Source organism: Olivibacter sp. SA151 (assembly GCF_054130995.1).
This window is the reverse complement of sequence record NZ_CP096391.1, coordinates 1,672,474-1,730,144: the sequence shown is the minus strand read 5'-3', so window position 1 is coordinate 1,730,144 and position 57,671 is coordinate 1,672,474. Positions and strand designations below refer to the sequence as shown.

Genomic DNA, 57,671 nt, shown 5'->3' with positions numbered 1-57,671 from the left:
AGAAATGTCTAGGAGTCTGTCCCGAACCAATAAACATGCACCTATAACCCCAGCTTTTTCCTGTAATTCCGAAAGCTTGATTTCCGTATCAGTGTTGACTAGATTCAACGAATATTTGTTAATGGCACTTTTTATCGGAAATAAGATATAATCTTTAGTCTGTGCGAAAGACCCACCTAGCACAATCAACTCCGGATTATAGAGATTAATCAACAATGCTATAGCTCGTCCTAATTTTTCTCCAATCTCAGCCAAAAGTTCAATAGCCAAAACATCTTCGTTTTTAACCGCCTCGATGATATGTTTCAGTTTTATCTCCTGGGGTTTTAGGGTTTGTGTCAGAGTGCTAGCATGCCCGTCCTTAACGCGTTGGATAAACAATTCTGTTAAAGCGCGCCCTGAAGCTTCGGTTTCCAAACAGCCTTTCTTGCCGCAATGGCAAATGACCTCGTTATCATACAAAGGTAAGTGGCCGAACTCACCGGCAAATCCCGACTTTCCATAATATATCTGACCATTGATCAAGGTCCCCATCCCGATCCCATAGTCCAAGTTGAGAAAGAGAACATTTTTCTCTTGTCTGACGACTCCAGCCATAAACTCCCCGTAGGCCATTGCCCTAGAATCGTTTTCGATAAAAGTTTTAATCTTCAAAGTCTCTTCGAGATACTTACTTAAAGGTATTTCGCTAAAATGGAAAAAACTGTAGCTATAACCGGTTCTGTAATTGATTCTTCCTCCAAGGTTCATGCCCAAAGCTAATATCTTATCCCTCGGAACAGCCGTTTTCTTTATGAAATTTTGAATGATCCGGCAAAGTTCATCCAATGACTCTTTACTATTAGCAAGTTGATAGGGTAGATTTTCGGCAATGGAAACAATGGCTTTGTTCAAATCAATCAAGCCAATATTCACATGGTTTTGCTTAACATCAACACCTACAAAAAATCCGGAAGTCGGCACTAAACCATACCTGTTAGGCTTCCTTCCGCTTAGTGTGGTGGATTTGCCATAATCCTTGACCAGACCATCGTCTATCAGTTCACTGACGACATTGGTAACTTTTGGAACACTTAATTTCAATTCCTTACTCAATTCTGCAATAGTACGGTTCCCCTGAACGGAAAGTATGGCGATGATGTTCTTTTTAATGGAGTTGTTCTTATAGGCAACTCCCGACATATTCTCCTTTCCTATATCTTCAAAAAATGTCATTAGCTGGTTTTGAGACCAACAAAGCTACGGAATAAACACTATATGTTAAATAATATAGTTCACAAATGTTTATTTTTTATTAAAAAACGCAAATTTCAGTACATTTTTAAAAAATATTAATAAATACTGCTTGTATTATTAAATTTTATTTCTAATTTAGCCTCGGACTCACAACGGCCGTGGTAGATATCGAGTGAATCGTGATCCGACCAGTTAAAATTTAAAGATGTAACCACCAACACAACCTTCATATGAATCATTCTATCAACTTAAACTATATCAGCTTTTTATCTGTAGTCGCGGCCATTGGTGGCTTTTTATTTGGTTATGATACCGCCGTAATATCAGGAACGATTGCGCAGATAACGACACAATTCAGTTTGGATACTGTATCACAGGGCTGGTATGTGGGCTGTGCGCTGATCGGTTCAATAGTAGGAGTATCTTGTGGCGGCTATTTGGGTGATCGCTTTGGTCGCCGGAAGATTCTTTTTCTTTCCGCTACGCTTTTTGCCGTATCTGCGGTGTTTTGTGCATTATCAACAGATTTTAATCAATTAGTTTATGCCAGAATAATCGGAGGGATCGGAATAGGAATTGTCTCCATCATTTCGCCAATATATATATCCGAGCTTTCTGTTCCTCAATACCGCGGTCGGCTGGTTTCCTTATATCAACTCGCTGTTACAGTCGGATTTTTGGGCGCATATTTGGTTAACTATGCACTTTTGCGTTATTCCTTGGGCGATGCACGATCCCTAGAAAACACCTGGCTTCGCTTGCTTTTTCATGACGAAGTATGGCGCAGTATGCTAGGAATTTCCGGTTTGCCGGCCCTATTTTTCTTTGTAGTTATCTTTTTTATTCCTGAAAGTCCGCGTTGGCTGATATCGAATGGTCAGCCCGACCGCGCCAAAATGGTACTGACGCGAATTTATCGATCGGAAATCATCGCGGGTAGTGAACTTAAGCAGATCCAGATAGTCAATCGGGTAAATCAGAAGGTCAATTGGAAGCTATTGGCACAACCAGGTGTCCGGAAAGCGGTCTGGATCGGCGCTGCTATTGCAATTTTAGGACAATTCATGGGAGTTAATGCGGTATTGTATTATGGGCCGACAATTTTTGAAAGCAGCGGACTTTCTGGTGGTGATTCTCTTTTCTATCAAGTGATCGTCGGATTAGTTAATGTGATGACCACTATATTGGCCTTATTTATAATCGACAGAATTGGACGTAAAAAACTGGTGTACCTTGGTGTGTCCGGTATGATTTTCTTTTTGTTGCTCATCAGTATCTATTTCATTTGGGGAGCGGTTATAGGATTGCCAAATGTATTTATGCTGGTATGTTTCCTCGCCTATGTCTTCTGCTGCGCCATTTCCATTTCAGCCGTAATATGGGTGTTGCTTTCAGAAATGTATCCAAATTCCATCCGTGGTTTAGCGATGTCAATTGCAGGTCTGTCATTATGGATTGGTACATACCTTATCGGACAATTAACTCCTTGGCTTCTAGAAAATCTAACTCCAGCAGGAACATTCTTTCTCTTTGCCGCTATGTGTCTACCCTATATGTTCATTGTATGGAAACTAGTTCCGGAAACCACCGGTAGATCTTTAGAAGACATTGAACGACATTGGATTCATTAGTATTTAAGTAGCATAATTTAATAAATAGATGGATTTTAAGAAACTTAGTGAACAGTACAAATCGGAACTGTTGGATCATGTAATGCCCTTTTGGCTGAAAAACTCCCTAGACCGCGAATTTGGCGGGTATTTTACCTGTCTCGACCGGCAAGGGCAGGTATTTGATACAGATAAATTTATTTGGTTACAGGCACGGGAGGTATATATGTTCTCATCGTTATACAACAAGGTTGAGAAAAAGCAAGCTTGGTTGGAAGCGGCAGAACATGGTGCAACCTTTCTATTAAACCATGGTCATGACGGAAATTTCAACTGGTACTTTTCTGTCGATCGAATCGGCAACCCCTTAGTCGAGCCATATAATATTTTCTCTTATACCTTTGCCACCATCGCCTTTGGTCAACTCAGCTTAGCCACCGGTAATACGCAATATGCAGAAGTTGCGAAAAAGACATTTGAGATTATCCGATCAAAAGTTGATAACCCCAAGGGTAAATGGAACAAAACCGTATTGGGTTCGCGCGATTTGAAAGGTTTTTCATTACCGATGATTCTATGCAACTTAGCCTTAGAAATCGAGCACTTGCTATCGGCAGATCTTTTGGATGTCCTTATTGAAGATTGCTTGCACGAAGTTCTGGACGTTTTTTACCGACCGGAATTAGGGGGCATTATTATCGAGAATGTTACAGCTGACGGACAACTCTCTGATACGTTCGACGGCCGTCTAGTCAATCCAGGGCACAGTACGGAAGCAATGTGGTTCATTATGGATTTGGGCGTACGGTTAAAACGGGACGACTTAATTCAAAAGGCAGTACAGATTACACTTACCATGCTCAACTATGGTTGGGATAAGGAATACGGCGGTATTTTTTATTTTATGGATCGATTGGGCCACCCTACCCAGCAACTGGAATGGGACCAGAAACTTTGGTGGGTACACATAGAAACATTGATCTCTTTGATCAAAGGTTATCAATTAACGGGATCGGAGGAATGCCTAATCTGGTTTGAAAAGGTACATAGTTACACTTGGGCACATTTCAAGGATCCGGAATACCCAGAATGGTTCGGCTATTTGAATCGCCGAGGAGAAGTACTGCTTCCATTAAAAGGCGGTAAGTGGAAAGGATGTTTCCATGTGCCGAGAGGGCTGTACCAATGCTGGCGAGCACTCGACGAAATTGCCTGTAAAAACTTTTCAATTAATATTGTATAGTAATCCACGGTCTGAATGGCTGCACCATCACAGCTTTTCAGACCGGACCTAAATAACCTAGTCTAATATAACCGATGAAAACAACGACGCCGATTTATTTACTTGCGGTATGCTTCATATGTTTCTTGCCTTTAACGGCTAAATCGCAAGGTCATAAGCGTACTGCTGACAGGCTTTCACTAACGAAAACCGTTTTACTTGACAAAATAAAGGGTGGCTGGGCAGGACAGACTATTGGTGTGACTTATGGTTGGCCAACTGAATTTGTGTATCAAGGTACTTTTATCCAAGATTACGAACCGATTCTCTGGGAAGATGACTATATCAATAGGGCCATGCTGGAATTTCCGGGCCTTTACGACGATATCTATGTCGACCTCACGTTTCTGGAGGTTCTTGAGCGCCTTGGGATGGATGCACCTATAGATTCGTTTTCACACGCGTTCTCAACCAAACAATACGATCTGTGGCATGCCAACCAAGTTGCTCGCTATAATCTCAAAAATGGCATTTCGCCGTTGAGCTCAGGACACTGGCTGAACAATCCGCATGCTGATGATATCGATTTTCAGATTGAATCAGATTTTGCCGGCCTAATCAGTCCAGCAATGCCGCAAGCGGCCTCTTCCATCTGTGAAAAAACAGGGAAGATGATCGCCTCAGGCGACGGCTATTATGGTGGCGTCTTTGTAGCAAATATGTATGCATTAGCCTTTTGCTATTCGGATATAAAATCGGTAATCAATAACGCCTTAAACGCGATTCCCAGGGAAAGTAAATTTTACCGTTGTATACGTGATGTCCTCGAATGCTACAAGAAAGAACGCAAAGACTGGAAAACGACCTGGTGGACAGTACAAAGAAAATGGGCTGAAGACACAGGTTGCCCCAATGGTGTTTTTCATCCCTTGAATATAGACGCCAAATTGAACGCTGCTTATGTGGTTATGGCCCTTCTCTATGGAGAGGGCGACTTCTTCCGAACAATGGATATTGCAACCCGCGCCGGACAGGACTCGGATTGTAATCCAGCGACCGCCTGCGGTATATTAGGCACAATAATCGGTTATAACAGCATACCCCAAAAATGGCTCGGTCCACTGAAAAGAGCAGAGGACAAAATTTTCAGCTTTAGTTCGTACGCTTTGAAAGACATCTACCGCGTAAACTATGATCTAGCGCTAGCAAATATCGAAAAAAATGGAGGATCTATTCGTAATGAACAGGTAATCATTCCGCTGCAGCACACATCGGTCGAAACGTTTGAAGAGAATTTTGCCGGGCATTATCCGGTTTCGAGAACAAAGGTGGGAAAACAATACCCAGACAATTATGTGTTCGGATTTGAGGGCAACGGTGTGGTTATCAGCGGACATCTTGTGAAAGTAAATCCAAATGCCGGCGATGAACCCGTCCAAGCTGAGCTTTACGTCGATGGCGTATTTGTAGAAAAGGCTAATCTGTATACCGGAGCCATTGATCGACGACCTGAACTCTTCTGGAAGTACCAACTAACGGATAAAAACCATCGCGTAGAAATTAAGCTGCTGGCTCCTTCCAGAGAATTTCAGTTATATATAACAGATTATCTGGTATATCAATCCAATCGAAGAGTTCCTGAAACAAAATAAAATGGCAGTCTTGATTTGAACAATGAATACCTGCTCAGTGATCTAGACTTATTTACCATCGACGAGCCTGAACTTATACTGAAATAATAACGAAGAAAGAAAGACACCTAACTAAAAGTAATATGAAGAACTTAAGTTTATTATTAGGCCTATTATGGTCGGCCGTTCCGCTGCTTGTATCGGCAAAGAATGGGATTTCCTTGACGTTGATACCGCCGACAATCATCACCAATCAGGTGGATCTTGACATTAGAGCGGGGTTAAAGAACGAGGACGATCAACTGAAGTCTGTGGAACTCGCGGTTTATCTACAAAAAGAAAAGCCCGATAACCTGTTGCACTATGCAAAGAAAGAAGTCGCTCCCGGGCAATCTTTTGAGATCAAACATGTGTTAGCCACAAAGAACCTGGTGGGAAAAAACACCATTATACTAGTGGTAAATGATGGCCACCGAAGTTATCGTGAAGTTAAGGAAATAGAAGTCGTCGAATCGGACATCCGTTCGACCCGACAGATTGACGGCGCGTGGGCCGGAATCTATCATTGGAGTGAAACAGAGGGAAAACACTGGAATGCTGATATTAAAAAGATGACTGATGACCAATGGCGCGAAATGGTTCGCGGCATGCATAAGTTGAAGATGGACATCATAGTGATCCAGGAAGTTTTCCGCAATGAAGAGTATGTTGGTAAGCATTCGACAACTGTCGACAACTACAAAGGAAAAGCGTTTTATCCTTCCGCTTTATATCAAGATAGAATGCCAATCGTCGCAAAAGATCCTGTTGAGGCCATTTTGTCGGAAGCGGATCAACTAGGCATGCATGTTTTTGTTGGGGTCGGCATGTTCGCATGGTTCGATTTTACTCGCGAATCGCTCGAGTGGCATAAAAAAGTGGCAAAAGAGCTATGGGAAAAATATGGACATCACCCATCTTTCTACGGCTTCTACGTATCAGAAGAAAGCGGTGGAAATCTGGACAATTGGGAACACAGCGAAATTAAACAAATGCAACGAAAAAAAGAGATTGTTGATTTCTTCCGTGAATTTAAAACCTTTTGCAACAATATAGCCCCTGCAAAACCTATTATGCTGGCTACCAACAGCATGCAGGTGCCATCAGGGATTGATACTTACCCAGCCCTATTACAAAATCTCGATATTCTATGCCCTTTCGGCTTTGCACGTATGCCTGAAGGAGATTTGACAGGAAAGGAATCGGCTGATCTCCTGCAATCACTCTGCAATACGGCAGGCGCGCATTTATGGTTTGATCTGGAAACTTTCCTATTTAATCAAGATCAATCGCTATATCCACGACCAATGGCGGAAATTATCCGAGACCTGAATCTGTTCCAGAATTTTGAAAAAATACTATGTTACCAATTCCCGGGCGTATTTAACGATCCAAAGATGTCCATTCGTGTTGGTGAAGAAAGGACATTGGAACTATTCCGGGATTATCAACGCTACCTAAAGAATGAAATTAAAACAAAAGATTGATTTTCTGACGTTTTTGCCGCTTTTAAAAAGTTAGATAACGAGTTTCTATCGTGGACTTCTTCGTCTATAGCGTATTAAAAAAGAATTACTATAAATCCTATTCTAGAAATATCTATTAAAAAGGCAGACACCATGGTCCAGCGTTGGACTTCCGGTCTTGCAAAAAGAAAGACGATATATTATTAAAAACAATTAACCTTAATCTTTATGAAGCCTTTAAATCAAAAGCAAAAAGAAAAGAAAATGCGCTACCGATATGGACTACTATCGAGGTGCTTTCTTATTTTATGTGTGGTTTCTTGTACCTTGGCAGAATCTCATGCTCAGCAATCTCGCTTGGAAGGGGTAGTGCGTAGATCAGCTGATCGGCAAGCTTTGGAAGCGGTGACGGTCCGGATAATGGGGCGAAATATTACCACGACATCCGATGCGAGTGGGAAATTTTCTCTTTCCATTGACCGGTCGAGCGTACACCTTTCTTTGACTGCTATTGGCTATATCAGAAAGGACACCGTCGTAAATATTGGACGCGGGCCATTGGAAATTCTTTTGAATGACGAAGATAGTGTCCTGGACGAAGTTGTAGTGGTCGGCTATGGCCAAATGAAGAAGTCGAGTGTAACAGGAGCTATAGCACAAATCAATGGCGATGAGCTAAAAAAGGCGCCGACAGCTAACTTATCATCCATGTTGCAAGGCCGTTTACCAGGTTTGGTAACGCGTCAAACCAGTGGCCAACCCGGAGTAGACGGGGCTTCTTTAATGGTGCGCGGTTACAACACCTTAGGCAATAACAATCCGTTAATTATTGTGGACGGTGCGGAACGTGACTTTCCTCAGATTAATCCAGATGAGGTAGAATCAATTTCCGTATTAAAAGACGCTTCGGCTGCCATTTATGGGGTACGCGGCGCTAATGGCGTTATCTTAATTACAACCAAACGCGGAAAACAGCAGAAGCCGACCATTACTTACAACGGTTCTTACGCGTTAAGTACGAACACTTCGTTTCCGCAGTTTCTGAACGGCGCTGAATATGCTCATTGGTACAACAAAGCACAAGAGCTTGACGGAGTCGCAGAAGCTTCCAGGCGATTTAGCCAGGAGGAAATTGATCGAATAACAAATGGCGATCCTCAAGGTATGTATGCCAATACCGACTGGTTCGATATGCTCTTTAAAAGCAGCGCGCCGACAGTAACAAACAACTTGTCATTGAATGGTGGCGGAGACCGCGTTCGATACTTCATTTCGGTCGGAGCCTATAATCAACAGGGGATCATTGACCGGACTTCGTATGATCGGTACAACGGCCGTGTCAATGTAGATGCTGACATATTGGACAATCTTAAACTTTCGTTAAATGTGGCCTATAGAGATGATGTGCGTAAAGAGCCCGGATTGTCCGCCGGCGTAGGTAATAGTTATGCATCCATCTTTGCGCAAGCGCTGATGTCGTACCCTTATTTACCAGCTTATAATGCGGCAGGAGTACCAATAGGCAGTTTGAACCCAAGTAACGGAAACCAAAATCCACTGGCAGCTAGAGATTTATCAGGAGAAAACTCGACGCGCGCCAATCGCTTCCAAAGTAATCTCTCCTTAGCCTATGAGATACCGGGATTATCTGGCTTGCGCTTGAAGGTTATGGGGGCCTTTGATAAAGGGTATAGCATACAAAAAGCCTATCTTCTCCCCTATCAACTGGATGTTTACAACAACGCGACTAAGCAATACGCCTTGGGTTGGGCACGTCATGCAAACTCAGGGGTTGCCAGTCTGAATCAATGGTTTTCTGATTCATGGCAAAAAACCATTCAGCCTTCTATCAGCTATGATAAGAAATTTAGGAATCATGGTATCAGCGCACTCTTTTTGTATGAATATATGCGAACGGACAACAGCTCCCTCTCCGGCGGCCGTAGGGGCTATCCTATAACAGACATTATGGATCTTAACTATGGAGAAGAAGTTATTGACGACCTGGTTAAAGGGGCTCATGGTATGTTTAGCAGGGCCGGTTACTCTTTTCGCTTGAACTATGATTATGCTAATAAGTACCTTGTTGAGATTCTCGGAAGATATGATGGATCGCCCAAACTTCCGTCTCATACGCGTTGGGACCTATTCCCCGCTATATCAGCAGGTTGGCGTATCTCGAACGAGCCCTTTTTTAATAAGTCGATTAGTTTCGTCAACGATCTTAAACTAAGGGCATCCGTAGGAAAATTGGGTAACGACCGCATTGATGACTATCAGTTTCTAAGAACAATGAACTTAGGAGCGAATCCGGTTGTTATGATCGGAAATAATCTCTCTAAGCCTTTAAATATCACTACTGTTCCGAATATAAATGTCCGTTGGGAAACTACAACAACCTATAATGGTGGCTTGGAAAGTACTTTATGGAATGGTCTTCTGGGTGTTGAGGCGGATGTGTTCTACCGTGTAACGAAAGACATACTTCAAGGGCAGTCTGGGTTGAAACCGCCGTCTTTCGGTGGCTATTTTCCGTCTTATGTAAACTCGGGAATAGTAGACAGCCGCGGATTCGAGCTCGTTTTATCGCATCGGAATCAACTCAATGAGTTTAGTTACAACATTCGCGGCAATCTAACCTGGGCGAGAAGCAAGGTTATCGAGACGACGGAGGACGTTAATGTGCCCGACTATCTCCGCAGAACGGGTCGACCTATCGGGGTTAAATACGGCTTCGTAGCCGACGGATTCTTCCAAAGCCAAGATGATATTGATCATAGTGCGTTATTTGGCCCCTCTCGCCCGGGGGAAATAAAACTGAAAGACCTCAACGGCGACGGACGGATTACCTGGGACCAAGATTGGACTGTTATCGGCAAAAGCGATCTACCGGAAATGATGTTTGGGTTGAATCTTAGTGCTGCATATAAGGGCTTTGACGTGAATGTATTTTTCCAAGGGGCTGCCATGTCAGATATCGCCTTATCGGGTCTTTATAGTAATTCAGGCGTGTATGACAATACCTTTTATACGATGCCGTTTTATCAGGACGGCAATGCTCCCAAATATCTTGTGGAAAACGCTTGGACGCCGGAAAATCCCAATGGAACTTATCCTAGATTAAGTACCCAGTCTGCCCAGAGTGGTGGAAAGTTCTCTTCTTTCTGGATAAAGGACGGGTCCTACTTACGACTAAAGACTGCACAGATCGGCTATGTACTACCAAAAACATGGCTAACCAAGGCCAATCTGCAACAAGTCCGTTTATATATTTCGGGAAGCAATTTGTTCACGTGGAGCAACCTGGATTATTTGGACCCTGAGATGCCCAGCGTAAATCAAGGTTATTACCCGCAGCAACGTCTTTATGAATTCGGCTTGTCCTTAACCTTTTAAATTGTTACAGAAATGAAATTCAAATCTATATACCGTGCACTAACATACGCAACACTATTGGCGTTTCATAGTTGTTCTATTGAACCCGAATTGACAGATGTGTATGGCGAAAACGTTGCTTGGAGCAGCGAAACGAACGTCGAGTTGGCGTTGAATAAATTCTACCCTTTGATCGGTCAAACATATTATACCGCACATGTCAATCAAGATGCTTACGCGGATATTCTTAAAAAAAATACGCCGAATGACGAAATCAACCTATTGGTTTTAGGTTCATCAAGCATTACACCTGGAGCAAACCTCCTTGATAACTGGTCGTGGGCATACACATGGATCAGACATTGCAATGAGTTTTTGGATGGGCTGTATAAAAATGGAGATCATCTCTCAGAAGCGTTTTACCGGAAAGCGGAAGGTGAAGCTTTGTTTTTCAGGGCTTACGTTTATTTTGAATTGGCAAAAAGGTACGGAGCCAGCGTTATTATTTACGACGGATTAAATGATGGGATAGGAAAAGCACGCAGCACCCCGGATGAAGTATGGGACTTTATTGCCGCAGATTTGGATAAAGCGGAAACTCAATTACCGCCCACCACGTCAGCGTCCCAGCGAGGAAAGTTGACCAAAGGAGCAGCCCTCGGACTAAAAGCACGCGCAATGTTATATGCTAAGCGGTGGAAGGCTTCATCAGATGCGGTCGAGGCTATGCAAGCATTGAACCTTTACGATCTGCACCCCAACTATGCAGAACTATTTAATCAACGCCGGAGCGAAGCAAAGGAAAATAAAGAAAGCATTCTGGAATTCGGTTTTTCCTCGCCAAATTTCACATATTCCTTTGATTATTTTTTTGCGCCGCCATTGGACGGAGGATATGCCCAAATCAGTCCTACGGACAATCTAGTACGTGCTTATCAAATGGCTGACGGAACCGATTTCAACTGGAATAATCCAATGCACGCCGCTAATCCCTATGTCGGACGCGAGCCACGGTTCTATGCGTCAATTTTATACAATGGCGCCCTTTGGAAGGGAAGAACGATGGAAACTTATGAGGGAGCCAAAGACGGTTACGCCGTGGGAGGTGGTACGACCTCTACGGGTTACTATATGCGTAAGCTTTTCGATGAAAAATTGACCGATTTGGGAAAAGGCGAGCTGACCTTTTATTTTATGCGCTATGCAGAGGTACTGTTGATTTATGCCGAAGCTTTGGCCGAACAGGGACAGCTTGTGGCCGGTACCGAGGCTTTAAATAAGGTACGTCGCCGCGCCGGTTTTACTAAAGATCTTTCCGCAACCAATAAAAATCACTTACTGGATTTGATCCGTCACGAACGGATGGTCGAGTTGGCCTTCGAAGGGCATCGTTATTGGGACCTTCGACGCTGGGGTTTAGCAACAAGTCTACTTCATGGTACGCATATGGAAGGGGTGAAGATTACCAAAGGTACAGACGGCAGTTTTAGCTATGAGTTGGTAGACGTTGATAATGGACGTACTCGCGTATACCCTGAAAAGTATAACCGCTTTCCGGTACCTATTGTAGAGATTCAGCGAAATCCCAATATAGAACAGTTTGATGAATGGAAATAAAAATGGCCAACAATGAAAACGAATTTGAAATATATACTGATCCTCACCGCAATGTGCATCTTTGCGGCTTGCCAAAAAGTCGACTTACATAAAGATACGCAATTCAATAAAGGTTTGTTGAATTTTATGTTAAGCATCCCCGGACAAACAACAGAATACAGTGCACGAAATGCCGGCCCCTATCAGGATGGTGATACGGTGTACGTTGAAGTGCCCACTACCGACGATGAGCCTATTGATCTTTCTCAATTGCGCGCTACGGCAAGCCTGGAAAATAATGCGCATATCGAGCCCGCACTCACCGGAATCATGGATTTCACCAAACCCTTGGATATTCTCGTCACTGATGGAGACGGCAATATAAAGCGTCACATCGTCAAAGCAGTGCCAACACTTCCGCGTACAACCTTCAAAAAATTGTGGTTCTATACTGCGGATCAGCTCGGTGTATTACGTACCAATATTTCCGGTTTGACGGTAGTGAACGATCATATCCTCGTCGCTGATTTCTCAGGAGGGAATCTCGGACCCGATGTTGGCGTGCGTGTGTATAATGCAAATGACGGCAGCTTTGTCAAAACTATACCTGCACCGACCACTTTCTGTATGCAAGTCGTAGCTGACGATGCCAGCCATTTTGTCGTTAATAGGTATAATATTTATTCAGCAGGATTGATGCTTTATTATTATGAAGATATTAACAGTGAGCCAAAACTGATCTTAAACTATACCGCAGCTGGTGGTGCGCCGGTGGAGCTTGGTCGGAAGATAAGCGTGATCGGTAACTTGAAACAAGGCAAAGCTTATGTATATGCGACGGCTCCGGCCATAGATAATCAGATTTATTATTGGGAATTCAACGATGGAATACCTACAAGTACAACGCCGACACTTATCCGTTACGCAGCAGCCGAACCTTGGACTTTTGCAACCGTACAGCGCAAATCACTGGACCCTAACTCAGACCACTACTTGAGCTATTGCAATTATATCGCATCCGACGCTAACCGGGAAAAAGGAAGTCGTTTTGTTCAGTTCTCGCCAACAATGGAGGTCGTGGAAATGGCACCATCCAACCATTATTATAAAATTTTGGATTTCGAAGTATTTACGGTGAATGACAATCAATTTATGGCTGTACTAACGCAAGGCTTTTTTGCCTGGGACGCAACCCATGTAAAAGTGTATGACATCACCGATCCTTCCAAAATGACGCTGATTGCGGGATCGGCCGGATACCGAGACTTTATGCTGTTTGAATCCGATGCCTATGGCGGAACCAATTATAATCGATACGGCGACATCGATGTCCGCATAATGGGTAAAAATATTACCATCTATGCCTCCATGGCAACCAACGATAAAACGTATGCAGGTGTAATGGCCTATCAGATGAACTACAACCGTTAATTAGATCGCAATTTACCACGAACATTATCCATTGAAACTTGAGATTAATGGATAATGTTTCATTATGAAGATAATATATGATTAAAAGAATAATTTGCGTATTGGTGGGGCTCGTTTATACGATCTCCGTCTTTTCGCAAAGGAGGCAGACTGAAATTCAAGCAAATGCTCCTTCGATCACCTATACGGGACGTATATTGATCGGCGACATCGGAGAAGTTACCTATGACTGGCCGGGCACTTATTTCCAGTTTCTACTCAATGGCGATGCCTGCTGGATGCGCGCTTCGGATATTGGAGAAAGCCATTTCAATGTCTTTGTGGATGATCAGTTAAAGCAAAAAATCGTTATTTCGGGTAAAGACACGCTTATTAACCTGGTAAAGGGACTTGATAAAAGAAAAACACATCACATCCGCGTACAAAAACGCTCGGAAGGAGAATTCGGAAGAACAACTATCCATAGCTTTCTCATTAATAAAGGTGCAGTTATACAACCCTTACGATCCCGACCTAATCGTTTTATTGAGTTTATCGGCGATTCTTTTACAGTGGGATATGGCACCGATGGCTTACATCGAGATGAACCCTTTTTGGTAGCAACAGAAAATGCTGATAAAACCTATGCCTGTATATTGGCTCGCTACTTTGAGGCTGATTATGCGCTCATAGCCCATTCGGGCCGTGGTGCTGTGCGAAACTACGGTGATTCACTCACGAGTTCCCGCTATACAATGAAGGACGCAATGATGAATACATTGAACAGTGATACCACCATCCATTATTCCTTTGACCGGTACCGGCCCGACTTGGTAATTATCAATTTAGGCTCAAACGATTTCTCTACACAGCCGAATCCTTCTCAAGAAGAATTTGAAGGGGCCTATACAGCAATCATCCAAAAAATCAGAAAGACTTACGGAAAAAACACAAAGATTTTATGTGTGATCTCGCGCCTTGGGGGCAGTGTCGAAAAATATATCAATCAGGTTATCGAAAACCTTCAAGATCCGAATGTCTATGCAACGGCATCCTTAAGAGGCGTAACGAACAACGATTCGGATATGGGAGCTGCCTGGCATCCCGGATATACCGGACATCAGAAAATGGCGATGTTCATGATTCCGTATATTTCCACCATCATGGGCTGGCCTTTAGAAAATAAAACGGTAAAATAATCATTACCATCATGTATAGGATATTCACAAAATGGCTGGCTTGCGGTTTTCTCTTTCTGTTTATCAGTTGCACCGCTTCTGAACCAAAGCCAAAAGACGATCAGGAAAAACCGGGAGAAAACGAGCCGCCGACTGTAACGTTCGAGGAGACGGCACAGTTGAAAAAAATAAAAGGTAATTCCATCCAAATCGATCCCAATATGTTGTATGAGCAAGGGATTTCACCGGCGACATTGATTGTCGACCTTAAAATGGCTAATATAAAATCGGTCCATTTTTTCGTTGCCGGTTATTGGGACGGTCTTCGAAACGATCAGTTACTTAAACCTGACTATCTACAGGCACTCAAAAGAGAAGGAATCGCTATTTGGATTATGCTGCTTGGCAATTGTATTTATGGTTCATCCGGTTTGCCGGAAGATTGGCAAATGGAATTTCTGTCTCCTTACCCTGACCAAAGTATCGAGTTTTACTCTTTTCATCGGCCCGAATTTGTAGAATGGCAAGTGAAACGCGTAAAAAACGTGCTTCTGCATTACGATGTGGACGGGATCGAGTTTGCTGAAAGCTACTTCCCCGAATGGAAGACCATCAATGGGAATGGCTTTTATGGAGACGTAAGTGCGTATGCCAGAAAAAAATTTACGGAAAAATATGTAGGTGCCAGCCGTTCGACCTTATCTTTTGATTATATCCGTAAAGATCCAACGCTTTATCCCAAGTGGATGGACTTTCGGGCGGATGCTATTTTGGATTTTAACAGAAAGATAAAGGCTGCTATACAGGAAACGAAACCAAATGTGCTTTACGCAGCCTGGGGTATGGGTGTACGAAAAGGAACGATGGCAGAAATCCGGGAACATTTCGGACTGGATATGATCCAGATGGTAAAGGAAATACAACCTGATGTTCTGGTTTTACAAACATCAGCGCAGGATTGGTTAGATCCTCACCTTTTACCTGATTATACAAAGGAATATGCCCCCTTGGCAAAAGCCATACAAGCGGCAAATCCGAAGGTTGCCTTAAGCATTCAAACAGACATCGTTTCATTGGGATACAGCAATCCAAATGTAGAGAAAAGACATCCTGAATGGTGGTTACGTTTCTTTGATCATTCCCTGCAATCAGGCTACTACACCAATACAGCTTATGAGTACGCCTTTTCAAAGAAAGAGGGCATATGGATCGAGCGAAATTTACCGGATCAAATTCCCCGTAAGTTGTTTAAAGAAGCATCACTCCAAGCTGCAGTGTTGGCAGATGCCGAAATCCCCTTGGCTGTGGTGAAAGAACAAGATAACCATTGGAAAATGGTGTATACAGCAAAAGGATTAGGCTGGTTTTATCTAGATTAATTGTAATATTTTAAACCTTATAGAATGAAATTAAGTTTTTTGAAAAAATTGCTTGCTTTTGGATCTTTAGCGATGATTATCGGAAATCACGGGACGGCACAAACGATAAAGCCCTTAAAAGGAACTTGGATCAATATACCTTATCAGGATGTGCGAAATAAATACATGAATCCGGCACACGTAAACTATCTTGCTCCAAATTTCTGGAAAACAAAGATTAGAGAATACGCGGATATGGGACTTTCCTATCTGGTCATAATGGCTGTCGCCAATGAACAAAAATCGTTCTACCCCTCGCGTTTTATGGCGCCTGCTTATCCAAACGGGCAGCTAAGCCCCGTAGAAGCAATCATGGAGGCCGCAGATCAGTATAACATGCATGTGTTTATGAGTTGCGGCTGGGCCATTGATCAGGATGATAATATCCGCGACCCAAAGATCAAGGCGATTCAACAAGAGATCATGAAGGAAACGGCCGAACTATTCAGTCATCGCAAATCGTTCTTTGGCTGGTATTTACCGGTTGAAGATAGTATGGAACCTATACTTCCGGACCACGCCATTGATGCAGCAAATACCTTAACGGCCATGGCGCGTAGTTTAACGCCGAATGGTAAAATTATGATCTCCCCCTATGGTATATGCCATGCTGATATCGATAATCCGAAATTTGCTGAACAAATTAAAAAGTTGAAGGTCGATATCATTGCCTACCAAGATGAGGTTGGCTGCGTGCGCGAGCCAATGCCAATGCCGAGAATGAAAGCAAACTTCAAAAAATTGGGCGAAATCCATAAAAACAACGGTATCCAATTTTGGTCGAACGTTGAGTCATTTACCTGGGAAAAAGAGGATAATTCGCGGGAATCGGCTTTAATTCCGGCCGCCTTCCCCCGCTATTTATCACAGATTGTAGGCGCCACTATGGCAGGTGCCGAACAGACCATCAGCTTTTCCGTTTACGGAATAATCGATGATATTCATTCAACAATGCCGATTGGACAACCCATTGCATCTGCACAATCCTATCTCGATTTTACGGAATGGAGACAAAGGAAAGGTCGTTGGCCATTGCTGGAGCAAACATTCAAAGGAGACGTCGCTCATGTGGCGAAGGGGGCATTTGTAAAATATGAAACGGTACCGTCCGATACTTACGATCAAGGTGATCTAACGGATGGACATTTAGGGCAGGAAGATTATAAACAGTCGAGCTGGAAGGGTTTCGAGCATGGTAAAATGAACGTAGTGATCGATCTGAAAAGGGATGCTAAAATACAGTCCATGGCAGCCCGATTTCTTCATTACCGACCCGCAGGTATCGCCTTACCAACGACGGTGAGCTTTTATATTTCAAAGAGTGGAAAAACCTTCAAAAAAATTAAGACAGTGTCTATGCAACAAAGCTCAAATGACCGTCACGACTGCTGGATCGATCTTGCTTGGATTGACAAATGTGAAATGGAAGGACGGTATATCAAAGTAGTTGCCGACCAAGAAGCCGCTCAGTGGATTTTCTGCGACGAAGTGCTTGTTAACCCAACTTGGTAATCTTTATTGAAGTTTGTTGTTCTGCTAATACAAGTTTCGACCCGCTGAACATAACAAATTTTCGACAATTTTTTGTTTGATTTACTGTTTTCCGTATCTGTAGAGCATGTTTGTTAAAAAAGCCGTCTATTTGAAGACGGCTTTAATTTAAGTTTGTACTAGAGCGGAGCTGGCGATTCGAGCAAATCACCTTGGGAATCTCATCTCCTTTTTGACAACGGACAGTATTACGTTTCGGCTATCTTCCACTTTCTAACGTCAAGCACTAAAAAGAAATTAGCTACAACTACAAAACTGAGCAAACCGACTTGTGAGATATTATCTGATTCTTTGTAGATTGTTTCTCCTAAATGAAACACATTTAAAAGGAGTAGCATAATCGCCCAGGTAAAAAGGAACAATATGAAACCTTTCTTTTTAGTATAGAGTGTTAATAAGGCTAACAGCATGCTGAACACTTCAAGCACAAATCGCATCAGGTGCATACTTACCGGAACTTTACCCGTAGCGCCAGGTATTTTTATGTCCATACCAAATACGGCCTGGCTAAAGTGGTAACTGCTGTGAAACAGATAACAAAGTGCGATCATAAGCCAGATAAAGGCGATTCTATGCTGGATGTTCATAATTAAAATTTTAACCCGGCGCCCACAATGAAGTTACGCGGTGCTTGTGAATTGAATGTGGAATAACCTGTCCAATATTTCTCATTTCCAATATTATTGGCTGAGAAGGTAATTCTAAATTTCTTTAGGTCGTAAAATATGGATGAATTGATAACAATGTAAGCGGGTGCATAGATTTTTCCAGCTGCAACTGAATTGACCAAGTAGTTTTTACTGGCGTAGTTACCACCAAAGCTAATGCCCAACCCTTCTGCTAACCCGAAAGGAATACGGTAACTTATATATAGATTACTTAAGTGGGTGGGGCCTGAAGTTTCGGGTCGCAGACCGTTTAAGCCGCCACTGGCACCATCTGCATCAATTTTTTCATATTTACTGTCGTTATAGGCATAACCGGCGATAATATTAAGTCCGTTAATTGGATTGGCTACAATCTCGGCTTCAAAACCCTTACTTAATTGGGTGCCATCCTGAATGTTTTGATTTGGTACTTGCGCGTAAGGGCGAACGATATCCTTCACTTTGATATTGTAATAACTAAAAGTACCCGATAATTTTCCACCAAATGCGTCCAGTTTTACGCCACCCTCTAGCTGATTGGCCTCTTCAGGCTTAAAGCTTTTACCTTCATAGTCAACGCCCGTTTTATTTGTAAAACCGTTCTGGTAATTACCGAATACCGATACTTGATCTTTTACAACCTGATAAATCAAACCGAACTTTGGCGAGAATGCCGTTTGAGCGTAACTATCAGAAGTGATATCGGTGGTCGCATTATAAATGCCCCTATTAAAGAAACGGTCAATCCTGATTCCTGCTAATGCAATCAGTTTGTCCGTAATATTGAGTGCATCAAACATAAAGGCACTGTAGGTATTGGTGTTTGAATTTGGTTCGTAGTTTAATGAAGGTTTAGTTCCGTATAAGGTTGAAACTTTATCCTCGTTAAAGTCGTTGTAGTTTGGTGCCGGTCCTGTAGCAGGCACGAGATCAAAGAAATCAGGCGTCTGTTGACCGCCGAATACATTGATAAAACGCTCATAAGAAATATTACTCTTATACTTAAAATAATCCAGTCCCACAGTCAGCCTATTTCTCATCCCCCCTATTTTGAAATCACCTTGCAACAAAGGCTGTATTTCTATTGCATGATCGCTTCCATTCGGCGACCACACCATTCGTGCCAGGTTGTTCGCTCCAGGAGTAGCGATCCCCAACAAAGCGTTAGGAACGAGCATTAAATAAGGTGTTCGACCTTCCGAAGAGCTGTTGGTTACCGATACATTAGTTTGTAATTTCCAGTCCTTATTTATTTGATAGTTCATCGCACCGAATAAATTGATATTTTCGGATTTGTTATATAAACTATTATTGAGAAATGCTTTGTCATAATCGATGTTAATCTCATCGATCCGGTCCGTACCTAAGTTATCCACGGTATTGCCATAGAAAAAAACGCCCATAAAGTCGTTGGCTTTCCCTGAAAAGATTTCTGCGTCTAAATTAAAGTTCAGCTTATCGTTTACCTTATAACTTAAACTAGGAGCGAAAGCAAAGCTTTTACTAAAGCCTGCATCACGGAAAGAATGTTGTGTTATATAAGCTGAATTTACCCTAACCAATACAGATTTATCGGCATTCATGGGGGTATTGACATCTGCGGATATTCTATTGAGCCCGAAGCTTCCTGTACTGTAATCTATCCTGCCTCCCAAACTATCATACGGTGTTTTCATGACTCTGTTAATCAATCCGCCATAAGAAGTAATTGTATTACCAAATAAGGTGGCTGATGGGCCTTTGATGACTTCGATGCGTTCGATATTCACCGCATCAATGCTTGAAGCAACATTTCCCGATATGCCATTGCGAGCTTTTATATTCGTTATGAATCCTCGTTGGCTGAAAATTGGACCTCCAATTCCGGCTCGCCCTACTGCATCCCACATTTTATGGACGCCTGGAGCGTTTTTTAGGGCGTCCTCCACCCTAAATAGTTGTTGTTCGGCAAGTAAATCACCTGAAATAATGGAAATATTCTGTGGATTTTCCAGATTTCGCAGCGGCATTTTTGCTGACGCATCTGTCTTTTTAACAGCAAACTTATTGGTATGACCTGCTTTTATATTAACCTCCTGTAGTTGTGCTGAATTATAAGTAATATTAAAGTTGGCGGTAACGGTCTCTCCCAGCTTCACCGCAACGGATTGTGTTTCACTATTTGCTCCAACTGCGGTGGCTTTCAGGATATAATTTCCCGGTTTTACATTACTGATTTTATATTCTCCCCCGGTATTGGTTACGGCCCCTTGGCCAGTACCAGTTAATACAACAGATACATACGGTGCCGGATTTCCGTCTGATGTTAAAACTGTTCCGCGAACAACGCCGTTTTGCTGCGCTAAGGCAGCCAAACTTGTCAGTATAAGGGTTACGAATAACTGAACGTGTAGTGTTATTTTCATTACTGTTTATTTAGATTAATTCCAAATACAAAAGAATAGATTAATTCTGATTCCCACAAATTATTTTGACACCGTTTCTTTACGCTTTACGATGGATTGCATTAGGAAAACTTAACCGATCTGAATTCACGCCTTGCACTGATACGGTACAGCTAAAAGGCATCGAGGATGTGAAGGTTTAAAGGCTGTACAGAAAGGCGGTATTGACACCAAATACCTTGGTACTTAACTAAGGCAGTTTCTACACTACCGGAACAAGAAGGTAAGCGAAGAGATCATACTGGGGCTTTTAATTCGTTAGACAAAGAGAAATATAGGTAAAAATGTAAAAAGGCTTGTTGAACACAAGCCTTTTTACATTTTCTTCAAATAAGATAAATCGTTCTATCTTATAAGGTGGCAGATTTCTCATTTCTGCTCCGCTCTGGGTACGGAGTTCTGTTTTTCTTTCATCTTCTTATCTAATATCCCCCTGACTTTCTCACTTTGTTGATAGGCTTGTGCAATCTGCAAATAGGTCTCGACCTTTAAGCCTTCTTCTTCGACCGCCTTGGTCATCTTTCCTTCCAACCCCTGCTGCATGCCATTTATTTGTTCTGCCGCCTTTTGGAATACAGCCAGATCCTTCGGATCTTGCTTCGCAGCGGTGCTGTCCTGCTTTTGTTGCGCTTCTGCCATGGCATTGAATTTATCTACCGACATTCCTTCCTTCTCTATAATTTTCATCATCTCGCCTTGTGCTTCTGTCTGAATCGCGGTTATCTTTTGATTGGCATTGAGGAAACGATCCAACTCCTGCTCATTAAAATCTTCTTTTACCTGCGGTGTTTGCGTTTGGACGGGTGCTTGACCATATACGACTGAACTGCTCAAAACAATTAATAGCAATGCAAATGCACCCAAAGCTGTATTATACCTTCTTCTAATTCTGTTAAATGCTTTCATTTTTTCCTATTTTAATAGATGTACTTATTATTATAACGTAATGACATGATATTATTGCCCATTGGCTTAATTAAGATTGCCTAACCCGTTAAGATTTATGAACAATGATCTGGCTATTCTTTTAAAAGCGCTAATTTAAAAGGATGTTTCATTGCTCAATTTGATTGATATTTTCTTTATTTTTATTACAGGGCTATAAATGGCATAACTTCACACCCAAGAAATAAAAATGGACAAATCAAATGGTTATGAAAAAGTTGCGAAGACCTTTAGTGAAGTTCGTGGGCAAATTGTTGACGGAATCGGTGCATCTTCCGTCAGCATGTGGGCACAAACACTTCCTAAAGGTTCAGTTATATTAGATCTCGGTTGTGGAACGGGCATTCCGATTACGAAAGTTTTGATAGATGAAGGCATGTCGGTTTACGGAGTGGACGCATCACCTACATTAGCTCAAGCTTTTCGGAAAAACTTCCCACATTGCCCTATTGCCTGTGAACAGGTAGAAGATTCATTATTCTTTAACCGTAGTTTCGATGCCATTATCGCATGGGGGTTATTATTTTTATTACCCAAGGATAACCAAGCCATGGTGATACGGAAGATGGCCGAAGTACTGCGGATTGGCGGTAAATTGTTATTCACGGCCCCATCTTCAATAAGCGAATGGACGGATATCCTTACCGGACAACAATCAAGATCGCTTGGCACGAAAAAATACAAAGAAATACTATCGGCTGTTGGATTGTCCTTGATAGAAGAATTTGAAGACGATGGTGAAAATCATTACTATCATGCTGTCAAAGTCCGATAAGGTTAATTGCTTTATATTTATAGATTTATCATATTTATTTCACCTGCTTTTACTTCCACAAGCTTATTCAAATCTGCTTCTTGCATTTCACCTTTCTTTAAAACGTGTAATGCATGTGAATAAGTTATACTCCTATCTTTGTATCCATTTTGCTGTTCTGTATATTTGAAGTAAGTAAATCACTGTAAAAACACAATAAGCAGAACCAATTTTGATCTAAAAAATAAAAAAATGACCAAGTTAATAATGTGGAACATCATCACCCTCGACGGTTACTTTGAAGGTAGCCAACATTGGGACCTAAGTTTTCATAACAGTGTATGGGGGCAAGAACTTGAAAAATTAAGCCTCGAACAGTTGCACGCAGCGGATTATCTTATTTTTGGGCGGATAACATATGAGGGTATGGCCGCTCACTGGACGAAAGCTAAAGGGGAAATTGCCGACCTTATGAACAGTATACCGAAGATTGTTTTCTCGACAACATTGAAAATGGCAACATGGAATAACTCCAAATTAATCAGCGGTAATGCTTCGGCAGAAATTAGCAAACTCAAAACGCAAAGTGCTAAGGATCTATATGTATTTGGTAGCGCTAATCTCTCAGAAACTTTTATAAATGACAATTTATTTGACGAATACCGTATTGGTATTGCACCTATAATTTTAGGAAGCGGAAGACCTCTTTTCAAACAAGGAATTTCGTCAAAAAATTTATCGCTCGTATCAACACAACAGCTCTTGACGGGCGGTGTAGTATTAAAGTACACAAGTGCCCCTGAGCAATAACTTGAAAAAAATGGATAATACAAGAGTTTACAAAATGTCTTTTGCCAGCGTATACCCCCATTATATACAAAAGGCGGAAAAAAAGGGTCGTACGAAAGCGGAAGTTGACGAAATAATATACTGGCTGACCGGATATGATGAAGACGCGCTGCAACAACACCTCGACGATAAAACAAATTTTGAAACTTTTTTTGCTCAAGCGCCACAAATAAATCCGAACGTTTCAAAAATCACAGGTGTTATCTGTGGATATCGCGTGGAAGAAATTGAAGACAAACTCATGCAGAAGATTCGCTATTTGGATAAATTGGTGGATGAACTGGCTAAAGGCAAGACGATGGAAAAGATTTTAAGAAAATAAAGAAAAAACCACCGCTCAAAATTTGAGCGGTAGTCTAACACATTAATTATTATATTACTTGCTACCGATAAAGGTAGGCTTCTGAAATTAATACCGTATAAGAAAAAAAAGCCACCTCTTCAAAAAATAAAGAGGCAGCTCAAATGAACTTATAATGAATTGTTCTTCAAATATCGTTGTGACAGATTAGGGTGAAATAAGAAAAGCCGTCCTTAAATCTCAAAAAAGGACGGCCAAACAGAATGAAAAAAATTTACCTGTACCACTGAACACGTGGAATATCAAAGCTAGCCTTCACCTATTAAATTGCTATAAGAATTGATGTAAAAAAACCGTCCTTTATGATGCGATCAAGGGCGGTTTAATTAATTCAGGTGAACTCCAACTAGTGGAGAAAGTACATAGAAGTATTTTTCTGACTTGAGGTCGGAAGTGGATTCGAACCACTCTGGGATCTCTTGCGGAGCTCTGCCTAACCGCTCGGCCATCCGACCTTTTGTTTATAGAACAAATTTAGTAATGTCTGTCATCTTTACTCGGCACAAAACAATCACAGAAAAATGTATATTTATGTGACTGATATCTTTTTCTGTTTTGTCAAAAGGTGTTGATTTTTTAAAACTATGAAAGAAGAAGCCCGGTATTGATTTGAATAAATGGGTGGTGTGCTGATCGAAAGTATAATTAGGGAAAACGGGTATTTTGGGCAGGTGGGCAATAATGTAACACGGCAAAATGAAAGTATTTCGAATTTATCAGCTTTAAAAAACGAAAAAAATAAAGACATTTTTTCTATAACAGTTAAGCAGTTAATCGGTAACGATCACGAAGCAACAATGATGGTACAACATTTAACAGATTTGAGGTTCACGAGAATTTCAGAAACAATTAATAAGGTACTTGAGCAGGCGATTAACAAATAACGTGATACCAAACATTTCAGCAAAGTATGCGTTATCCACTGTAAGGTCGACGGTTTACCACTCAATCGTGCAAGTATTAAATCAATTGGTTAATTCATGAACAAGGAAATAAATAGCCTAATCAACGCAGCAAGAATAGGCGACTTACAGCAGCTACAAGCATATATCACCGAGAGAGCAAACCTGGATGAGCGGGACGAAAGAGGTTACACACCACTCATTATTGCATGTTATAATAACCGATATGCGGCTGCAAAGCTGCTACTTGAAGCAGGCGTAGACGTTAACGCCCAAGATTTTGGCGGCAATACCGCTCTGATGGGCGTTGCTTTTAAAGGGTATCCCGATATCGCCGAGCTCTTAATTAGCCATGGCGCAGATTTAAACATACAGCATGGAAATGGTGGGACGGCTATCATGTTTGCTGCCCTATTTGGGAGAAATAATTTGGTTGAATTATTACTTAATCATGGAGCCGACGTCACGATTCTCGAAAAAAGAGGATTAACCGTACTTGATCTAGCTGCTCAACAGGGCAACGAAGAGGCCATTACAATAATCGAAAAATATATTACTGAATAAAGCCATCCCTATAAGATGGCTTTATCTATTTTACGCAGGCACCTGCCGTGGTTTCTCCCGTTCCCAAAATCGATGTAAAGCAATGGCCTTTATAAACAGCCGCGCTAATTTTTTCTGGTCGGAGCTTACTGCAACACCTTCGGCCAATATCGTCTCTTCAGAAAAATCAGCGGGTAATTTATTCGCAAAGTAGGTTGCTTCGAGCACCTGTATGGCTTGTTCATCAGCCGCAATGGCTTTGCAATGTTTGAAGGCTTCATTCAAAAAGTGAACGGCATTTGCCTCGGCTTCAAGCGTTGCAACGCTGTTTGTACCTCCAGGCACATAAACGGCATCATACAAAACAGAGGCTGCTGTTAAAAAGCTTTCATCAACTGGCACCTCCTCTCCGTCCATACTGACGACTGCATTAAGTCTCGGCGCAATGATATGCACTACAGCTCCTTCAGAGACTAGAGCAGTTTTCATGTTGTTTATAGATTGCGCATTTACTCCATCAGCTACTAGAAAAGCGATCTTCCTTGAAATAATGCGATCTTTAACTGTATTTTTCATACTCAACGCTTCTGAACGAGCCAGTGAAGATTCTACCTGCGTCGGTTGATAATCAGCGGCGTTACCATCGGCAGGAATACTATGATTGATAGGTTGCTCAGGCTTTTGAGGTACTTTTAAGCCAAGCGCGTAGGCCACTTCTGAAGCAAGCCCTTTATCGATTAGGGACAAAATACCAATCATCCGTTGCCTTACGGCAACGGTTTTGACTTTACCAAGTTCGAAGGAGAAAGCATCAATTAGGTGATTTTTCTCCGGGTCGGACTGGCTATTAAAAAACAAACGCGCCTGACTAAAATGATCGAAAAAACTCTTACTCCGTGCACGTACTTTTTTTGCATCAATACGTTCCTGATAACTTGCAAACCCGCCTTCAGAAGCTTTCGCTTGTATAGGATCTCCGTTACCTAATGAATTCGGATTATAACTGGATTTGCCTTTGTTTATCTGCTGTCGCATATAACCATCCCGCTGGTTGTTATGGATAGGTACGATCGATCTATTGATGGGAATTTCATGAAAATTGGGACCACCTAAACGAATCAATTGTGTATCTGTGTAAGAGAACAATCGTCCTTGGAGTAAAGGATCATTAGTAAAATCAATCCCAGGTACAATATGACCTACATGAAAAGCAGCTTGCTCCGTTTCGGCAAAAAAATTATCCGGGTTACGGTTCAATGTCATCTTTCCAATACGCTTTACAGGCACCAACTCCTCCGGAATAATCTTGGTAGCATCTAAAAGATCAAAATCGAACTTGAATTCGTCTGCCTCCGGCACAATTTGTACGCCCAGTTCCCATTCGGGGAAGGCCCCACTTTCTATCGCTTCCCATAAATCCCGTCTATGAAAATCAGGATCTTTACCCGAAATATTCTGTGCTTCATCCCATGCCACTGAATGGACTCCTAACAATGGTTTCCAGTGAAACTTTACAAAGCTGGCCTCTCCCTTTTCGTTTATAAAACGGAAGGTATGAACACCGAAACCTTCCATCATCCGATAGCTGCGCGGAATCGCCCGGTCGCTCATGAGCCACATAATCATATGGGCCGATTCAGGCATTAGGGAGATAAAATCCCAGAACGTGTCATGTGCAGAAGCCGCCTGTGGAATCTCATTATCCGGCTCCGGTTTTACGGCATGAACTAGATCAGGGAACTTAATAGCATCCTGTATAAAGAACACGGGCATATTATTGCCGACCAAGTCGAAAATTCCCTCTTGTGTATAAAACTTTACAGCGAATCCTCGGACATCCCTAGCTAAGTCTGTTGATCCCCTAGACCCTGCCACTGTTGAAAAACGGACAAATACAGGTGTCTCTGCTGTCATATCATTTAAAAAATGTGCCTTGGTGTATTTATTCAAGGGCTCATATAGTTTAAATACTCCATGAGCACCGGAACCACGGGCGTGCACAATACGTTCGGGTATGCGCTCATGGTCAAAATGCGTGATCTTTTCGCGTAGTATAAAATCCTCCAAAAGTGTCGCACCGCGTTCACCTCCCTTCAGCGAATTTTGATCATCATTAACTTTTACACCCTGATTAGTAGTCAGGAATTGACCGGTACTCTGTTCCTTATCTGGCTCTAATTCCTCGATCTTCTTATTCACAGGTTGATCTTTTGATTGTTTTATTTTTTGTTTAGCCATTTGTTTTGTTCTTTAAGCTTCCTCCGCGGCTTGATAATTTATATCATTTTCAGCCACGTCAGTTAATAATTGATCAGCAGTCTTTTCTTCGATGAGGGTTTGCTCTAAGAGATTTGCTACTTCATTTAAACCCAAAGTAACAGCGAGCTGCTGAAGCCCCCCGTAGCTGGCAATTTCGTAGTGCTCGACTTTTTGTGCGGCCAAAATGATGCCTACATCTCGCGTCGCGGTTTGTGCCTCGGTGCTTTCGATAATGCTTTCTCCTTCCTTGGTTAACCCTTCCATAGCATCACATTTTTTAGCAATTGCTTTTTCGCCAAGTAAACTAAACACCTGCTCGAGCCTAGCGACGTGTTCTATCGTCTCTTTTAAGTGATTTTGAATTGCCGTAGCAAGTTTTGGAGAAGTAGCCTCCTTAACCATTTTAGGAAGATTTTTGACCAAATGGTTCTCTGCCCAGTAGATATCCATGATACCGTCCAGGAACAAGGCCCTTAACGCGGGCTCTGCTGTTACAGAAGTTTTTGTTTTAAATTTAGGCTCTGTGCCTGTTTCATTTTTCATAGTGATGATTTTATTGGTTTATTTTTACTGTTGCTGTAGATAGATTTACTCGTTATCTGGATCTATTATAAAACTTCGTCTTTACGCGAATTGTTTGTAACAATTAATAAGTCTGCGTCAGATTGAAGTTTGACTTAATTCAAATGGATTACTTAAACGGAGAACATCGTTGATCCGTTTATACCTTCCTCACATAGCACTGTCTAAATTTTCTCTCCATTTTCAGGAGCAAGTCTTTGACGATAGTCTATCCTCTTCTATAGATCTTCCTTTTCATATCCACCCAAACAATCCAGGCAGGCATTGGCATATGCATCATATTCATTGTAAGCAGCCCCGATTTTACCAAACAGCGTTATTATTCTATCTATGCGTATTTCACTCCCTGTATCCAAAACCACAAAAACGCCTTCGCTTTTCTTCTCTTCTATGCGAGTGACACTCCCCTTTGCTTCAGCAACTTGATTGTTTGCGTCGAAAAAGAAAATTTTACCCCTACTTCTTTTACTGATCTCTTCTTCTACTACCTCGCGATATTCCCAAGGCACAGGAAGGTATGACTCGTTTTTATTATCAGCCATAATAAGTTCTTTTCTTTGCTAACAATTAGGGAGTTAAAGTGTTTAGCGAAGTGCGATTTCGGAAGCTTGGCTGATAGCGGCATCGCCTAGTCATTCAAGTACGCCCTGCAAGAATACATTTCTATTTTTTTTTAAAACAATTTTGGCCAATTGCTTATTTATTAGATAACATCTTATTTAAATTAAAATTTAAAAACCTATGGGAAATTTACTTTATATTGTAGCCGTTGTGCTCGTTATTATTTGGGCAATTAGCTTTTTTGGCGGTTACGCTCAGGGAGGAATTATTCACGTATTGTTGGTTATTGCTATTATTGCTATACTACTGAGAGTAATAAGAGGCGCTGCATAAACGATTTTTCTTTTTGCAGAAGATTAGCTTGGAGCTTATTAGCTTCAAGCTACTTTCATATATGGATTGTTCAATCCATTCTATTAAAAAACATACTGATGAACGAGCTCAACGACTAACCCACCACTTAACAAAGAAAGATTCTCCGTTTACCTACAACTATCGTTAATTGAGCTAAATGTATCAATCCTAACCAACCACCTTTGTACAATCATTTAAAAACAAATAGAAAATGAGCACAAAGAAGTTCGTTACCCCTATGGTCGTTCGATAGTTTCACATCCGAAAGGACATCGCCTTATTTTGGACGAGGCGTAATATATCTCTAAAGAGCCATCTGCCTATTGAATGGTTGGAACCTGCTGTGTGGTTTAATTATGAATTTTCGGCAATGCCTCCGTCCATTTTAATTGTATGTTCGAAAGATACCAGGACAGCCCATCTCCGGTGTTATTTCCTTGAAAAAACAAATAGTATTTTCCATTTTTTGTTTTAAAGATATCCGGGTGGCCGGACTCACTTTGATTCCAGGTTCCGGCCTTGCCATTTGCCAAAAAAGGTTCCTGTACTACACGTTTCCAATGGACTCCATCTTCACTTTTTGCCAATCCAATTTGTTGTGGATCATTGTTATAACTTCCTGCATAGAACATATATAAGGTATTGTCCTTTTCGATCACAGAAGCAGCTTCAATACAGCTACCTTCCCAAGGCAGCTCGGGCTTTAAAATAGGACCATCATGAGCTAGTTTCCAATGCGCTTTGCTGAAATCAGTGCCCTTAGGAGCAACAGCAACTCCCTGCATCTGTATTTCACCTTTAGGGTCTCGTGTAGCAAAAAAGAGAAAATATTGCTCTTGAAAAAAACAAACTTCTGCATCGATTGCGCGACCATTATTCCAATCACCTGTAGGTCTAAAAATTGGATTACTGTTATTTCTAGTAAAATGAATTCCGTCAGTGGAATAGGCGTGGCAGATGGCGTCTTTAGGACCATTGCCATATGTTTGATAAAAAAGGTGAATGGTGTCACCACGTACCAAGGCACCGGGAGCACATAAGCCATTTTGCTCATAAGTCGACATTTTATTCAATGTTCCAACTTTCTCCCAATCGATCAAATTATTGCTTTTTGCAATACCAATATGCCAACCCTTCCCCTCTTTGCCAGGAATGGAATAATACATCCAATATGCATCATTAAAATATATTACTTTAGGATCTTTAGCAATGGGTTTTCCCGACGATCGATCAGTAAAGTACATTTCGGGCTTCTCCTGAGCATATAAGTTTCCGAACCAAAGAAGGATAAAGAAGAAGCCTGTAACGATAAGGGGTAAGCGCATTTCCTGTCTCATATTAGTGGTCTGAATGATCTATGATTAGCATCGAAAGCTAAATAACAAAATTTTATGGAGTTTAAAACAACTATAATGTATCAAAATAACTGCGATTTGACTCATTTGATAAGTTAATCCCAAGTGAAACGCACAATTTGCTTAATACAAAACCTATTAAACTTATCTTTCTTTAAAATGTTGTTGCTAAATCAAGGAGATAGAAAAAATCAATAAATCAAAAGAAAGTACGAGGATGAAAAGGAAACTTTTTTTGGAAAACACCGCTAAAAACAATATCGTTGGACAGGCCGCGGCTAGTCGTGTTGCCCTTGGCGCAATCGCTATCGGGGCAATGGCTATTGGGGCCCTTGCAATAGGAGCAATAGCTATAGGCCTGTTGCGAATTAAAACCGGAAAAATCGGCAAACTCCATATAAGCGAGCTTAACATTGATAAACTAATAATGAAGGATCGATTATAAAACACGATCAATCGGCTTTTCTCATTAGAGCTACAATAATGGCCTAATATACAAGCACGCTCAACCTATCATTTACAATAAAATTAGCTGGGGGTTTCCGTTATTAATGTAACTAAAGGATAAAAAATTTGTGCTTAGCTAGACGCGGGGAATAGCTTTTGTAAAGCTATTCCTCATATAGCAAAGTGGCATTATAGCCCATTCGGTGAAGCGCTTCAGCCAACACGGCACCCTTTAAGTTAATTGCCTGGACTATCAATAGGTTATAAATAGAGTCAAAATCAATTTTCCATTCTCGGATTTCAGAAAACTTATCAAGAATAGACTTAATACGGCCCATTTCCATAGGTGAATTGATGTCTGTCATAAATTTCAACGTTTCCATAGCTTGCGATTAAATTTTCGATGAGAGATTTTATATTACGATTCAGCTATCTGAAATAAATCAACATAATTTCGCTTCGGCGTCCATTTCAAATATAAACACTTTATTATCACCGCAAAAGCCAAAAACAGAACATTGTAACGAAACAGTGGTTTTATGTAATAAACATGAAGATGACTATATTTATAAAAACCAATCGCACCTTACGGTTCTAGATAGTCCAGGTTAAAGAATTGAAATGCCGCTTCGTTACCCTGCGGTCCTTTAAAATTTAATCCGGGCCGGGGACTACGATCCCAAGGTGGCAAAAAATCAATTGCATATTTGTAATTTTTGCCAACTAATTCTTGCCATTCGTTAGACTGCTTCCAATATGCACTACAGGTAAAATCAGGAGATATTCGCATCTTTAAATAAACCGGGTACTGCTTTTTTGATAAAGGTTGCCTATCGAGCACCTCTCGCTTTCCGTCCTTTATTACCCAGAAAACCACCTCGTCACCCTCGCTCGCAACTCCAATTGACGCATTTTCATCACCGTAAACAACCAATCCTTTGATTGCTTCATTATTGTTTAGAACGAGTGTACTGATTTCATAAGCAACGCTATACGGTCTTAAAGTTAGCGCTATTCCGGCGCTGCTTGCTACATCATACTTCCCTGAAAGAAGTAATTGCCCATTTTGCCTTTGAATCTGTGGTTGCATATTTCGAAAATCCCATTGCCAGTAGGCCTGCTCTTCGTTTTTTCTAAAATCATGATGGCTATCATTATAGGCAAGTTTGGCTGAAATGGCCTTACCAAAGACTGGCCATTCACCCTTCCATGCTAATTCGGAAATATGCCCTTCCCTTCCTGTGAAAACGTGGCTCTTCTTATTATAAGCATGATATATATAAAAGGATTTTCCGTCCTTATCTTCAACAAAAGTGCCATGTCCGGGACATTTCCAACCGTCTAAATCACTTAAAATAGGATTACTATCATATTCTTCATAAGGCCCTTCGATTGCTTCTGCACGTGCCACTCTTACATTATAGGTGCATTCGAGACCACAACAGGCACCGGCAGAATAAAACAAGTAGTAATAGCGATCCTTCTTTAAAATACTTTGCCCCTCAATTCCTGCGCCTCTTGTATCCTTTAGCATGGTAAAAGGCTTCCCCATTAAAGAAAGTCCATCGTCTGACAGTTGACACCCTAAAATTTCAATTGGTCTTTTGTCCAAACCGTATGCTTTCCACGTGATATATAACTGTCCATTGTCGTTCACAACAAAAGCATCAATTGCTTCCTTTCCATATTCTATTAAAACACCTTGATCCTTAAAGCCACGGTCGGGGAATCTGGAAGTTGCCACGCCAATACAGGAAACACCATCGCTCTTTCTTCGAGCTGTATAATAAACATAATAGGTTCCCTTATGGAAATAGTACTCGGGAGCCCAAAATGATCCTTTGGTCCACTTTGGAGCGTCTTCAAACAAAAAACCAACTTGCTGCCAGTTGTTCAAGTCAGTAGATTTAAAAATCGGAAAATGCGGTCCCCACTCACTCGATGTACCGATCGCATAATAGGTATTCTCTTGTCTTATAATGGATGGGTCTGCAAAATCACCAGGGATCACGGCATTTGTATGTTGAGCCAAAAGAATTTGGCACATTCCTAAATATACGACAAAAAACGGGGTAATCTTATTAAAGTCGAGCTTCATTATCTTAGACATCTGACATGTTATTTTGCCTGCAAACGTAGGTGCTAAAAATACATATTATAACAAAAGAATAAAGTGCCCTATTTCTCATTTATTCAATAGATCATCTCAAGGTATACTTTTTCAATTAACTTTTCAGGAAAATGAGCATCATGTCCATATTGTACCTGGAATGACCTCACAAAAGGAAGTGGCTAACGTGTTAAAAGCTAACATCAATTAGGCCTAAGTGTCCTGGAAAATGTACCCCCACATATTGGCAGGTGGTACATCTAAAATTTATTATTATGTGTCAACTGAGCAATCTCATTTTCCTGCAATGTTGTCTTAGGAGCGAAGGAAGATGACTGCATGTAGGCACTAAGGCTATATAATAATTGACGAGCCTCCGGCCTGTTTTGACGGTCCGTCAATAAATCGATTGCAGACACGATCAGTTTACCCTTTCCTATGTTGGCCTCAAAAACTAATCCTAACGGTCTTGCCGTAAACCAATCGTCAATTACGCGAACAATAGGCTTTAACGTTGGATCGATTCTATCGAGCCGCATAGCATCGGCATGAGTAATTGCATCCCACCACTGCCAGTTGGAATGGAAATCCGTTGGAAAATGTTGAAATGCCGGATGTTGGGGGTCGCAGAGGAGGCCAAGCGTAACAGGCGCCTGTCCACGCGTCCAAGCTGTATTCCAAAAAATGCTTGAAAAGCCTAAAGCGATATCGCCTCCCTTATCTTTCTTAAGAACACCTTTTCTTAAAGTGTACAGCACTTTACCTCCGCTTGCCAGTAGCTCCCTTGCTTTTTGATCAAAGCTAGCTGTCACATACACTTCGCTATTTACATTTGGCAGCGTTTTTGGAAAAACGAAGAAATCCCACTGATTCGCGTATTGACCTAAGGTCACTATAAGCGTGAGTTTCTTCGCTTCTTTTATCTCATTCAAATTCATAGTGACGGCACCGGCTTGTTGGTTGTTTCCGATCCGCAGCGTATTCATCAAAAGACTTCCGGTACCATAAACATGCTGTGCCTCATCAATAATTTGCCATTTTACGCTCACATTGCTTTTTTCTTCTGCCCCATAATGAGCAATTTCTATGGGGACTTTTAATAATTGATCGTTGGTATATATAAAATTGGGAAAACGTGCCAGTGGTACGGTACTATTACAAAATTGCCTATAAGTTTTACCATCTACATAGCCCTTATCCTTCCAAAACGCATTTAACACACCTACCAAAGCCGTACCTTGACCGGGAAAATCGTGCAGATCTAATAGTTGAAAGCCCGCAAAACCAGGTGTTCGCAGAGCCGCTTCAATATCGGCCTTATAACATAATGTCTGCAACTTACCTGATGCTTGCAAAAACTGATCAGCTAAAGTGTCCATTCCGGTTTCGCGTAAGCGATCGCGGAAAATCTCTAAGTTTCTTGCTTTCATTACGCCTGTATAGGCGCTTATTTCTTTAAAATCCGGATACACACACCATTGGCCAATTTCATGACTGATCGTAGGAATGTCGAATTGAGCAATACGCTCGTGCCAATCGTAATCACTTCTCGGTTTTTGCTTATTAATGATCGAGTTCAATCCTTCACCCCAGGATTGTATTCGCGGTTCCGGTATGTTGTTGTAGTCATTTTCTGCAATGGCAGGCCAACCCGCCGCGGTAGTGTATAAACGCCTCCCATCTTTGGCTTTCCACGTCTCCACAAATTTTCGAAGATACGCAACATGATTTTTTCCGCTAGGTTCATTTCCGTACGCCATCATTAAAAATGAGGGGTGATTTCCATACTGTGTCACGATCCGCTCGCTTTCACGATAGATATAATCATCCAGGGGTTTGCCATCTCCGATCGTAGCACCCTGATTTGCCCATGATGCACATTCTATTTGAAGATACATCCCAAGGCTATCGGCGGCTCTGAAAGCTGCTTCCGGAGGGCACCAAGAATGAAAACGAAGGTGGTTTAACCCGTAGGCCTTACAGGTTTTGATAATCTTCGCCCACGATGCAACGTCCGTTGCCGGATATCCTGTAAGTGGAAAAATGGCACTTTCCAGTGTACCACGTAAAAAAACAGGCCGTCCGTTTAAAGTGATTTCCTTTCCCTTAAGGGCTATCTCACGCATCCCAAAGTCTGTTTGATACCCAAAGGACTTCCCTTCTACCACTAAACTAGCTATCATGGTATATAAATTGGGGTTAAATTCGTCCCAGGTCTTAACGGCATTTCCCATCGGATAGTCTATTTTTATTTCATTAACACCACCTGTGAGAACTAATGTTTGTTGCACGTCTTTCAATCTCTCGCCCGCTTTCTCTGTTGCATAAAGTGTCAAAGAAGCGTTTACCGGCCGACTTATATTTACAATACGTGCACGGACAGCCACTGTTTTCTTTGATAGATCAGGAAAAACCTGTAAACTCTCTACACGCAGTCTTTCCAATGGCTTCAAGGTCATCTTTCCGATCATTCCATTCCAGTTGGTTTGGGTATGATCAGTAATACTATGTGCATTGGGACCAACATCGATGGTTTTAACCCTATTGTCAATACGAATAGTGAGCAAATGCTTTCCAGGCTTGAGACTCCCTTTAAACAAAAAGCGGTGCGGCGTGCTTAAGCTATTTTCAGTTCCCAGCTTTATGCTGTCTAACCAAACCGAACTTTCCCAATGGACCCGCTCGATGAGAAGCTCTGCACCCTCCTGATAAGCACTATCAGGTATTTGAATCTCCTTTTGATACCAAGCAGCCCCTTTATAATATTTCACTGGTTGCAACCAAAACGGTACTTTTATATTCCCTGCCTTACGATAGCGAGCATACGCTGTATCCGTAAAGTAAGAAGAATCAACGATGCCCCCCGTCCAAGGTGTATGGACATCTATATCGAAGCCTTTACCATTTGTAGTGGTTGAGCCTGGCAGCTTCACTTTTTCCTTTAGACGCCTTGTAAACCATTTTTCCCTTTCGCCAATATCCGCTGTATCCAATGAAAAAGTCCATTCACCTGTCAGATCAAGATGGCTCTGCGTCGACTTGTCTACCTTACAAGCTGCGAACAACGCAAAACAAGAAAGTAAGAGCAATTTATTCATGGTCATTATAATCGTTTTTAAATTTTCGTATTCATTTGGTACATTACCAATTGGGATTTTGAACCATATTTGGATTTGTATTCAACTCATCTTGTGGAATTGGAAACAGTTCATGGCGTGGAAGCGTTAAAAACTGTCGGCCCTCTTTATCACTTACCGCTATTTCATCCGCTAGTTTACCCCAACGCCTTAAATCATAAAATCGCAATCCTTCTCTAAAAAACTCGAGCATGCGCTGATGCATAATCTCTATCATCATAGCCTGCTGGTTTTTCCCCGCCGCAAGCGGAGCGAGTTTAGCACGCGTTCTTATTCTGTCTATAAGCGGATATGCTTCTTCTATCCGCCCCAATTGCACCAAAGCCTCAGCCCGCATTAACAAAACGTCTGCAAAGCGAATGACTTTTTCATTATTCTCGGAAATAAAAATTCCTTCATCATTATTTCTCCAATTTTGGTATTTACGAATCATGGCATTGAAGCCGAATTGTTTCTTAATTGTTGAAAAAGGACGATTGTAATACAAGGCCCCTGGGTAGTCCCATACCAACGACGCATACATACGTGCGTCGAAATCACCATCCGCTGTTTTTTCCTGTTGGAAAGCCTGGAATATCTTGTTGGTAGGAAAAGCTTCAAACCAACCGGCAACTTCGGCCGGTGCGAATTCCTGTGCCACCGTGGTGCCCTGCGACTCATTAGCATTCTCTCCTGCCCAAGGTTGCGGTCCGCCCACATTTTGCATTTGAACCTCAAACAGGGATTCTTTGTTGTTATCATAGGCGGCCATAAAATTATGCTCGTAATCATCCAGCAGGGTATAATCATAAGGAGCTTTCGTTATAATGTCCAACTCGTTTGCTGCATCTTCCCAACGTTCCATATATAAATAAACTTTCCCTAACTGCGCAATGGCAGCTCCGCTGGTTGCTCTACCAATGTAAACATCCGAATAGTTGAGCGGCAACGTATTCTTCGCTTCTGTAAGATCCGCAATTATAAAATTCCAAAGGTCTGTCTGATTGGCAGGGGGCGCAAAATATTGTTCGCGCTCCTTCGGTACAGAAGAAATAAGCGGTACGTCTCCAAAATTGATAATCAGATAAAAGTAGTTCAAAGCACGGAGAAACTTCGCTTCTGCTATTAGCTCTGCTTTTTTTGCTTCATCAATCGATGCATTAGGCGTATTTTCGATCACTTGATTTGCCCGAAAGATTCCTCTAAAGAAACCGTCATAAATATCTCTGGGGGTTGTAGTAGTAGGATTATTAGTAAAAGTAGATAACTGATAAAGAGACTGCACATCATTTCTGATAAAAAAATCGTCGCCTCTCCCATTTGACAGTTCCACCCCTCTTACTCCGAAATATCCGCGATTAATATCTTTTAGCACTTTATAGGTAGCGGCAAGGCCGCTTAATACGTCTTCTTCATTTTTCCAAAAATTAGCATCCGTCTGCGTATTTGGATTTTCCAACGACAGTTTATCCGTGCAGCCTACTGCAAATATCATCACACTGACGATCAACACAGCGGTAATTACACGCTTTACTTGTGATATATATTCAATATTCATTTTCTTAGATTTAGCTTTTAAAAAGAAACCTGTACACCTAGCATGGCAGTTTGTGCCAATGGATAAGCAATATGCCCAAAATCAACTCCTCGATTTAAAACGCTCCCCGTCCTTCCCAAATCCGGGTTATAGCCTTTATATTTTGAGATCGTGAAAACATTATCCAAACTCACGTAGAATCTACAATTGTTTATCTTCAAATGCTCCAATGTGGCAGATGGAAGTGTATAGCCGAGCTGTACTGTACGAAGTCGCAGGTAGGATCCGCTTTCTAAAAAACGGTCGCTGGTTTGGCTATTAAGATTCGGGTCATTTATCACTGCCCGAGGCATATTTGTATTCGTGTTCTGTGGAGTCCATGCGCTTAGCGTAGTTTTCAGGTAATTAAACTCTAAGTTCATGCCTTCTAAATCTTGGCGTAAACCATTATATATTTTGTTGCCGTAAGTACCCTGAAAGAACAAGTTGAGGTCGATATTCTTCCAGCGCAAATTCCCCCCAAATCCGTAGCTGAATTTAGGATTCGGGCTCCCGGCATATTGCCGATCATTTTGATCGATTTTACCATCGTTATTAAGGTCCCTGAAACGGATATCTCCCGGTTTAGCATTCGGTTGAATCAGTTGACCATTTAAGCTATGCTGCTGTACTTCCTGTTCTGATTGAAATATACCATCTGCATGAATCAAATAGAAAGCTCCAACTGGCCAACCCGCTTGCGTTACCGTTGCAGAAGCGCCGTGATGAGTTGGCTGCCCCCCAAAAATCTGTTGAGACCCGGTGCCGAGTGCCAACACTTCATTCGAGATTGTTGAAAAAGTGGCATTAATGCCATAAGAAAAATCACCTTTTTCATCGGCAAAGGAAAGATCTGCTTCAAAACCTTTGTTACGTATGCTCCCTGCGTTGATAAACGGACTGGCGGCACTGGCTCCGGTAGATAAGGGTATGGGAACCTGCAAAAGTATATCATTGCTATTTTTCACAAAATAATCAGCGATCACCGATAGCTTGTTATTGAAGAGCCCTAAGTCTATACCCGCATTGTACGTTTCCGAGCTTTCCCATCGTATATCCGGTGTAGCAAAAGCCACCTGTGTTGCACCTGGCATCAAATGTTGATCTGCTCCAATGACATAGTTGATATTAGGGTTTATATTGGCCAGGAACTGATAATCTGAGATTTCCTGGTTACCTAGCTTGCCATAACCTGCCCGAATCTTGAAGGAACTGATTGCCGGAACGGCATCTTTGAAAAACGACTCGTTCGACACATTCCAAGCGGCCGCTAAAGAAGGAAAATTACCGTACTTATAGGCTTCACCAAAGCGAGAGGAACCATCTCTGCGGATAATTGCGGTCAGCGTGTATTTGTCATCAAAGGTATATATTAATCTTCCAAAATACGAAATTAAGGTGTTCTCGAGCGCATTACTGCCTGTAACAGTATTAGTGGTTCCGGCATCAAGCACCTCAATTCCTCGGGGCATACCACTTTTACGCCCGCTCAGCTCCCGATATCTTGTATTCTGATAGGTATAACCTGCCATTCCCTGTAAACTATGTTTGTTCCACTGTTTATCGTACGTTAACGTGTGCTCTTGCAAGATAACTTGTTTTTCCGTACGTCTTTCATAGAGGTTAGCCATTCGATTAATAAATAAGGTACCTACTTCATAGGGATGCTGATAAGCGAAATCCTTCCCATAGGTTCGGGTATATCCTGCATTATATTTATATTTTAATCCGTCAATAATACTGACCTCCGCATAGGCGTTGATAAGAGCATTAGCCACTGAGTATTCCGGCCTATCCAAATGCAGTTGAGCAAGAGGGTTAGCTACGTTGACCACGGGACCATAAGCTCCGCCAAAACCTCCAACGGCATCTGGATTGTATATATCGAAAACAGGAATCATTTTAAGAGCTGCACCAACTGGACCGCCACCCTGGCCTCCCCAACCTCCAGACATGTTTCGCCATTTTTCGTCCGAGAGAATAATAGTTTCCCCAATCTTTACACGGCCTTTGGTAAGATCTGATTTGATTCGCAGATTATATCGTTCGTACCCAGTGGTACGAACGATCCCTTCTTGACCAAGGTAATCTCCCGAAATACTATAGTTATAATTTTCACCCCCACCGGCAGCATTCATATTGTAATTTTGCATTGGCGACTTGTGGAAGATTTCATCTTGCCAATCTACATCTGCTAACTGTGCATAGTTTTCCGCAACTTCAAGACGTGCTAAACCAGCATTATCGTGTGCTGCATTGCTTACTGATGCCCATTCCTGCGCATTGAGGACGTCTAACTTCTTGGCCAATTTTTGAAAGCCATAATAAGCATTAAGCGCAATAATATGATCTCCTTTTTTACCTGACTTGGTTGTTACCAATACGACGCCATTAGCTGCACGCGAACCGTATATAGCGGCTGCAGAAGCGTCTTTTAACACGTCCATGGATGCAATATCATTAGGTGCTATGTTATTGATGTTATCAACCTGTACACCATCGACAATGTAAAGTGGGTTATTATTGTTCAACGATCCTGTTCCGCGAATCAGTACGCGCACACCCGATCCCGGATTGCCACCCCCTGATTCTATTTGTACACCGGCTACTTTACCTTGAATGGCTTGCCCAACATTACTAAAACCCTCAGACACAATATCTTCAGCCGAAATAGACGCAATTGCTCCAGTTATATTTGATCTTTTTTGTGTACCATACCCAACTACTACTACTTCGTCCAACGTTGTATTATCGGTTGCAAGTTGAATATGGAGAACCTGTTGCTCACCTATTTTTACTTCTTGGGTAATATAACCGATAGCGCTTATTACCAGCACATCTTGTGAGTTAGCACTTAATTGAAAATTACCTTGCGAGTCGGAAGACGTCCCTTTGGCAGACATTCCCTTAACCGTAATCGAAACTCCAGGAATAGCTTGTCCTACAGGGTCGGTGATCTTCCCTCGTATTTGTTGTTCTCCGTCGTCCTGTGCACTTGATGCAAGTGGAATGAGAAAGCAAAGGATACAAAGAATCGTCCTGGACAAAGTCCGTGCACCCTTCTGATTGAGACTTGATTTAATTGGTAGCATAAAAGATTTATTTTGGTTAAATGATCGCCCCCGTGGTATTGCAAAACTACGTTGCGTCGATCCGCAAAAAATAGACAATTGTGGGTAAAAGATGGAAAATATTCTTTTGATCTACTTAGGGGATGACCACTCCTATTGAATGGGGACTGGTCATTGTTCTTGCTTTGCTGTTTACTTTGGCTATATCCTGGTTATCGGCCATCTTAGGCTTATTCGTTAAAAGTTTGGAAGCAGCACAATGGACAGGGTTTGTCGTAATTTTCCCACTGACATTTGCCTCTAGTGCCTTCGTCCCTACTCACACCATGCCTAAGGCACTACGCTTTTTCGCTGAAAATCAACCACTCACACACGTTATCAACGCCATGCGTGCTTGGCTGGCAGGAACACCATCTGGAAATTCGACCTGGTTGGCGTTTATTTGGTGCATCGCTATTATTGCTATAGCAATGCCTGTTGCAACGTGGATATTCAAACGTCAGGCGAACTAGGTCATTCTTACTTAGTTTATAAGGAAACTTTAATTAATTAGTAATGGCAGAAAAACATGATTTTTGTATTTTCTGCCATTTTACCTATTTTCGTTCTCTTTAAAAAATAAGCGTGGATAATACGAAACATATTGTTATTATAGTTCCTCCAATGACTTCTATTTTAGACATAGCAGGTCCTTTGGAAGTTTTTACGAAAGCTGCCGACTACGTCAGGGGGCATAAACCCGAAATAAAGAGAGCCTATGTTACCCACGTCCTTTCGGCGGATTCATCCTTCGTAGTCAATACATCGGCGGGTTTGCCCATTGTTTGCGAGGGAGGGATTGACTCGATCGATTACGAAATAGATACCATCTTATTTGCCGGAAAAGGCAATGCCGGTAGCTCCATAATCGAGAAAATCGCTAGTTGGCTCAAAGAAAATATTAGTAAAATACGCCGTATAGGATCCATTTGTGCCGGTGCTTTCATTTTGGCGGAAGCTGGCCTATTGAATGGCAAGCGAGCGACTTCACATTGGCAGGTTTGCGATAAAATGGCGTCGCTCTATCCGGAAATAAAAGTAGAAAAAGACGCCATCTATGTCAAGGATGGGAATTTATATACATCTGCAGGTATCTCCACCGGTATGGATTTATCACTTGCAATGGTAGAAGAAGACTTCGGTCGTGATATAGCCGTTATGGTAGCAAAAATATTGGTCCTATACCTAAAACGCCCTGGAAATCAATCACAATTTAGCAGTATTCTCATGCATCAAACGGTGGATTACGAACCTATTAAAGTTGCCCAAGATTGGATTATCGATCATTTGGAGGATGAGCTGAGCGTAGCGTTCTTGGCTGAGAAAGTTTCTATGAGTCCTAGAAACTTCGCGCGTGTCTTTTTACGAGAAACCGGAATTACCCCGGCAAAATATATTGAAAAAATACGACTTGAAATGGCACGCCGGCGATTGGAGGAAACCCAATTGACATTGGACGAAATCTGCTGTGAGTGCGGAATCGGAAGCACCGAGGGACTACGCCGCTTGTTCTTACGTCACTTGAAAACAACTCCTAGTGACTATCGCAGAAACTTCACTACCGCAATCGCTTAATTATCAGCGAGAACGACAATTTACAGTCAGTCCCCGCTGAGACACAAAAGTTCTATAAGGAACCGAAATAGGCCACCGTGCGAACCATTTGCGATACAAAAGACATTTCATTATCATACCAAGAAACAGTTTTTACTAACTGTTTGTCGCCAACCGTTACAATCTTTGTTTGGGTAGCATCGAAAAGCGAACCATAACGTATGCCTAGTGTATCTGCCGAGACAATGAAATCTTCTGTATATCCGTATGATTCATTAGCTGCGGCTCGCATCGTTGTATTGATTTCTTTTGCACTCGTTTCTTTCTCAAGTATGGTAAACAATTCAACAACGGATCCTGCATGGACAGGAACCCGTTGGGACGAACCATCAAGTTTTCCCTCTAATTCAGGGATCACTAGGCCTATCGCTTTTGCTGCTCCCGTGGTATAGGGAATGATACTGTCCCCCGCTGCTCTCGATTTACGATAATTTCCTTTTGGATCCGGGGTATCCATTAAGGGTTGTGAGTTGGTATAAGCATGAATGGTTGTCATTTGGCCGGCAATAATGCTAAAATTATCATTCAGTACTTTAGCCATCGGTGCCAAGCAATTCGTTGTACAAGAAGCACAACTGATTAGTTTGTCGCTGGCGTTAAGCAGCTGGTGATTTACATTATAGACGATTGTCTTAACGTCTTTATCAGATGGTGCGGAAATAATCACTTTTTTAGCCCCCGCCTCCAAGTGCGCCTTTGCTCTCTCTTTGGATTCGAAAATTCCTGTGCATTCCAATACCACATCAATATTATCATCTCTCCATGGCAGCTTTGATGGCTCACGCTCCGTGTACACCGTGATTTTCTTTCCATCAACAACAAGGGCATCTGTAGTGTAATCAACATCTTTTTCAAACCTTCCATGTATGGAATCGTATTTCAGCAAGTAAGATAACATAGAAGGATCTGCTAAATCATTAATAGCAACAACTTCCAATTTATCATTATTCACCATTTCACGGAGTGCTAAACGACCGATACGACCGAACCCATTAATTGCAACTTTAATCATAACTTTATCTTTTTAGACAAAGCTACCATTCCTTATTCATGTCAGAAAAGACAAAAAACCAACAATTTCTGCCAACTAATAGATATAACGGACTTCCGGTAAAGTAAGGCCGATCTTCATTTGCCCTCTCAACCGCAAGGGGCTATATAAAATGGTATAAGAATACTACATTACCCGTATACGCTGGTTTGGGTTGATCTTTAATAGCGAGCGTGGCTTCAATAACAACTTTGGTAACACCTCTCAAATTAACAGCGGAAACAAGTTTTGCTTTTAACTGAACTTCATTATCTACTAAGACCGGCTGTCCAAACTTCAGGTTTTCTATACCATAATTTATTTCCATTTTAATATTCCGTACATCCGCAATCTGCTTCCATAAATATGGAATTAATGACAGTGTTAAATAACCATGAGCAATGGTACTTTTGAACGGCCCCTCACTTTCGGCTCGCTCCTTATCTACATGTATCCATTGATGATCTAATGTCGCGTCGGCGAACTTGTCAATTTGCGATTGATCTATTTTATGCCAATCGGAAACACCAAGTTCCTCTCCCACATGCGATTGATACTCCTCAAAATTATTGATTACTAACATATATATTTAAATGGTTAATGAATATTTCCGTAAACGTTTTTTGGCTCTCGACTCAAGGTCAACGGCATAAAAGTATTGAAAAAATATGAAATGACAACGGGGTCTCTTATAAAGGAGATTTATTTCTGTAAAGTATATTTACAAAGACTGTTCTTTTCAGGATTCAACCTTCAAAACAGCCCATTACTATAAACAAGCTACAATTTCATACTTTTAAAGGTTCCGCGTCATATACCACCTCCTATTTACACACTTCCATTCTCGCACCTCTTCAATCTCAATGACATATTCGCCAACCAAAGTGGTAGGGTCAATAGGGGAACGATGATTCAGGACAGGGAATTTTTTTTCGGCATCAACCCGGTTGTTTGTGGTGAAATAAGCCTAACGCACAATGAAATACCAACAGACCATCTAAATCTTACAATAGTATTTTTAGCAGATTTTTTCTACCAAGTATATGCTCGTTTTCGAAATATTCAAAAGGGTGACTTTTAACCTCAATACTACTCATGGAATAGTAATAGGGCTTACATATGTCATTACTTTTTATTTGGTTAATAGAATAGGACAATTCCACCCTCCCGAAATTAGCTACGTCAATGCTAAATGGGTAATCTCCTTCTCCTGTCTCCGGAATAATCAATATAAGTGTACCATTTAATGGATTTCTATCGTTGTTAATAATCATTTTGGGATATGACTTTACGATATTCGCAGATGTTATTTTAATAACTGCGGTATCCAGCTTATTAGCTATAATAATGTTTTCACCAGTCTGTTTGTTAACGAACACAAATCCAATTTGTTTTGGCTGTGATTCGTTTAACAAACCTTCACATGGGCTTCTTTCTGCTTTTTTGCAGCTAAACCCCAAATAAGTAACTAATAAAATTAACATAAATAAGGCATAGGTTTTCGTTTTCATTATTAAGGTCTAATTATTAATATCATATTTTAGGTTGCCGTTTACTGAATGACGAAAAATGTCTTGTAAATGCTACTCTTTAGAAAAAATAAACAAGTGGCTTCATTTGAAGGAATGCCACCTGTTTGATCTGTTTCTAAAATTTTTCTTAGAATAATAATCAGTAAAATTCGCTATTGTTCTGAAGTTATTCACTTACAAGAACCTGGTATTTTTTCCAATTATCAAAAATCACCCAAAGATTTATTAAAAACATAACACCGGCAATCGCCAATCCAGACGGCATATAGACGGCATTGTGTAATATGACACCTACCATAACAGGAAGAATCACAATGGCTCCAAGAGCTCTTGTCCTGGGCAGGATAAACAACAATCCGCCTATTACTTCTATGGCACCTATTAAAGGGAATAACCACTTAATCTGCATAAAGGCCTGTCCGACCTTCAACATCTCACCTTCCATTGGCGGAACGGGCATGTAGTGAAAAAATTTGTCCAATCCGGCGTTGATGAACATCAAGCCAAATAACACGCAGAGAATAGTTTTTACAATTTTCATATTGACTAATTTATAATTTATCGGCATTTGTCCACTTCTAATTTGTTTAATCACGGACATATTTTATTTGCCATTAAGCTTAACAAAAATAGTAAATTACCTGTTACAAAACAGTAGTGATTACGGCAAAGGAAGGGGGCGTCTACGACAAAAAAAGAACGCTGCTAAACCTGCTCATCTTTATGTTTTTCAGGGTTGACGTCTCGTAAATGGATGGTCCTCTCCATATCTTTCCGATCTCTTCGATTTTTCCGAAGGAACCATATAAGTATTGCTATTATAGCAATACTTACTAATGTAATAATGATGATGTTAGTTTCCATATTGATTCTTTTCAACTTCTATCCACAGCAACATATTTTTCTTCTTATTGTTCTCTTTATCAATATTTTGACACGAATAGTGATTTCCGAATCAATGAATTACGATGAGTTTAATTTATACCTAAAACCTTATAATATGAACGACATAAATGGTGGAGCCAAAGTTCTTTTTCCGAAGCCCGTAACAGATTAATGTTCCAGTTAAAAATCGTTAAAATCCCAGTTTCCTCGATATGGTCTTGACAACATTCCATTTGCATAGGCATTATCAAATATTTCCTTCTTAGGATCCCACTGTAAAGACTTCTGTAATTCATAAGCAATATTCACTGCATTGCAAACTGTTGCTGTGCGATGCCCTGTTTCTACATCCACAATAGGTTGCTTTCTGGCCTTAACAGCATTAATCCAATCTTGATAGTGATTTTCACTATGGTATACTTTCTTATCGCTCGCCTTAAGTGTGATTTTGGCTAGCGGCTCGGGTTTTGAACGAAGGAATTCTCTTGCCACTTCAATCGTCCCATTGGTACCTACGAATTGTATTGCATTACCTTCTATCCATCTTTTATGATTTACCTGAACGCCGTTCGCATATTTAAAATACAAACCCTCTTGTGCGAGCGGTTGTTGTGGAGGCACAAACTCTACAGGCCCCGATCGGTCCATATCCAGAGCCCACTGGACAATATCGAACATATGAGCGCCCCAATCCGTTACATAACCGCCACCAAAGCCGTGGTAATTTCGCCAGCCGGCCCAGCTTTCATCACCTAAAGGTGGCGAAAGTGTGGGATGGTACCCCCGATACAAGGAAGGGCCAATCCAGTTATCCCAGTCCAAATAATCCGGTGTCGGCAAAGTTGGTAAATCGCATGCCCTGACAGGTCCACCAATCGAAACGTTGATCTCTTTAATCTCTCCGATACAGCCATTTCTTACCAAATTCACGGCATCTCTGAAATATTGTTGAGATCTTTGCATACTTCCGGTTTGAAAAACTCTTTTATACTTACCAACGGCATCTACCATCGCTCTGCCTTCCGCAATGGTTAAGGAAAGAGGTTTTTCACAATAAATATCTTTTCCGGCTTTTGCCGCATCTACAACCATTTGGGCGTGCCAATGATCCGGAGAAGCAATCACAACCGCGTCAATATCTTTCCTATCTAACAGCTCGCGATACTGTCTGTAGGCTGCTACTTCTGCTGCTGCCTTCTTTTTATTTTCGACAATAGCAGCTTGAACAAAACGTTGTAACTTCTGCTTATCCACATCGCTGGCGGCTAGTACCATAGTCTCCGGACATTTAGCGATAGCCTTAAGTAAGTAACTATTCTGTTTTCCGGTTCCTATATAACCTAAATTGATCCGATCGCTGGGCGCTAAAAAGCCCTGACCGCCCAATACATGCCTCGGCAATATGGTAATACCAACCGCCCCGATTAGGGTGTTTTTAATAAAATCTTTTCTTTTCATTTTGGTTTACTTAAAGGCGTTCTGGTTTATTTAGCATATAACTGACTAAGTACGTACAAGATAGCAAATCTAAAAGAACCAAGCAATAATTTGTTTTCTAACAAGTGTCCGATTTTTACAATTAGATTCACATGAGCTATCTTAACTTAGCTGTCGGAAAAGTTGTACAGCAGTTGTTTTCGCCTTGGTAGACAAGAAATACTTTAGACAATATGGGAACTAGTTATAGTATTACAGACAAATTTGGAGAAGATTTAGCATGTCTTCTAGCAGAAAAGATAGTAAAACGATATACTGACTTTCAATCAGCGGCTTTTATTAAAGAGGTTGCTGTCAGCACAAAGGGCAAAACTTATACCCAACGGGTGGAGGTGATTGCTGATTTGTTAGATATTCATTTACCGTTTGCATACAAAGAAGCTATTCATATACTACTTTCCATATTAGGAGAAGAAAATCCGAAGGAGACGGGAATGTTCACCAATTTTTACTGGGTTTTACCCATCGGTAAATATGTAGAAAAGTACGGCTTATCAGATTACAATGTTTCTATGCGAGCAATTGCCGAGATAACCAAAAGAAACACAGGAGAATATGCGATACGTCCCTTTATAAGAAACTTCCCTGCACATACGTTGCAAATAATGGAAAAGTGGGCGCAATCTGACAATTTTCACTTGCGGCGCTTGGCATCGGAAGGATTGCGCCCAAAACTACCATGGGCTACAAGATTAGACACCTTTAATCATTGTCCTGAAAAAGTTTTTAAAATTCTGGAAATATTAAAAGAAGACCCTGTCTTGTTTGTGAAAAAATCTGTTGCTAACCATCTAACCGATTGGCTGAAAGTAGATAAGGATGCTACCATGCCTTTACTTAGAAGATGGGCAACGTCTAATAATAAACATACTATGTGGATCGTAAAACGTGCAAGTCGGAAAATTGACTTATTATTAGCTGATACAGTTGATAGGTAGCACTAAACGCACCTTGAAAAACTTGAATTAGCTAAACATAGAATTTACGCTGCCTATTGGTTTATCTTCCACTGATATTTCTGATCGTCGAACAGTTCTTTACCCCAAATGGGTAATTCGATCTTGATTCTCTCAACTACTTCCGTACATGCTTCAATTGCTGCCTTACGGTGCTGTGAAGAAGTGAATACAAAAAGGCAAATTTCTCCCGTCTTCACAACGCCTAAGCTATGGTGTACGTGCATACACGTCAACGCATACTTGTCGAAAATCTCTTCACGGATATTGTGCATTTTTTCCAATGCCATTTCTTCATAAGCAGTATATGCTATGGCAACAACTTCCTTTCCATCAATTAAATCAGCTCGTACCTGACCTAAAAAAATATTATGAGCCCCTATTTCTGTTTTCGTGGCATGTTTGGCAATGCTTTCTGAGATGAATGATGGACTTATCGGGCCATGTTGAAATATCTGTTTCATTTTTATAAATATAACTATGCTAAATTAGTAATTTATGTGCAAGGTTTTAATAAATTCATCTAATGCAGCAAGTGGATGCGATAGCGTAGTTAAAGCCCAAAACACAAAGTATTTCCTCAATGATTAATATATAAAGATTCCTATAACCGCTGCAACGGCTATTACAAAAACCGGATGTAATTTATATCGAACAGATAGGAACAGTGCCCCCAGAAACAGTAAAGGACTGAAGTAATCTATAAAGTTTTCGTGGTTCATTAAAGACACCGCTGCAAGTCCTATTAATGCAACGCTTAATAACCGAACTCCAGTCATGGCCCAGGCAAAATATTTATTGCTTCGAAAACGACTAAAAAAGTAAGATATTAAGATAATCAGAATAAACGAAGGTAAGCATAAAGAGAAGGTGGCTACGACTGACCCCAAAATAGACACAAAGGGAGAGCTTCCCGAATTTTCAAGGGCTGTATATCCGGCATAGGTCGCTGTATTTATCCCAATTGGTCCGGGCGTCATTTGAGATACCGCTATTAGATCGGTAAATTGCTGTTTCGTCATCCAATTGTTTTTTTCCACAACTTCGTCCTGAATCAATGAGAGCATGGCATAACCACCTCCGAAGCCAAAAACACCAATCTTTGTAAACACCCAAAATAGTCTAAAAAAAATCACCCTATCTCCTCTTATTTTTTTCTTTGAAAATATTATAGATTATTCCGGCAATACAGCCAAAAACAACAATGAAAATTGGCGATACATGTCCTTGCCACATTATGAGTAATGCCACAATAGGTATAATCGCTGTCTTATAAGTAAGTTTATTAGCTTTTATCGCCGAGAAACAAGGCGCCACAATAAGTGCGACCACCGCTGGACGCAGGGCTTTGAATGCTTTTGTGACCCATATATTTTCCTGAAATCTACTAAAAAAAGCAGCTATCATAATGATGATTGCAAAGGGCGCTACAATAGTTCCTAATGCGGCTATCGCACCACCCTTTAGCCCGTTTATTTTATAACCTACAAGTGCAGCAATGTTAGTAGCAAAAACACCTGGTAAAGATTCCGTAATGGATAGCAATTCATAAAATTCTTCCTTAGACAGCCAACCTCGGGACACAATATCCCGTTCTATTAACGGGATAACTGCATATCCACCACCAATTGTAAACAAACCGATTCTAGTGAAAGTGACAAATAATTTAAAGAACATTCAAACTAAAAAAAGGTAAAAAACTTCTGTACAACGTCTTCTCTTTTGTTATACCGGGGTTATATTTTATCTTATAAAGATACAAAAAAAGGCGCTTTTTTGGGCAATTTTTAATAAAAAAGAAATATAACCTAAAGAATAAAAAAGATGATAATTTCCGCTTCAGAAAACAACTAGCCTAATAAGTTCAGAGACAATCTATCGATGATAGAGCCATATATTTTCAAATTAGAAAAAGCAAATCGGATGAGACGAAATTTAGAAAAACTGAGACAGACGTTCACGATAGTCATCCATTTTTTGACTTTATTTGTGAGATGCTTTAGGAAAGATATTTCTTTGAATGTCCTGCGAGTTTCCACCGATTAAACATGTATAAAACAAAACCGAATTTTAGCCTTTTAAAGACAAAGCAGCATCTTGAGATTCTGGACGGATTAAGGGGAATCGCCGCAATAGCAGTGCTCATATTTCACTTCATGGAAATAGCTACTCCGGACTATCACGATAATTTTATAGCACATAGCTACTTAGCGGTTGATTTCTTCTTTTGTTTATCAGGCTTTGTGATTGCATACGCCTACGATAATAAGATGGATAGCATCGGCTTTATTTCGTTTCTTAAACTAAGGCTCATACGCTTGCACCCGCTCGTTATTATCGGCTCGATCATCGGTTTACTTGGTTTTTTGTATGATCCCTTCAGCGATCTGTATAAAGAATTTAGCCTCATTCAGATTGCGCTCATGTTTGCAAGCTCTTCCTTATTAATCCCATATCCTACAGTGCCGGAAAGATACTTTAATTTATTTCATTTAAACCCACCCACCTGGTCATTATTTTGGGAATATATTGCGAATATTTCCTACGCTTTATTCCTTTATAAATTCCGTAACAAGATACTGTGGTGTCTCACCGGCATTGCAGCTCTTGCGCTATGTTACGAAGCCTATCGATCAAACTACTTGGGTGGGGGATGGGGAGCAGACAATATTCGAGGTGGCGGTATCCGTATCTCTTACTCTTTCTTAGTAGGCATGCTAGTTTATCGTTCTAACTGGGTCATCAAAAATAGATTAGGATTTATCTTGCTTGGAAGCTTACTCGCAATTACTTTCTTTATTCCTTTTTCTGAAAAAATCAATTGGGTGTTGGATCCGTTTATTGTGACCTTCTACTTTCCTTTCTTAATTGTGCTCGGTGTAGGAGTTAATGTTCCATCATCTTCCAATAATATCTGCAAATTTTTGGGAGATATTTCCTATCCGCTTTATATGATTCATTATCCGTTTATCTGGATATTTATGAGCTATGTGGAACAGTCCCATCCAACTTGGTCTCAATTACGTATCATTGTACTTTTAGCAGTCATCACTATAATCATTTTCGCCTATTTCGTTTTTCGCGTACTGGATCTTCCAGTACGAACCTACCTCAAAAATAAATTCAAGAGAGATTGGGATAAATAATAAAAAGCGCTTTATCGAGTTTTCATATTTATAATGGATATACACAATGGTATTAAACCACATGATATCAAAATAAAAATGCTTACGCGAATATAGTTAAGTGTTCGCCAAAGATTTGCCCTATCCAACAAATCGGTTTCTGAAGCAGCTCCATTGGCAACATCTTGGAATGTCATAATGTTAGGTGCAAAATACATCAGTGTCCAAGCTCTGACTGCCATATGCAAGAAGAAAAGAAGCAGCAACCAATTTCTAATGGGCATTATTTTCCAACAAAAAATGAGTGCCACTACAAAGGTGATCTCGTGAATGGTATGGACAACAATCCAGAAAGTCTTTAAGTTTAGGCCATACCTTCCTCCCAGTAACTGAAAGGATTCAGGTGGTGAAGCTGTCCATTTAGGAACAATCACTGCAGTTTCAAAAATTTGCGCCCCATTCATCAGAAAGTAAACAAGTGTCGTAATGAAGAGCCATGTCTCAGCCCTTACAATATAATTTGCGCCGTATTCCATATTTATTGTTTTCTTAACTGTTCAATCATTTCATTCATAATATCAATGGCAGAAGTAAAATACTTTTCAAGTACGGTGATTTCTTGATCGGAAAAGGAATTCACCAGCTTAGATGTTTTTTCATTTAATTTATCAAAAAAGGGATTTAATAGCTTTAAGGTATTTTTGGTGTTCGGCACAATAATTACTTTGCGTCTATCCTCGCTATCAAACTTCCTTTTGACTAATTTTTTTTTCTCCAGCCGATCTACCAAGCCTGTGACAGCCCCTGTTGTCAGACCTGTTAATCTGGAAAGCTCACCGGCAGTCATTTCTCCATTTTGTATTATAAAACCTAAGTATTTATGATCTGTACCCGATAATCCTATTTCACGAGCAATCGCTTCGTGCATTAATATAGAGGTGTCTGAATACTTCCTGCTGAGGGATCTAAAGTTTTGAGCTTGCTGCTCTTTCGTTCTATCGGTCATTTCAAAATATATTAGCAACTAAATATCTTAGTTGCAAAGATAAAAAACAAAATCATACAAATCAATTCATTTTTTTCCCGAGGTTAAGAGTAGAGCTGCTCATGTATCTTAGTTCTGCCTGAAAGCAAGCCGCTTTCTTACTTTTTCAAGTTGCCTGCTGGCAAAAATTCGTGGCAGGTTTTAACATTTTGCAATTCCTTAAAACAAAATCGGCATCTAAATTCTTTTATGTGCATGGAAATCTCAACAAATAATATCGTCGCGCAAGTAAAAGAGCAGTTATTAGATCGTTTTGTAACGAGTGGCGCACATGTTGACCTCTTCGACGCAATACATGGGCTTTCTTGGGAGCAGGCCGGACAAAAAAACGAAACTTTTCCTTATAATATTTGGCAGCTAACAGAACATATTCGTATTTCTCAATTTGATATATTGGAATTTTGTCGCAATCCGAGTTACCGGTCTCCTGACTGGCCCTCAGGTTACTGGCCTAAACAGAGTAGTCCAAAAAATAGCTTGGAGTGGAAGCAAACGCAGGATAAAATTCGGGAAGATCAGCAGGCCTTCATCGAATTAATACGAGAAAGCATGGAAATTTTTAAACGCTTTGATCACGGTACGGGGCAAAGCGTGTTTAATGAGGCCTTGTTGATTTTAGATCACAATGCGTATCATGTCGGACAAATCGTCCTAATTAGAAAAGTAAATGGATGGTGGCATTAATGCTGAATGTATTTAAGATAAGATCAATCGTATTTACAACTCCTTCCGCATATACATTGCTAACTGCTGATCACTTAAATCGCTATCGGACTGTAAGTCATTAATGATTTTTTCCCGTTCCAAACGCGTTTTATTCTGACTTAGCTTTTTAACTCCTTGAATATTCGATACTTCTAATTTAAACGCAACAATGCCCTTAATCATTCGGTCGATATATTCCTTTGGCAACGATTTCCATTGCTCATTATAGTCCTTATCATAGAAATTGATAGTAGCATTAAGTACCCGTAATATTTCTTCCCGCTCCCATATTAAACTAACGGTTCCATAAACATGAACCGCAACATAATTCCACGTCGGGACGCTTTCTATCTTTTCATAATTTTTAGGCGAAATATAAGCATGCGGCCCCGAAAACACCACTAAAACACTCTTTTCTTCTATCGACTTCCATTGCGTATTCGCTTTGGCAAAATGCGACTTTAATATTAATTGTCCGTTTTGGTGTTCAATGGCGAAGGGTAAGTGCGTTGCCACCGGAACCATCTGCTCATTCCCATTTATGATAAGACCAAAACTGTTCGCTTTTATAAACTCCAGTAAGGCATCTTGGTGTTTAAATACAAAATTTTTCGGAATATACATCTATTTCACCGTCTTTAGAACAATTTTAACAACATCTATTAGAAGTATGGTGTTTCCTCCCGAAAGTAGCATTGCGAAAAGAGGAAGCTTTCGTGAATTATCCTAGAATCCTATAAAAAAACGGCACGTACTTATTCATGCACTTGCCGTTTCCTGTCTAGTTTACGAAAGATTTACTCCGTAACCAATTGGGTATTTTTAAGCTGACTCCTTGTAGAAGTTGTCAATTCGCGTTTTGCTAAAGCATGACATTCCTCCAAAGCTTGGCTGAACATCATTTGTTCAGGAGGAGTTTTCTGAGTTGCGGCAGACGGCCCACGTAATGCTCCGACGATTCCCAATTCCCTAGCTACATATACATATCGTATAGCATCAATTACGACGCCAGCGGAATTTGGAGAATCCTGAACAGATAATTGTGCGTCTAATATCACCGGTGCCCCCATAAACCCTTCGAGTTCTAACCTAAAATTGGCCACTTTGTTGTCTCCATAATAAGCAATATACTCCGATGGCCCTGCGTGCAAAAAGCTATTCTCAGTAGATATGTTCCTGATATCGTTTTGTGCTCTAATAACATTCTCTTTGGAAATCTTCTTCGATTTCAAGCGATTCTTGTCTTCCATATTCAAAAAATCGGTATTCCCTCCAATATTTCTTTGAATATGGGCTTTTACGTGATGTCCGCGCGCAAACGCAAGTTCTTGCAGCATTTGCGATAAAATACTCGCTCCGAATTGGCTTCTCATATCATCTCCAATAATCGGAATGCCTGCATCAATAAATCTTTGCTCCCAGGCAGGATCAGAAGCAATAAATACCGGAATACAATTTACAAGTGAAATGCCTAGCTCTAAACAAATTTCTGCAAAAAATTCCGTGGCAATTTGTGAACCAACAGGCAGATAATTGATCAGAATCTCAACCTGATGCGCCTTTAGCTGGTTAATTATCTGCTCACGGAAGACTTCAACAAGACCTTTGTCATATGTTGAGCTACTATCGAGCATATCTGTGGCTTTCAATGATTCCGCAACTTTGAATCTTTGCGCCTCCGGGTAGGAAGCCATCATTGGTGAAACACCATCAAGAACAACGGATGGATATATGGGTGCATTGGAGCTGATTTGATCATATAAAACCATTGTACAATTTGGTTTCTCAAAAATAGCATCTTTCAAAGTTTTTCCGATTTTCCGCTCGTCGACATCAAATCCGCAAACAAATTCAATGTCAGCAGCACGATATCCTCCAATGTCATCTGTCATTAAGCCAGATTTTTGATCGGGGTGGTTAGTATAATACTCAACACCTTGTACCAATGAGCTTGCGCAATTTCCTACACCCAGGATTGCGACTTTTATTTTATGTTCCATTAGTTAAAATATATTATTTTTTTTCATGTAAAACAAGTATTTAAAGTAAGTTTGCGGACGGATACAACTTATTACTGCTTCTCTAAATTACCTGTGGTTAAAATTATTGGTTCCAAAGGTAGCCAATGGTTTAAAATTCTCATCGAATAAAATATCTTTTTTTTGAAAGTTTTACTTTTTTATTAACATAGTCAAGATATTGGTATATTCTAAATGTAAATATCGGATAATTTTCCGTTATAGTAAGGCTATGAGCAAGTTATAGACAGTGAGTTTTTTTCAAAAGATGCGAATTAAATTGGTAGTAGGTTATCGGAAACAGATACCGGATACCATATCGGTTTTAGCGACGATCAGCCCCCAATAAGAAAAAAGGGCCTTGAGTCAACTATCAAGCCCCTTTTTATTTCAGATCGGTAAACCTATCGTACCGTTCTACCAAAACTGTAACGAATAGTCGCTCCAAATGTACGTGGGTCACCCAGCACAGCAGCATAGTGACCAGCATTGCCTGCAGCGGGAAGCAATTGCTCGAAGTAATCTTTATCTAGCAAGTTTCTACTCCAGATAAAGAACGATACACTTTGACTCGCTTGAAACCCGAGTCGCGCGTTCAGTAAAAGATAACCGTCCACATTTAAATATTGAGATGGAGACGGGCTCGATGAAAATGAAGAACGAAAATAAGAATCAATCGCGAAAAAGTAGCTCCCGCCTAAAGTAAGGAATTTACCCGGAATGTCAACTTGTCCACCTAAAGATCCCGCCCATTTTGAAATTCCAGGCAGCTTGCCGCCTGAAATATCCTTGAAGGCAGACTCTCCGCCCGTTTCTTCTAACGGAACAGGTGCATTTTTAAAGGAAATGTACTTACCGTCGGTATACGAGAGCGCTCCATATAATGAAAAAACGTTGCCAATAAACACATTACCATCAAGCTCTGCTCCGCGTACCCTCACTTTTTCTGCGTTTGCTAAATAACCACGATTTACGCCTACTTCCGCGGTTTGCACTTGCGTTTGAAAATCTTTGATATCTGTATTATAAACAGAAAAATTTAAAGTAGCATTGTCCAAAGGAGTAGTTTTTATCCCAATTTCGTAATGTGTAACATATTCCGGTTTAATTTTTGCCAGTTCCAGCATTGGCTCACCGTTATTAGTAGGTAACCCCCCGAGGTTAAGTCCTACCGGTTTGTAGTTAGTTGAGAAAGTAGCGTAAGAATTGATACGATCATTGGGTTTATACGCTAGGGTTAGTTGGCCGGAAAGATTCGTATTATCGGTATTTGCGTTAAATACCTGATCCGTATAAACTGCTCTTTTAATTGCCAAAAGGGCTGGGTCATCGGTTTGAAGCCCTCCATAAGTTTGGCGGTTGAAATCTACTTTTTTGTCATCGTAATTAAACCTCAGTCCTGGCAATAGATGTATTTGGTCTGTGATCGACCAGTCGAGCTGGCCAAATACTGCCCCACTAAAAGACGTAAGCTTTGAATATGTCCGAATACCGTATCCATCGAGCAATCCCGGTGTGGCCCATAAATCACTCGTTGAATTTTGCGAGAACCGCCATTGCGCTGCACCTGATTCCTCCGTATGGTATGGATCTGTCTTCAATCGTTGTCCGATCGCATAAACACCAAACACTCCACTTAGACGGGATGAAAGATCACCGGCATAGCGAATTTCCTGCGACCATTGTTGATGTTTGGAAGGCGCTTGTGAGAGCGATAAAACTGGGAGCCCTGTAAAATCGCGATCGTTTGAGGGATTCCAGTTCCAATATCGCCACGCGGTCGTTGAAGTCAATGTACCTGATCCGATTTTAATATCTGCATTCAAAGAAACACCTCCTAAGTCATTATCTGATCGCCAAGGTGTGTCGTGGTCTATTTTTCTATCAAAAGGATTACGGCTTGGTAGATTATATCCCAGATCGGCAATAATTTGTTCAAATTGCCGATAAGCTGCTCTTTGTGTAGGAACTACCCCGGCGACAACTTGGGCATAACCATTGGGACGCTGTCTTGACACATCACCCGCAAATAGAATATTGACGTTATTGGAAGGTGCATAAAGTAATTGTCCTCGAAAGCCTAAATTATTAAGATCATTTACGTTTTGATCGGTAGCGACGTTATATAATACACCATCGCGCTGCGTACCGGAAAAAGAAACTCGGGCTGCCAAATTTTTCGTCAGGGGACCGGTAACGGAGCTTTTTGCCTGGACATAACCAAAATTTCCATAGCTCGCTTCGAAATTAACCTCCGGTGTAAAGCTAGGTTTACGAGTAGTGATGTTGAAAGCTCCTGCTGTCGTATTCTTTCCAAATAGCGTACCTTGGGGACCTCGCAGCACCTCTATTCGCTCAACATCAATAAAATCGAGTGTAGTTGCTGCTGGGCGTGCAAAGTAGACGCCATCGACGTAAAAACCTACACCGGGGTCTATGCCATCATTCGTAAGTCCAAACGTCGAACCTAACCCCCTAATATTCAAAGTCGTATTTCTAGGATTAGATGAATATAATTGCACCGCTGGCACCAATTCTTTTAGACGATTAACATTGAATGCACCTGCATTTTCAACACGAGCTCCGCCGACAACAGAAATAGGAATGGGAACATTTT

General features: G+C 41.0%; 49 protein-coding genes and 1 tRNA gene (2 of these 50 only partly in view). 22 read left to right on the top strand and 28 right to left on the bottom strand.

Annotation, left to right across the window (positions count from 1 at the left end):
• Positions 1-1,215, bottom strand: the 5' portion of a protein-coding gene (locus M1D52_RS06845) for an ROK family transcriptional regulator (RefSeq protein ID WP_437364665.1). 6 nt of this gene lie to the left of the window's left edge; the window shows 1,215 of its 1,221 coding nt (coding positions 1-1,215); it begins with the start codon at positions 1,213-1,215; the stop codon falls past the left edge of the window.
• Between the two features lie 251 nt (positions 1,216-1,466).
• Here M1D52_RS06845 and M1D52_RS06840 point away from each other — a divergent pair, with 251 nt between their 5' ends.
• The 10 genes from M1D52_RS06840 to M1D52_RS06795 all read left to right on the top strand — a co-directional run bounded on the left by M1D52_RS06840 (position 1,467) and on the right by M1D52_RS06795 (position 17,693).
• Positions 1,467-2,867: a sugar porter family MFS transporter gene (locus M1D52_RS06840; protein WP_437391922.1), complete on the top strand. Its 1,401-nt coding sequence runs from the start codon at positions 1,467-1,469 to the stop codon at positions 2,865-2,867.
• 28 nt (positions 2,868-2,895) lie between these two features.
• On the top strand, positions 2,896-4,089 hold the full coding sequence (locus M1D52_RS06835; protein WP_437391920.1) for a n-acyl-d-glucosamine 2-epimerase: 1,194 nt from the start codon (positions 2,896-2,898) through the stop codon (positions 4,087-4,089).
• A gap of 74 nt (positions 4,090-4,163) precedes the next feature.
• Positions 4,164-5,720 carry an ADP-ribosylglycohydrolase family protein gene (locus tag M1D52_RS06830; protein WP_437391918.1) on the top strand — a complete coding sequence of 519 codons (1,557 nt, stop codon included), beginning with the start codon at positions 4,164-4,166 and terminating at the stop codon, positions 5,718-5,720.
• Between the two features lie 122 nt (positions 5,721-5,842).
• Positions 5,843-7,225, top strand: coding sequence for a DUF4434 domain-containing protein (locus M1D52_RS06825; RefSeq protein ID WP_437391916.1), 1,383 nt, complete (start codon positions 5,843-5,845; stop codon positions 7,223-7,225).
• Positions 7,226-7,432: 207 nt separating this feature from the next.
• Positions 7,433-10,600 (top strand): SusC/RagA family TonB-linked outer membrane protein, encoded by a 3,168-nt coding sequence (locus tag M1D52_RS06820; protein ID WP_437391914.1) that lies wholly within the window; start codon positions 7,433-7,435, stop codon positions 10,598-10,600.
• Positions 10,601-10,612: 12 nt separating this feature from the next.
• Positions 10,613-12,196: a RagB/SusD family nutrient uptake outer membrane protein gene (locus M1D52_RS06815; protein ID WP_437391912.1), complete on the top strand. Its 1,584-nt coding sequence runs from the start codon at positions 10,613-10,615 to the stop codon at positions 12,194-12,196.
• A 12-nt stretch (positions 12,197-12,208) separates the two neighbouring features.
• Complete coding sequence (locus M1D52_RS06810) at positions 12,209-13,606, top strand: DUF5018 domain-containing protein (RefSeq protein ID WP_437391911.1); 1,398 nt, start codon at positions 12,209-12,211, stop codon at positions 13,604-13,606.
• A 77-nt stretch (positions 13,607-13,683) separates the two neighbouring features.
• The gene (locus M1D52_RS06805) at positions 13,684-14,784 is read left to right on the top strand and encodes an SGNH/GDSL hydrolase family protein (RefSeq protein WP_437364650.1); all 1,101 of its coding nucleotides are present in this window, start codon (positions 13,684-13,686) and stop codon (positions 14,782-14,784) included.
• Between the two features lie 11 nt (positions 14,785-14,795).
• Positions 14,796-16,142 carry a family 10 glycosylhydrolase gene (locus tag M1D52_RS06800; protein WP_437391910.1) on the top strand — a complete coding sequence of 449 codons (1,347 nt, stop codon included), beginning with the start codon at positions 14,796-14,798 and terminating at the stop codon, positions 16,140-16,142.
• Between the two features lie 24 nt (positions 16,143-16,166).
• The gene (locus M1D52_RS06795; protein ID WP_437391909.1) at positions 16,167-17,693 is read left to right on the top strand and encodes a DUF4434 domain-containing protein; all 1,527 of its coding nucleotides are present in this window, start codon (positions 16,167-16,169) and stop codon (positions 17,691-17,693) included.
• Positions 17,694-17,920: 227 nt separating this feature from the next.
• On the opposite strand, the gene M1D52_RS06790 is transcribed toward M1D52_RS06795, so the two are convergent.
• The 3 genes from M1D52_RS06790 to M1D52_RS06780 form a co-directional block, all read right to left on the bottom strand.
• Entirely contained in the window at positions 17,921-18,319 is a 399-nt protein-coding gene (locus tag M1D52_RS06790; RefSeq protein WP_437391908.1) for a hypothetical protein, read from the bottom strand.
• A gap of 2 nt (positions 18,320-18,321) precedes the next feature.
• A complete protein-coding gene (locus tag M1D52_RS06785; protein WP_437391906.1) occupies positions 18,322-20,784 on the bottom strand; it encodes a TonB-dependent siderophore receptor in 2,463 nt (820 codons plus the stop codon).
• A 408-nt stretch (positions 20,785-21,192) separates the two neighbouring features.
• Complete coding sequence (locus tag M1D52_RS06780; RefSeq protein WP_437391904.1) at positions 21,193-21,729, bottom strand: DUF4168 domain-containing protein; 537 nt, start codon at positions 21,727-21,729, stop codon at positions 21,193-21,195.
• A 229-nt stretch (positions 21,730-21,958) separates the two neighbouring features.
• On the opposite strand from M1D52_RS06780, the gene M1D52_RS06775 reads away from it, so the two are divergent.
• From M1D52_RS06775 to M1D52_RS06765, 3 genes are all read left to right on the top strand, one after another.
• Complete coding sequence (locus M1D52_RS06775; protein WP_013668260.1) at positions 21,959-22,543, top strand: class I SAM-dependent methyltransferase; 585 nt, start codon at positions 21,959-21,961, stop codon at positions 22,541-22,543.
• 231 nt (positions 22,544-22,774) lie between these two features.
• Entirely contained in the window at positions 22,775-23,332 is a 558-nt protein-coding gene (locus M1D52_RS06770) for a dihydrofolate reductase family protein (RefSeq protein ID WP_437391902.1), read from the top strand.
• A gap of 10 nt (positions 23,333-23,342) precedes the next feature.
• Positions 23,343-23,693 (top strand): DUF2200 domain-containing protein, encoded by a 351-nt coding sequence (locus M1D52_RS06765; protein WP_437391900.1) that lies wholly within the window; start codon positions 23,343-23,345, stop codon positions 23,691-23,693.
• 423 nt (positions 23,694-24,116) lie between these two features.
• Here M1D52_RS06765 and M1D52_RS06760 read toward each other — a convergent pair.
• A tRNA-Cys gene (locus tag M1D52_RS06760) sits at positions 24,117-24,187 on the bottom strand.
• A gap of 162 nt (positions 24,188-24,349) precedes the next feature.
• Here M1D52_RS06760 and M1D52_RS06755 point away from each other — a divergent pair.
• Both M1D52_RS06755 and M1D52_RS06750 read left to right on the top strand, forming a co-directional pair.
• The gene (locus tag M1D52_RS06755; protein ID WP_437391898.1) at positions 24,350-24,616 is read left to right on the top strand and encodes an SGNH/GDSL hydrolase family protein; all 267 of its coding nucleotides are present in this window, start codon (positions 24,350-24,352) and stop codon (positions 24,614-24,616) included.
• A gap of 96 nt (positions 24,617-24,712) precedes the next feature.
• Positions 24,713-25,198, top strand: a complete 486-nt coding sequence (locus M1D52_RS06750; protein ID WP_289552279.1) for an ankyrin repeat domain-containing protein — start codon at positions 24,713-24,715, stop codon at positions 25,196-25,198.
• A gap of 30 nt (positions 25,199-25,228) precedes the next feature.
• Here the strand turns inward: M1D52_RS06750 and M1D52_RS06745 are convergent, their stop codons facing one another.
• From M1D52_RS06745 to M1D52_RS06735, 3 genes are all read right to left on the bottom strand, one after another.
• The gene (locus M1D52_RS06745) at positions 25,229-27,415 is read right to left on the bottom strand and encodes a catalase (RefSeq protein WP_437391897.1); all 2,187 of its coding nucleotides are present in this window, start codon (positions 27,413-27,415) and stop codon (positions 25,229-25,231) included.
• 12 nt (positions 27,416-27,427) lie between these two features.
• Positions 27,428-27,979, bottom strand: a complete 552-nt coding sequence (locus tag M1D52_RS06740) for a YciE/YciF ferroxidase family protein (RefSeq protein ID WP_013668265.1) — start codon at positions 27,977-27,979, stop codon at positions 27,428-27,430.
• Positions 27,980-28,236: 257 nt separating this feature from the next.
• On the bottom strand, positions 28,237-28,560 hold the full coding sequence (locus tag M1D52_RS06735; RefSeq protein ID WP_130856537.1) for a hypothetical protein: 324 nt from the start codon (positions 28,558-28,560) through the stop codon (positions 28,237-28,239).
• A 199-nt stretch (positions 28,561-28,759) separates the two neighbouring features.
• Here M1D52_RS06735 and M1D52_RS06730 point away from each other — a divergent pair, with 199 nt between their 5' ends.
• A complete protein-coding gene (locus M1D52_RS06730) occupies positions 28,760-28,912 on the top strand; it encodes a lmo0937 family membrane protein (protein WP_013668267.1) in 153 nt (50 codons plus the stop codon).
• Between the two features lie 371 nt (positions 28,913-29,283).
• Here M1D52_RS06730 and M1D52_RS06725 read toward each other — a convergent pair whose 3' ends face one another.
• The gene (locus M1D52_RS06725; protein WP_165446995.1) at positions 29,284-30,270 is read right to left on the bottom strand and encodes a family 43 glycosylhydrolase; all 987 of its coding nucleotides are present in this window, start codon (positions 30,268-30,270) and stop codon (positions 29,284-29,286) included.
• Between the two features lie 235 nt (positions 30,271-30,505).
• Here M1D52_RS06725 and M1D52_RS06720 point away from each other — a divergent pair, with 235 nt between their 5' ends.
• Positions 30,506-30,733: a hypothetical protein gene (locus M1D52_RS06720; RefSeq protein WP_013668269.1), complete on the top strand. Its 228-nt coding sequence runs from the start codon at positions 30,506-30,508 to the stop codon at positions 30,731-30,733.
• 166 nt (positions 30,734-30,899) lie between these two features.
• Here M1D52_RS06720 and M1D52_RS06715 read toward each other — a convergent pair whose 3' ends face one another.
• The 5 genes from M1D52_RS06715 to M1D52_RS06695 form a co-directional block, all read right to left on the bottom strand.
• Positions 30,900-31,118: a hypothetical protein gene (locus tag M1D52_RS06715; protein ID WP_013668270.1), complete on the bottom strand. Its 219-nt coding sequence runs from the start codon at positions 31,116-31,118 to the stop codon at positions 30,900-30,902.
• Between the two features lie 203 nt (positions 31,119-31,321).
• Complete coding sequence (locus M1D52_RS06710; protein WP_437364635.1) at positions 31,322-32,845, bottom strand: glycoside hydrolase family 43 protein; 1,524 nt, start codon at positions 32,843-32,845, stop codon at positions 31,322-31,324.
• 260 nt (positions 32,846-33,105) lie between these two features.
• The gene (locus M1D52_RS06705) at positions 33,106-35,943 is read right to left on the bottom strand and encodes a sugar-binding domain-containing protein (RefSeq protein WP_437391896.1); all 2,838 of its coding nucleotides are present in this window, start codon (positions 35,941-35,943) and stop codon (positions 33,106-33,108) included.
• Positions 35,944-35,986: 43 nt separating this feature from the next.
• Positions 35,987-37,519: a RagB/SusD family nutrient uptake outer membrane protein gene (locus M1D52_RS06700; protein WP_437391894.1), complete on the bottom strand. Its 1,533-nt coding sequence runs from the start codon at positions 37,517-37,519 to the stop codon at positions 35,987-35,989.
• A gap of 17 nt (positions 37,520-37,536) precedes the next feature.
• The gene (locus M1D52_RS06695) at positions 37,537-40,629 is read right to left on the bottom strand and encodes a SusC/RagA family TonB-linked outer membrane protein (protein WP_437391892.1); all 3,093 of its coding nucleotides are present in this window, start codon (positions 40,627-40,629) and stop codon (positions 37,537-37,539) included.
• Positions 40,630-40,751: 122 nt separating this feature from the next.
• Between M1D52_RS06695 and M1D52_RS06690 the strand changes: the two genes are divergently transcribed.
• Positions 40,752-41,120, top strand: a complete 369-nt coding sequence (locus M1D52_RS06690) for an ABC transporter permease (RefSeq protein WP_437391890.1) — start codon at positions 40,752-40,754, stop codon at positions 41,118-41,120.
• A 112-nt stretch (positions 41,121-41,232) separates the two neighbouring features.
• On the top strand, positions 41,233-42,222 hold the full coding sequence (locus M1D52_RS06685; protein ID WP_437391889.1) for a GlxA family transcriptional regulator: 990 nt from the start codon (positions 41,233-41,235) through the stop codon (positions 42,220-42,222).
• Between the two features lie 52 nt (positions 42,223-42,274).
• Here the strand turns inward: M1D52_RS06685 and gap are convergent, their stop codons facing one another.
• From gap to M1D52_RS06655, 6 genes are all read right to left on the bottom strand, one after another.
• Positions 42,275-43,273: a type I glyceraldehyde-3-phosphate dehydrogenase gene (gap, locus tag M1D52_RS06680; RefSeq protein WP_013668276.1), complete on the bottom strand. Its 999-nt coding sequence runs from the start codon at positions 43,271-43,273 to the stop codon at positions 42,275-42,277.
• Positions 43,274-43,415: 142 nt separating this feature from the next.
• Positions 43,416-43,874 (bottom strand): MaoC family dehydratase, encoded by a 459-nt coding sequence (locus M1D52_RS06675; RefSeq protein ID WP_130856527.1) that lies wholly within the window; start codon positions 43,872-43,874, stop codon positions 43,416-43,418.
• A gap of 421 nt (positions 43,875-44,295) precedes the next feature.
• The gene (locus tag M1D52_RS06670) at positions 44,296-44,802 is read right to left on the bottom strand and encodes a hypothetical protein (RefSeq protein ID WP_437364622.1); all 507 of its coding nucleotides are present in this window, start codon (positions 44,800-44,802) and stop codon (positions 44,296-44,298) included.
• 187 nt (positions 44,803-44,989) lie between these two features.
• Entirely contained in the window at positions 44,990-45,364 is a 375-nt protein-coding gene (locus M1D52_RS06665) for a DoxX family protein (protein ID WP_041388762.1), read from the bottom strand.
• 164 nt (positions 45,365-45,528) lie between these two features.
• Positions 45,529-45,687 (bottom strand): LPXTG cell wall anchor domain-containing protein, encoded by a 159-nt coding sequence (locus tag M1D52_RS06660; protein ID WP_013668280.1) that lies wholly within the window; start codon positions 45,685-45,687, stop codon positions 45,529-45,531.
• Positions 45,688-45,888: 201 nt separating this feature from the next.
• Positions 45,889-47,166 (bottom strand): Gfo/Idh/MocA family protein, encoded by a 1,278-nt coding sequence (locus M1D52_RS06655; protein ID WP_437391887.1) that lies wholly within the window; start codon positions 47,164-47,166, stop codon positions 45,889-45,891.
• Positions 47,167-47,378: 212 nt separating this feature from the next.
• Between M1D52_RS06655 and M1D52_RS06650 the strand changes: the two genes are divergently transcribed.
• Entirely contained in the window at positions 47,379-48,143 is a 765-nt protein-coding gene (locus M1D52_RS06650; RefSeq protein ID WP_149106232.1) for a DNA alkylation repair protein, read from the top strand.
• Between the two features lie 53 nt (positions 48,144-48,196).
• Here M1D52_RS06650 and M1D52_RS06645 read toward each other — a convergent pair whose 3' ends face one another.
• From M1D52_RS06645 to M1D52_RS06635, 3 genes are all read right to left on the bottom strand, one after another.
• Complete coding sequence (locus tag M1D52_RS06645; RefSeq protein WP_130856524.1) at positions 48,197-48,625, bottom strand: molybdenum cofactor biosynthesis protein MoaE; 429 nt, start codon at positions 48,623-48,625, stop codon at positions 48,197-48,199.
• A 123-nt stretch (positions 48,626-48,748) separates the two neighbouring features.
• Positions 48,749-49,273 carry a chromate transporter gene (locus tag M1D52_RS06640; protein WP_246860326.1) on the bottom strand — a complete coding sequence of 175 codons (525 nt, stop codon included), beginning with the start codon at positions 49,271-49,273 and terminating at the stop codon, positions 48,749-48,751.
• A gap of 25 nt (positions 49,274-49,298) precedes the next feature.
• Positions 49,299-49,838: a chromate transporter gene (locus M1D52_RS06635; RefSeq protein WP_289552288.1), complete on the bottom strand. Its 540-nt coding sequence runs from the start codon at positions 49,836-49,838 to the stop codon at positions 49,299-49,301.
• A gap of 371 nt (positions 49,839-50,209) precedes the next feature.
• Here M1D52_RS06635 and M1D52_RS06630 point away from each other — a divergent pair, with 371 nt between their 5' ends.
• On the top strand, positions 50,210-51,307 hold the full coding sequence (locus M1D52_RS06630) for an acyltransferase family protein (protein ID WP_437391885.1): 1,098 nt from the start codon (positions 50,210-50,212) through the stop codon (positions 51,305-51,307).
• 11 nt (positions 51,308-51,318) lie between these two features.
• Here the strand turns inward: M1D52_RS06630 and M1D52_RS06625 are convergent, their stop codons facing one another.
• Positions 51,319-51,822, bottom strand: a complete 504-nt coding sequence (locus M1D52_RS06625) for a hypothetical protein (RefSeq protein ID WP_013668288.1) — start codon at positions 51,820-51,822, stop codon at positions 51,319-51,321.
• Between the two features lie 2 nt (positions 51,823-51,824).
• Complete coding sequence (locus M1D52_RS06620) at positions 51,825-52,292, bottom strand: MarR family winged helix-turn-helix transcriptional regulator (protein WP_013668289.1); 468 nt, start codon at positions 52,290-52,292, stop codon at positions 51,825-51,827.
• A gap of 234 nt (positions 52,293-52,526) precedes the next feature.
• On the opposite strand from M1D52_RS06620, the gene M1D52_RS06615 reads away from it, so the two are divergent.
• Entirely contained in the window at positions 52,527-53,015 is a 489-nt protein-coding gene (locus tag M1D52_RS06615; RefSeq protein ID WP_437391882.1) for a DinB family protein, read from the top strand.
• A 33-nt stretch (positions 53,016-53,048) separates the two neighbouring features.
• Here M1D52_RS06615 and M1D52_RS06610 read toward each other — a convergent pair whose 3' ends face one another.
• The 3 genes from M1D52_RS06610 to M1D52_RS06600 form a co-directional block, all read right to left on the bottom strand.
• Positions 53,049-53,660, bottom strand: a complete 612-nt coding sequence (locus tag M1D52_RS06610; RefSeq protein ID WP_437391881.1) for an FMN-binding negative transcriptional regulator — start codon at positions 53,658-53,660, stop codon at positions 53,049-53,051.
• A gap of 173 nt (positions 53,661-53,833) precedes the next feature.
• Positions 53,834-55,036 (bottom strand): inositol-3-phosphate synthase, encoded by a 1,203-nt coding sequence (locus tag M1D52_RS06605; RefSeq protein ID WP_013668292.1) that lies wholly within the window; start codon positions 55,034-55,036, stop codon positions 53,834-53,836.
• Between the two features lie 422 nt (positions 55,037-55,458).
• Positions 55,459-57,671, bottom strand: the 3' portion of a protein-coding gene (locus M1D52_RS06600; RefSeq protein WP_437391880.1) for a TonB-dependent receptor. It continues 355 nt past the right edge of the window; only the last 2,213 of its 2,568 coding nucleotides appear in the window; its start codon lies beyond the right edge, outside the window; its stop codon occupies positions 55,459-55,461.

What these genes read in the sequence shown, in the direction of transcription:
- M1D52_RS06650 (WP_149106232.1), top strand. Translation starts at nt 47,379, where the DNA reads ATGGGAACTAGTTATAGTATTACAGACAAATTTGGAGAAGATTTAGCA.
- M1D52_RS06645 (WP_130856524.1), bottom strand. Translation starts at nt 48,625, where the DNA reads ATGAAACAGATATTTCAACATGGCCCGATAAGTCCATCATTCATCTCA.
- M1D52_RS06770 (WP_437391902.1), top strand. Translation starts at nt 22,775, where the DNA reads ATGACCAAGTTAATAATGTGGAACATCATCACCCTCGACGGTTACTTT.
- M1D52_RS06815 (WP_437391912.1), top strand. Translation starts at nt 10,613, where the DNA reads ATGAAATTCAAATCTATATACCGTGCACTAACATACGCAACACTATTG.
- M1D52_RS06800 (WP_437391910.1), top strand. Translation starts at nt 14,796, where the DNA reads ATGTATAGGATATTCACAAAATGGCTGGCTTGCGGTTTTCTCTTTCTG.
- M1D52_RS06805 (WP_437364650.1), top strand. Translation starts at nt 13,684, where the DNA reads ATGATTAAAAGAATAATTTGCGTATTGGTGGGGCTCGTTTATACGATC.
- M1D52_RS06625 (WP_013668288.1), bottom strand. Translation starts at nt 51,822, where the DNA reads ATGGAATACGGCGCAAATTATATTGTAAGGGCTGAGACATGGCTCTTC.
- M1D52_RS06675 (WP_130856527.1), bottom strand. Translation starts at nt 43,874, where the DNA reads ATGTTAGTAATCAATAATTTTGAGGAGTATCAATCGCATGTGGGAGAG.
- M1D52_RS06840 (WP_437391922.1), top strand. Translation starts at nt 1,467, where the DNA reads ATGAATCATTCTATCAACTTAAACTATATCAGCTTTTTATCTGTAGTC.
- M1D52_RS06755 (WP_437391898.1), top strand. Translation starts at nt 24,350, where the DNA reads ATGGGTGGTGTGCTGATCGAAAGTATAATTAGGGAAAACGGGTATTTT.
- M1D52_RS06825 (WP_437391916.1), top strand. Translation starts at nt 5,843, where the DNA reads ATGAAGAACTTAAGTTTATTATTAGGCCTATTATGGTCGGCCGTTCCG.
- M1D52_RS06730 (WP_013668267.1), top strand. Translation starts at nt 28,760, where the DNA reads ATGGGAAATTTACTTTATATTGTAGCCGTTGTGCTCGTTATTATTTGG.
- M1D52_RS06605 (WP_013668292.1), bottom strand. Translation starts at nt 55,036, where the DNA reads ATGGAACATAAAATAAAAGTCGCAATCCTGGGTGTAGGAAATTGCGCA.
- M1D52_RS06785 (WP_437391906.1), bottom strand. Translation starts at nt 20,784, where the DNA reads ATGAAAATAACACTACACGTTCAGTTATTCGTAACCCTTATACTGACA.
- M1D52_RS06670 (WP_437364622.1), bottom strand. Translation starts at nt 44,802, where the DNA reads ATGAAAACGAAAACCTATGCCTTATTTATGTTAATTTTATTAGTTACT.
- M1D52_RS06665 (WP_041388762.1), bottom strand. Translation starts at nt 45,364, where the DNA reads ATGAAAATTGTAAAAACTATTCTCTGCGTGTTATTTGGCTTGATGTTC.
- M1D52_RS06725 (WP_165446995.1), bottom strand. Translation starts at nt 30,270, where the DNA reads ATGAGACAGGAAATGCGCTTACCCCTTATCGTTACAGGCTTCTTCTTT.
- M1D52_RS06635 (WP_289552288.1), bottom strand. Translation starts at nt 49,838, where the DNA reads ATGTTCTTTAAATTATTTGTCACTTTCACTAGAATCGGTTTGTTTACA.
- M1D52_RS06810 (WP_437391911.1), top strand. Translation starts at nt 12,209, where the DNA reads ATGAAAACGAATTTGAAATATATACTGATCCTCACCGCAATGTGCATC.
- M1D52_RS06795 (WP_437391909.1), top strand. Translation starts at nt 16,167, where the DNA reads ATGAAATTAAGTTTTTTGAAAAAATTGCTTGCTTTTGGATCTTTAGCG.
- M1D52_RS06705 (WP_437391896.1), bottom strand. Translation starts at nt 35,943, where the DNA reads ATGAATAAATTGCTCTTACTTTCTTGTTTTGCGTTGTTCGCAGCTTGT.
- M1D52_RS06620 (WP_013668289.1), bottom strand. Translation starts at nt 52,292, where the DNA reads ATGACCGATAGAACGAAAGAGCAGCAAGCTCAAAACTTTAGATCCCTC.
- M1D52_RS06835 (WP_437391920.1), top strand. Translation starts at nt 2,896, where the DNA reads ATGGATTTTAAGAAACTTAGTGAACAGTACAAATCGGAACTGTTGGAT.
- M1D52_RS06710 (WP_437364635.1), bottom strand. Translation starts at nt 32,845, where the DNA reads ATGTCTAAGATAATGAAGCTCGACTTTAATAAGATTACCCCGTTTTTT.
- M1D52_RS06765 (WP_437391900.1), top strand. Translation starts at nt 23,343, where the DNA reads ATGGATAATACAAGAGTTTACAAAATGTCTTTTGCCAGCGTATACCCC.
- M1D52_RS06735 (WP_130856537.1), bottom strand. Translation starts at nt 28,560, where the DNA reads ATGGCTGATAATAAAAACGAGTCATACCTTCCTGTGCCTTGGGAATAT.
- M1D52_RS06830 (WP_437391918.1), top strand. Translation starts at nt 4,164, where the DNA reads ATGAAAACAACGACGCCGATTTATTTACTTGCGGTATGCTTCATATGT.
- M1D52_RS06610 (WP_437391881.1), bottom strand. Translation starts at nt 53,660, where the DNA reads ATGTATATTCCGAAAAATTTTGTATTTAAACACCAAGATGCCTTACTG.
- M1D52_RS06655 (WP_437391887.1), bottom strand. Translation starts at nt 47,166, where the DNA reads ATGAAAAGAAAAGATTTTATTAAAAACACCCTAATCGGGGCGGTTGGT.
- M1D52_RS06715 (WP_013668270.1), bottom strand. Translation starts at nt 31,118, where the DNA reads ATGGAAACGTTGAAATTTATGACAGACATCAATTCACCTATGGAAATG.
- M1D52_RS06695 (WP_437391892.1), bottom strand. Translation starts at nt 40,629, where the DNA reads ATGCTACCAATTAAATCAAGTCTCAATCAGAAGGGTGCACGGACTTTG.
- M1D52_RS06745 (WP_437391897.1), bottom strand. Translation starts at nt 27,415, where the DNA reads ATGGCTAAACAAAAAATAAAACAATCAAAAGATCAACCTGTGAATAAG.
- M1D52_RS06740 (WP_013668265.1), bottom strand. Translation starts at nt 27,979, where the DNA reads ATGAAAAATGAAACAGGCACAGAGCCTAAATTTAAAACAAAAACTTCT.
- M1D52_RS06720 (WP_013668269.1), top strand. Translation starts at nt 30,506, where the DNA reads ATGAAAAGGAAACTTTTTTTGGAAAACACCGCTAAAAACAATATCGTT.
- M1D52_RS06780 (WP_437391904.1), bottom strand. Translation starts at nt 21,729, where the DNA reads ATGAAAGCATTTAACAGAATTAGAAGAAGGTATAATACAGCTTTGGGT.
- M1D52_RS06790 (WP_437391908.1), bottom strand. Translation starts at nt 18,319, where the DNA reads ATGAACATCCAGCATAGAATCGCCTTTATCTGGCTTATGATCGCACTT.
- M1D52_RS06660 (WP_013668280.1), bottom strand. Translation starts at nt 45,687, where the DNA reads ATGGAAACTAACATCATCATTATTACATTAGTAAGTATTGCTATAATA.
- M1D52_RS06615 (WP_437391882.1), top strand. Translation starts at nt 52,527, where the DNA reads ATGGAAATCTCAACAAATAATATCGTCGCGCAAGTAAAAGAGCAGTTA.
- M1D52_RS06690 (WP_437391890.1), top strand. Translation starts at nt 40,752, where the DNA reads ATGACCACTCCTATTGAATGGGGACTGGTCATTGTTCTTGCTTTGCTG.
- M1D52_RS06630 (WP_437391885.1), top strand. Translation starts at nt 50,210, where the DNA reads ATGTATAAAACAAAACCGAATTTTAGCCTTTTAAAGACAAAGCAGCAT.
- M1D52_RS06775 (WP_013668260.1), top strand. Translation starts at nt 21,959, where the DNA reads ATGGACAAATCAAATGGTTATGAAAAAGTTGCGAAGACCTTTAGTGAA.
- M1D52_RS06750 (WP_289552279.1), top strand. Translation starts at nt 24,713, where the DNA reads ATGAACAAGGAAATAAATAGCCTAATCAACGCAGCAAGAATAGGCGAC.
- M1D52_RS06700 (WP_437391894.1), bottom strand. Translation starts at nt 37,519, where the DNA reads ATGAATATTGAATATATATCACAAGTAAAGCGTGTAATTACCGCTGTG.
- gap (WP_013668276.1), bottom strand. Translation starts at nt 43,273, where the DNA reads ATGATTAAAGTTGCAATTAATGGGTTCGGTCGTATCGGTCGTTTAGCA.
- M1D52_RS06820 (WP_437391914.1), top strand. Translation starts at nt 7,433, where the DNA reads ATGAAGCCTTTAAATCAAAAGCAAAAAGAAAAGAAAATGCGCTACCGA.